This window comes from Eubacterium ramulus (assembly GCF_003122485.1).
GTDB classification, from domain to species: domain Bacteria; phylum Bacillota; class Clostridia; order Lachnospirales; family Lachnospiraceae; genus Eubacterium_I; species Eubacterium_I ramulus_A.
The window spans coordinates 1-46,523 of sequence record NZ_JRFU01000022.1; the positions used below are offsets into that span (position 1 = coordinate 1).

The window sequence follows — 46,523 nt, forward strand, 5'->3', positions numbered from 1 at the left end:
CGCTGACCAGAATCACGCACCAAGTCTCACGTGCGTTCGACTTGAACTACAATAGTTTCTGCTGTTTCAGATTCTTCAGAAGTATCAACCTCTTTCAATCTGGTTACATCCGCAAAGAACGCATTGAGTGCTTCTTCGGTATCAAAAGTAGCCAGATACATCTGATTTCCCATGGCATCTGACAATGCATCCGGCATACGTTCTACCATCTTGAGTTGCTCCGTGTATTTTTCGATAATAGCATCCGGTGTCATAGCAAAATCCTTGCCATCCCGCAATCCTGCAAAGGCACAGAAGTGGTGAGCACCGACTGTTTTTTGTGTAGAATCATAGGCAACCATGTCTGCCCAGATTTTATACACATCGGTTTCACGGGCAAAATTGATCATATCCGGGGTAAATCCGCCGGAAGGACGCATATTGACTTCCAGTGCCATCAGATCGCCCTTTTTGCCGAGCCCTTCATGGTCAGAGAGCAGGCGAAAAAATTCAAAATGCACGAACCGGCTGCGCACACCAAAACTTTTTACGGTTTCTCTGCCGAGATGGCGGGTGTCATCTGCCAGATCTTTCACAATGTAGAAAAGCGCGTTGTCGGCGTTGTTTACGATATCCATGATAGACATCGGTGTAACATTTCCTGCTTCAAAAATCGGATTGCCGTGAGAGTCGATGATCGCATCGTAGGAATTGATCTCAGCGTTGATAAATTCTTCCATGATATAAACGGTATCATCCCATTTGTTGGCGAAGAAATTGCCAAGTTCTTCATCAGAAGAAATTTTGAACGTATGGGAGGCTCCGACACCGTTATCTGGTTTCGTAACAACAGGATATCCAACTTCATGAATGAAATTCAGACAGCCCTCATAGTTGTCTACCATGTGATAACGGGCCACCGGAATACCGACACGCTGATAATATTCTTTCATACGGGATTTGTACTTGATACGCGGCATGTCCTCATTGTGAAAACCGCTTGGAATATTGAAATCCGTACGCAGACGGGCATCCTGCTCCAGCCAGTATTCATTGTTGGATTCTAACCAGTCAATCCGGCCGTAATGCCAGATAAAGTAGCCGACAGCACCATAGACTTCATCGTAGTTTTCGAGGCTGTCTACTTTATAATATTCCTGCAGGCTTTCCTGAAGCTCCGGACGCAGGTCGTCATAAGGGCAGTCGCCGATACCCAGAACATTCATGCCATTTTCTTTTAATTCATGGCAGAAGTGCCAGTAATTCTCCGGAAAATTCGGAGAAATAAAAATCACATTTTTCATAGTTCTTCTCTCCCTGTTGTATTCTAATCCATTTATTATCTTATAGTAAAAGTTACAATTGGCTATCTGCTAAAATATCATTAGCCAGTACAAATAAATCGGTATGTAAAAATATATATAGGAAAACATGCTAAATTTTTTCACTACAAATCATACCGGATCGTACAGCAAATGCGGTACAAAATAAGTTACCTGTTTATACCACCAGTCCCAGTCATGGGCACAGTCATATCCCCAGAAATCCACCCAAGCCGGAATCTGTTTCTGCTGTAGAATATCCCGCAGTTGATAGGTGCTGGAAGGTTCTTCCCATGGACCCTGACCGACACAGATGATGGCTTTGCGGTGACGGTACAATTCCATGTAAGGGTGATCCGCCGGTAAATTTGGCAGATAGTGAACCGGTGAGTTCATATAAACCAGATCATCCATATAAGAACCAAATCCGTAGGTGGCATCGTAAATTCCGCTTAATGCCAACAGACCATTAAAAAGATCCGGGCGACGGAAATACAGGTTGGCTGCATGGGTAGCACCAAGACTGCATCCAAAAGCAATGATTCCTTTGTCAGTATAATCGGACTGACATTCTCTCATTTTTGCATGGATAAAAGGAACCATCTCATCGGTGAGATAGCGGAACCAGTCTTCGTGGCGACAGATACGCCAGCGTGGATCGCCGTTTGTGTTGGACCAGGTCTCTGTATCAATGGTATCCACCGTGAAAATGGTGACTTCTCCGGAATCGATCCATGGTGCCCAGACATCCGTCATGTGGAAGTTTTCAAAGTCGAAAAAACGTCCGTCCTGACAGGGGATAAACAGGATCGGCTGTCCGCCATGACCGTACAGTTTGCATTCCATATTCCGACCGAGTGCGGGACTGTAATTTTTAAAATATTGTATGTTCATGTGGAAAAATACTCCTTCCAATAAGTATCGGACAATCATAAAAGTGATTAGGACACAGTGGGTAGAATTTGTGTTTCTTCTATATTATTTAAGCGTTTGTGTGAACAGATTGCATGTATGTACAGGTATCATGAAATTGTATTCATGTTATTATAACTGATGATCGTAAGAAATTTTATTACAGATCATACATCAGTGTATTCATAAAAAACGGAATCTGTTTTTCCCAGCTTGCCTCACAATGTTCGCCGTTCGGTACGATGCGGCAGTCCAGATAAATGTTTTTCTCCAGAAGAAGATTAGCCGCCTGACCAAAAGACTGGTCCATTTTTCGATGCTGTTTCATTTCACGGCTTCCATAGTCCATGTATAAAATGCTTCCAGAAAGCGGGCGGGAACGCCGGATCATCTGCATAAAGTCGTTTGGCGCAATCCACAGGGACGGGGAGAGTGCCGCTGCGCGGGAAAAAAACTGATTGTAGTGCAAAAGTGCGTAAATACTCATCAGTCCGCCCATGGTACTTCCTGCGATAAAGGTGTGCTCCCGATCCGGAAGCGTTCGGTAATGTGTATCAATGTATGGTTTGAAGGTGCGGGTCAGCCAGTCCATGGTGATCTTGCCCTTACCGGTTATTTTGCCTTCCTTTGGTAAAGTAAAGTCATAAGGGGAATATTCCTGCAACCGTCCGTGATCCGGGCTGTGGTTGCATTCGATGCCAACGATGATCAGCGGGGTATGGGTGTATTCTATATATTCTTTCAATCCCCAGGATTTCCCATAGGTGGCATGACTGTCAAAAAAGAGGTTATGACCGTCAAACATGTACAATACCGGAAAACACCGGTTGGTGTCATAAGTGTATGCCTCTGGCAGACAGATGTATGCACTTCGCACTTCGTCTCCGGTGAGTTCCGGAATAGTGATATCCCATTTTTCTATCATAAAAAACCTCCGTTATTAATTCAAAAATTGTGTGATCATTCAGAAACATATCGATGTGTTGGTTCTGAATTATTACAATTTATCATAGCACAGTGGCAAAGAATTGGCAAGAAAGTACAGACTGTCATTGCAATACAAAACTATAGATGTTATGATGAGAGTGTTTTGTGTCTGTCGAAAGACAGCATGTAAAAAAAGAAAATAAGAGGTATGAAAATGAAATCAAAAGAGAATGCAACGATCGGAAATATTTACCGGTTGAATGGGCGTGTGCCGTTGCTGAAGGCAATTCCCTTCGGCCTGCAGCATGTGCTTGCAATGTTTGTATCGAATCTGACACCAATCACCATGATCGGTCTGGCTTCCGGTTTAAGCGGTAAGGAACTGGCGGTTCTGTTACAGAATGCCATGTTTGTTGCAGGTATCGCAACATTGATCCAGCTGTATCCGGTATGGAAAGTCGGTGCAAAACTGCCGATCGTTATGGGTGTAAGTTTTACTTTTGTAACGATCTTAAGTTACGTGGGTGGCACGTATGGATATCCGACGATGATCGGTGCCGTTTTGGTCGGCGGTGTCTGTGAGGGTGTCCTTGGTCTGTTCGCAAAATACTGGAAGCGGTTTATCACACCGGTGGTTTCCGCATCCGTTGTTACAGCCATTGGTTATTCCCTGTTTACCGTAGGTGCCCGTTCTTTTGGCGGCGGCTATACCGATGATTTCGGTTCCGTACAGAATCTGGTGCTTGGTCTGGTGACACTGGCAGTCTGCCTGATCTTCAATGCCGTGGCAAAAGGATATTTAAAACAGTTGTCCGTGCTGGTCGGACTGATCGTAGGCTATATTATTGCATTATGCATGGGACAGGTCGATCTGTCCGGTATGCTGGATGGCGGTCTGATCTCTTTGCCGCACCTGCTTCCGTATCGCCCGGAATTTAATCTGAGTGCGATCATTTCCGTTGCCATTATTTTTATGGTATCCGCAGCAGAAACGATAGGTGATTCCACTGCTCTTGTGGCCGGCGGCCTTGGTCGTGAGATTACAGAGAAAGAGATTTCCGGAGCACTGGCATGTGACGGTTTCGCAAGCTCTATTTCCGGATTATTCGGATGCCCGCCGGTTACTTCTTTCAGCCAGAACGTAGGTCTGGTCAATATGACAAAAGTAGTCAACCGTTTTACGATTATGACAGGTGCCGTTTTTATGATCCTTGCAGGTCTGTTTCCGCCAATCGGTAATTTTTTTGCAAGTCTGCCGCAGTCCGTGTTGGGCGGATGTACCATTATGATGTTTGGTACGATCATGATCAGTGGTATCCAGATGCTGGCAAAGACAGGTTTTTCTCAGAGAAATGTAACGATCGCGGCATTATCCCTTGCCATTGGTATCGGATTTACATCCACCAGTGAAGTGGAGATCTGGAATATTTTCCCGCAGATCGTCAAAGACGTATTTTCCGCAAACTGCGTGGCAGTTGTATTTGTGGTAGCGATCATTCTGAGCCTGATCCTGCCGAAAAATATGGAGATCGAAAAAATCAGTGAGTAAAAAGCAAATATAAATAGTAGAAGCAGCATCTGTGGACTGTGTGCAAAAGTGAGGAAAAGTATGAATACGATTTTGTTTGATATGGATGGAACTTTATTTGATACGGAAAAACATTATCAGTGGGCGTGGCGCAAGGCAATCGCGGATGCCGGATATGAACTGGATGCGTCAGAGGTGCTGAAATTACGAAGCCTTGGTGCCCCGTATAATGTTGCCCAGTTTCAGGAGTGGTTTGGAGAAGAGGTCGATTATCGTGCGATCCGTCAGGAGAGAGTAGATCTGATGAAAGATATGCTGGCACATGAAATTCCGTTGAAGCCGCAGGTGCCACAGACACTGGAAAAATTGCGCCAGATGGGATATTCGATGGCAGTTGTTACAGCGACGGCACAGGAACAGGCAGTCAGCAATCTGAAACTGGCAGGGTTACTTCCGTTTTTTGACCATGTGATCAGTGCATCTATGGTAAAACGCGGAAAACCGGCGCCGGATGTGTATCTGTATGCCTGCGAGGTATTAGGGGTTCAGCCGGAAAACTGCTATGCGGTGGAGGATTCCCCAAATGGTGTGATGTCGGCACATGCAGCCGGATGCCGTACCATTATGATCCCGGATCTGTCACAGCCGGATGCGGAACTTTCCCGGTTACTGTACCGAAAGCTGGATACTTTTGGGGAACTTATAAATATATTGAAAAAGTGAAAAAATATTCGCAAAATAGACAAAATCGGGTAAACCATACCCTTGACAAAGAAAATAGATGTTGCTAGAATGTGCAGTAACGTAGAAAGGTGGTTTTCACATGAGAAAACAAGTGTTATCTCTGTTAGTTGAGAATACTTCCGGTGTTTTAAGCCATATTTCCGGACTGTTCAGCCGACGTGGATATAATATAGACAGTTTTTCCGCAGGCGTGACAGCAGATCCGAGATTTACCAGAATTACAGTAGTTTCCAGTGGAGATGAACAGATTCTGGAACAGATTGAGAAACAGCTGGCGAAACTGGAAGATGTAATTGACATTAAAAAACTTCAGGATGGAGAGTCCGTATGCCGTGAACTGATCCTTGTAAAGATAAAGATCAATGATACACAGCGTCAGGCAGTACTTTCTGTTGCTAATATTTTCCGGGCAAAGATCGTGGATGTCTCTAATGACTCCATGGTGATTGAATTGACCGGTGGCCAAAGTAAGCTTGATGCTTTTTTGGATTTGTTGAGAGGATATGACATTCTTGAGCTGGCTCGTACCGGAATTACCGGACTGAGCAGAGGTTCTTCGAATGTTACTATTATAGATTAAATAATCATTTGCAAATGGAGGATAAGACAATGGCAAACGCAAAGATTTATTACCAGGAAGATTGTAACCTTTCTCTTTTAGAAGGTAAAACAATCGCAGTGATTGGCTATGGTAGCCAGGGACATGCACATGCATTAAATGCAAAGGAGTCCGGATGTAATGTCATCATTGGTCTTTACAAAGGCAGCAAATCCTGGGCAAAAGCAGAAGCACAGGGCTTCGAAGTATATACAGCAGCAGAAGCTGCAAAAAAAGCTGATATCATCATGATTCTGATCAATGATGAGCTTCAGGCAGATATGTATAAAAAAGACATTGAGCCGAACCTTGAGGCAGGCAACATGTTAATGTTTGCTCATGGTTTCAACATCCACTTCGGATGCATCAAACCACCAGCAGATGTTGATGTTACAATGATCGCTCCGAAAGGACCGGGTCATACAGTAAGAAGCGAGTATCAGGCAGGCAAAGGTGTTCCGTGTCTGGTAGCTGTAGAGCAGGATGCTACAGGAAAAGCTATGGATCTTGCACTTGCATACTCACTGGCAATCGGTGGAGCAAGAGCCGGTGTTCTTGAGACAACCTTCCGTACAGAGACAGAGACAGACCTCTTCGGTGAGCAGGCAGTACTTTGTGGTGGTGTTTGTGCATTAATGCAGGCTGGTTTCGAGACTCTGGTTGAGGCTGGATATGATCCGAGAAATGCTTACTTCGAGTGTATCCATGAGATGAAACTGATCGTAGACTTAATTTACCAGTCAGGTTTCGCTGGAATGAGATATTCTATCTCTAACACAGCTGAGTATGGCGATTACATTACAGGACCGAAGATCGTTACAGAAGATACAAAGAAAGCAATGAAGAAAATCCTTTCCGATATTCAGGATGGTACATTTGCAAAAGAGTTCTTACTGGATATGTCTCCGGCAGGACGTCAGGTTCACTTCAAAGCTATGCGTAAATTAGCAGCAGAGCATCAGTCTGAGGCTGTTGGTGCTGAAATCCGTAAACTTTACAGCTGGAATGGCGAAGATAAGTTAATCAATAACTAATCAGAAATACAAGACGGGGGTTGCGCATGCGCAGCCCTCTTTTTTAACTAAATGAAGGAAGTCCTCCTGCTTTGATTGCGTAAAGCAATAAGCAGGGCAGGGCTTCTCTTTATCAGGAGGGAATGTATAACCTTCTGATAAGCGGCATAGCAGCTATTTGGTTATGAGCAAGTAGCGTAAGCGGATTGCGAATATCCGCTTGACTCTTGTATTCTGAAAATGTGTATGATAAAATATTGTTTAATGAGTTGATTTACTACAGTAAAGTGATAAAATATATTTTACTGTGAAACATAAGGAGGAACATACAATGGGAATGACTATGACACAGAAAATTCTTGCTGCCCATGCAGGACTTGATTCTGTAACAGCCGGTCAGTTAATTGAAGCAAAACTGGACGTTGTTATGGCTAATGATATTACTGGTCCGATGGCGCTGCCGATTTTTCGACAGATGGCAGACAAAGTATTTGATAAGGATAAAGTAGTACTCGTACCGGACCATTTTACACCGAATAAGGATATCAAATCCGCAATCAACTCCAGATCTATTCAGGATTTTGCAAAAGAGCAGGGACTGAAATGGTATCTGGTACAAGGAAAATGTGGTGTAGAGCATGCAATTTTACCGGAGTATGGAATCGTTGTAGCCGGTGAATGTATCATCGGTGCAGATTCTCATACCTGTACATATGGTGCACTTGGTGCATTTTCCACCGGTGTAGGAACTACTGATATCGCAACAGGTATGGCAACCGGAGAACTCTGGTTCAAGGTTCCGTCCGCGATTAAATTCGTACTGACTGGAAAACCGGGTCCGTATGTCAGTGGAAAAGATGTTATTATCCACATCATCGGCAAGATCGGTGTAGATGGCGCATTATACAAATCTATGGAGTTTGTCGGCGATGGTATCGCAAACCTGACCATGGATGACCGTTTCACTATGGCAAACATGGCGATTGAAGCAGGTGCTAAAAACGGTATCTTTATCGTAGATGACCAGACCAGAGCTTACATGGACGCTCATTCGGATAAACAGTATACCACTTATGAGCCGGATGAAGATGCACAGTATGATCAGGTCGTTGAGATTGATCTGTCTGAAGTCCGTCCAACCGTTGCATTTCCACATCTTCCGGGCAATGCAAAGACAATTGATGAAGTAGAGGCTATGGAGCCGATCAAGATCGATCAGGTAGTGATCGGATCATGTACAAACGGACGTATTTCCGATATGAGAAAGGCGGCAGCAATTTTAAAAGGACATACCGTTCATCCGGATGTACGTGTTATGGTTGTTCCTGCTACACAGGAAGTATACAAAGAATGTATCAAAGAAGGTCTTGTTGATATCTTTATCGATGCAGGCTGTGCATTTAATACACCAAGTTGCGGACCATGTATGGGCGGTCATATGGGTGTTATGGCTCCGGGTGAGAAATGTGTATCTACCACAAACCGTAACTTTGTCGGAAGAATGGGAGATGTAGAGTCTCTGATCTATCTGGCATCTCCGGAGGTGGCAGCAGCAAGTGCGATTGCAGGTTATATCGCAAATCCTGAGAAAGTAGGTGACAAATAATGAAAGCAGCAAAAGGACATGTATTTAAATATGGTGACAACGTAGATACTGACGTAATCATTCCGGCAAGATATCTGAATTCATTTGACGCTCAGGAGCTTGCAAGCCATGCAATGGTTGATATCGATCCGACTTTTACACAGCGTGTACAGCCGGGTGACATTATCGTGGCAAGAAAGAACTTTGGATGCGGTTCTTCCAGAGAACATGCACCGTTATGTTTAAAGACCGCAGGTGTGAGCTGCATTATTGCAGAGACATTTGCACGTATTTTTTATCGTAATTCCATCAATATCGGACTTCCGATCATTGAGTGCCCGGAAGCATCCCGTGAGATCGAGGAAGGCGATGAGGTAGAAATCGATTTCGACAGTGGTAAAATCTATGACCGTACAAAAGGAACCGAGTATCAGGGACAGGCTTTTCCACCATTTATGCAGAAAATCATTGACAGTGAAGGTCTGGTAAATTATATTAACAGCAAACGAAAATAATTGTGATCTGTCAGGTGTTTTCCAGAACAATAGCTTCTGCGTATGATCAGGAGAAAATTGTGGAAATACCGGATGAAAATTTTATGTGAGAGTAGAAAAAGCGAGACAGCAGACAGAAAGGAAGAAATTATGGCAATTTTATATGCAAATACCAGAGATGCATCAGAGAAAGTAACTGCCTCCCAGGCAATTTTAAACGGACTGGCAAAGCATGGAGGATTGTATGTGCCGACAGAAATCCCGAAACTGGATATTCCGGTAGAGGAACTGGCAAAAATGAGTTATCAGGAGACTGCATACGAAGTTATGAGCCGATTCCTGACAGATTTTACAGAGGAAGAACTGAAAAACTGTATCGATCGTGCTTATGATTCCAAATTTGACACACCGGAAATCGCACCGTTAGTAGAAGCAGACGGCGCTTATTATCTGGAACTGTTCCACGGTGCAACCATTGCATTCAAAGATATGGCATTATCCATTCTTCCGCACCTGCTGATTACAGCAGCCCGCAAAAATGAGGTAAAAGAGGATATTGTTATTCTGACCGCTACTTCCGGAGATACCGGCAAAGCAGCGCTGGCAGGTTTCGCAGATGTAGAAGGAACCAAGATCATTGTATTTTATCCGAAGAACGGTGTCAGCCCGATTCAGGAAAAACAGATGGTTACCCAGAAAGGTGATAATACATTCGTTGTAGGAATCCACGGAAACTTTGACCAGGCACAAACCGGTGTAAAACAGATGTTTTCTGATCCGGAGATGAAAGAAGAACTGCTTCAGGCAGGATACCGTTTCTCCTCCGCAAACTCCATCAATATCGGACGCTTGGTTCCGCAGATCGTTTACTATGTATATGCATATGCAAAAATGTATGCAAACGGCAGAATCGCTGAGGGTGAGCCGATTAATGTAGTAGTTCCGACTGGAAACTTTGGTAATATTTTAGCAGCATATTATGCAAAAAATATGGGACTTCCGATTGCAAAACTAATCTGCGCATCCAATGAGAACAAAGTATTATACGATTTCTTCCGCACCGGAGAATACGACAAAAACCGTGAATTTATCCTGACTTCTTCACCGTCGATGGATATTCTGATCTCCAGCAACTTAGAACGTCTGATCTACCGCATTGCCGGTGAGAGCGCAGATGAGAATGCAAAACTGATGGCAGCATTATCCAAAGATGGAAAATATGTCATCACAGACGAGATGAAGGCGCAGTTAGAGAACTTCTACGGCAATTACACAACGGAGAAAGAGACAGCAGAAGTAATATCTTCATTATATGAGAAGACAGGTTATGTCATTGATACACATACAGCAGTAGCAGCCGGCGTATACGGAAAATATAAAGCAGAGACAAAGGATGAGACAAAAACAGTCATCGCTTCAACTGCAAGCCCGTTCAAATTTACAAGAAGTGTTATGGATGCTATTGATGAGAAATATGATTCCATGACAGATTTTGAACTGGTAGACGAACTCTCAAGGATTGCGAACGTTAAAGTTCCGCAGGCCATCGAGGATATCCGCAGTGCGGAAGTACTTCATAAGACCGTATGCGAAGTTGCGGAAATGCCGAAGGTGGTAAAAGAGTTTCTTAAAATGGGAGAATAAGAGTAGGCATGGTTGTAGCAGCAGCGCTTAATAGAGACGGGGTTATGAGCATTGTAGATGTGATTTTGATTATTTGCGGTATTTACTGTCTGTTTACTGCAGGCAAGATGAAATGCGAACATCAGATTCCAAAATGGTTGTTTTCCGAACAGGAACTGTATCATATTCGGCAGCCAAAAGAGTTTTGTGAAGTAATGTCACCAAAGACCATTATTTTTGGTGTTTTGTGTATGCTTTTTGGTGTATGGGGACTGATTACAGAGTTTCTTATTACGAATAAATTGGCAGAAGCGATTGGAATTGGTATTTTTCTGGTTGGAATTGCATGGTACATGGCTCAGCTTAGCAAAGCAAAGAAAACATATGGATAAGAAATATATGTAGAAGTAAAAACAGACAGAAGGGTTCAGGGAATATGGAGTAATTTACATTTCCTGAATCTTTCTTTTTTTATTGAAAAAAATTTAATGATCATTTTTCCGAAACACAGTATATATTAATTCACATCTGTAAGCAAGATGGCATTGAAAGTAAGTTCTATTATAAGTGATACAATAATTAAAAAAACAGACTGCCTTATGATATTAATAAGTTATAGTAATTGTTGCCCGGAAACAGAAGGAAAATGCATATTTGTTGTGACAATTTCTGAAAATATCAGTAAGTATAGATTTTTTGTACAAAATGTATTATGATTGATATATTCGTAAAAATGAGGTAAAGATATGAAGAAAGAAGAATTGTACAGATTTGTCGATCATACTGCATTAAAAGCAGTAACGACCTGGAAAGAGATTCAGCAGTTATGTCAGGAAGCGCGTTTCTTCCGCATGGCTTCTGTATGTATTCCAAGCAGTTATGTAAAGCGTGCACATGAGTATTTTCCGGAATTAAACATTTGCACAGTTGTTGGTTTTCCGCTTGGCAATGCGAATACAGAGGCAAAGCTGATGGAGACACGTCAGGCATTGGCGGATGGCGCCAGCGAGATTGATATGGTGATCAACCTTGGCATGGTGAAAAACGGACAGTATCCGCAGGTAACCGAAGAAATTCGGCTGCTGAAACAGGAAGTTGGGGATAAGATTTTAAAAGTTATCATCGAAACCTGTTATCTGACCGAAGAAGAAAAAATCGAAATGTGTCATGCTGTTACTGCAGCTGGAGCGGATTTTATCAAGACATCTACTGGATTTGGAACCGGAGGAGCAACTTTGGAAGATGTTTGTCTGATGAAAGAGCATATCGGACCGAATGTAAAGATCAAAGCTGCCGGAGGTATTCGTTCCAAAGAAGATATGGAGCAGTATATTGAAGCAGGATGCAGCAGAATCGGTACAAGCAGTGCAATTTCCATGCTGCAGGACGGAGAATAACATGGATGTAACGGAACTGATCAAAAAAGCAGCAAAAGCGAAAGAAAAAGCATATGTGCCGTATTCCGGTTTTTATGTCGGTGCAGCGCTGCTGTGCAAAGATGGTACCGTATTTACCGGATGCAATATTGAAAATTCTGCTTACGGACCAACAAACTGTGCGGAGCGTACCGCGATTTTTAAAGCCGTTTCAGAAGGTTATCGTGAATTTCAGGCAATTGCGATTATCAGTGACAGCGAAGAAGTAACGTCACCTTGCGGTGTCTGTCGTCAGGTGATGGCAGAGTTTTGCGGACCGGAGTTTGAAGTGACTATGGTAAGCTGCAAGGGCGATTACAAGACAGTTACATTAGAAGAACTGCTGCCTTATGCTTTTTCAATGAAAAAGTAGAAGTAGATGATCGTTTGTCTATGTGTTCTTTTGAAAATAAAAAGTTTACGTTAAGTTCATGTAGTAGATAAACCGTGCCAGAACTTTCCTGAAAAAAATTTGAATTTTTTATTGTCAAGATGCACATAGTAAAGTATAATCATTTATAGCGAAAGCGATTCCTGGGGTGTGCGAGAACCCTGCTATTTTGAACCTACATTTTCTTTTATGGGAATCTTAAATCGCCGGCTGGATGCCAGGCCACCGAATATGCAGTGGAAGGCAGAAGACCGGTTGCGGAATCCCCCCTAGCGTTGCTAGGAGTCAAAATTGCAGGAACGGCACTCTGGGATCACAAAAGAGAAAGACCTACGTTACAAAAGATAAAAAACATAAAATACAAAAGAGAATCACCGGATATGATGTGAATGCGTCATATCCGGTTCTTTTTTTGCCCGGAAAACCATAAGGTGTTACATCAGATGTGAGATGATGTTTCACACAAACAGGACTATTTTCAAAATGATTCGATGAAAAATCATTGAAAGCATGCGGCAAATGGATGGCAGTGGGTAAAAAGAGAGGAAGCGTGGCAATGATGAGGCAGCAAAAAACGGTGGTAAGTTATGGACGGGCATATGTGATCAGACAGAAGAACAGGCGCAGACGCCGCAAATATAAATGGTTATGTATGGGAATTGGTTTGCTTTTTGTGCTGGTTTTTCTGTTAAAACCAAATGTGCAGGCAGTAGAGGATGCAGGTGGATGGTCAGATCGTGTCAGATCTTTAGAATTGGCTGGATACCTTCAGGCTGCCAATCTGACACCGGAGGAGACAAGGCGGCTGCTGCTTCCGGAATTGCAGGAATATGTGACAACAGAGGATGTTCAGCTGATTTTTGAAAAACTGGGATTCGGGGAGTATACGGAAGAAATTCTGGGACAGGCACAGCTTGTCGCAGGAGATGTCTTAAGCCGGGCGCAGTGGAATGTGGTGTATGAGCGTTTACTGGAAAAACTTCAGGTAAAGGATACGGTGTCTCAGGTTATGTTACAGTATCTTGGAAAAGTATTCGGAGAAGCACGGATTATGGCAGATAATGGAAATTATGATTGTGATCTGGAAAGCTGCCGGATGGAATATGGAAAAAAATATGTGGTATATGTGCAGGGCAATCTGATCCTTGGAATTTGTTCACAGGAAGAACAGAAACAGACGGAGGGAAAAGACAGTGAAAAGGCGGAAAACGGGGCGACAGAACAGGGGACGGAAGTCACAGATCAGATCACAGTTCCGGATACGATCCGGGTGTTACTGACACAGGATCAGAAGCAGAATGTCTTTCGGGAAGACGTCTGGATCAAATGTGATGCGGAATGGAAGCTTTGTGCCGGAGAAACGGAAGATGTGATTCCGGCAGGAGAAGCACGAAGCTGTAAAGTATGGATGGAGGAGCACCAGACCGATCAGGTGCTTGCCAAAATCTCTGGGGACGGCAAATTAAAATTATGCGATTCGGATGGAAACGAAAAAGGAAACTATGCAGGAAATCTGCATGTGTATCGTGGAGATTCCGGATTATGGCTGGTCAATGAATTGGGAATGGAGGAATATCTGTGCGGTGTAGTTCCCGGGGAAATGCCTTCTTCCTTTGCACCGGAGGCTTTGAAGGCGCAGGCAGTTTGTGCCAGAACTTATGCTGCCATACAGGCACTTGGAACCACGTATGAAACTTATCATGCAGATGTGGATGATACGACCGCATGCCAGGTGTATCTGCCTGCCAATGAAAATCAGGCGGCGACAGATGCAGTAAACGCAACAGCAGGTGAAGTTTTAAGCTATGAAGGACGGCTGGCATCGGTCTATTATTTTTCAACTTCCTGCGGTTATACTACCGGTCTGGAAGTGTGGCAGCAGGAACCGTTGGCTTATCTTGGAAAAGTAAGTCTGCTGCTTTCCGGGGAACAGCCGGTTTCTGTGGATGATTTTTTGAAAGACTGGTCCGTGCAGGCATATGACAGCGAAAGCAGATTTTTCCGGTGGAAAGGAGAACTTCAGGTGTCGGAGCGCAGGGATCAGCTGATGAAAAAAATCGAAGAAGCTTTAAGTCGTCAGGATGGGAAACTGACAGCTTTGTCCCGGAACGGACAGCATGTGGCGTCTGTATCCGACTTTGGCGATTGTACCGGAATTAAGATCTGCGACAGGTCAGATTCCGGTGCGGTAACGGATCTGGCAGTTATTTTTGATGCGGGAGAGGTGCATGTATACAATGAAAATCTCATCCGTAACCTGATTTGGCAGATCTGTGTGTCTCTGACGGATAAAAACGGGGAGAATGTCAATACTATTACCATGCTGCCAAGTGCGTTTTTTACGTTGCAGGAACAGGAAAATGGCAGATATGAGATCATGGGCGGAGGACTGGGACACGGGATCGGCATGAGTCAGTACGGTGCAGATGGCATGGCACGGGCAGGCAAAACGGCAGCCGAGATCTTGCAGTATTTTTTCCCTGGAACAGAGCTTTTTTTGGGAAAATAGTAGAGCAGAAAGAAAGGGAAAATGCAAAGGGAGCATGGCAAATAGAAGAAAAAACTTGCTGAAATGGATAAAATCTGGTAATCTATCGAATTGTAAACATATGAGAACGGTGCATTTTGTGCATCAAAGGGGAGAAACTATGGACTATAAGCATTTGATAAGGTTCTTTTTGGCGAAATTGAAAAAAGATAATATTGGAGCTTATGCGGCACAGGCAGCACTGTTTATCATTATGTCAGCGATTCCATTTCTGTTGGTGTTTCTGTCACTTCTGCGGTTTACTCCGGTGAGCGAGAGTACGGTACTGTCCGTGATCCAGATGGTGGTTCCGGGGCAGATTAAGATTACACCGATGCTGATCAATATAGTAGACGAAGTGTATACAAATTCAGCGAAGGTGCTGCCAATCGCGGTGATTTTTGCAATTTATTCAGCGGCAAAGTCTATCCAGAGTCTTCGTTACGGATTGAATATCGTTTATGATACCGATGAGACACGAAATTGGTTCGTACTGCGTTTTCGTGCAATGATCGAGACATTTGTATTGATCTTGGTCATTATTTTACTGATGGTATTTCTGGTGTTTGGTCAGAAGATTCAAAACATGCTGGTGCAGTACGCACCGATTTTGTCTATTGTAACAGACATTATTTTAAAACTGCGTCTGCTCATTTTGTTTTTTGTGCTGATCATATTTTTTATGTTTATTTATAAAGTGCTGCCAAACCGCACCGCTACTTATAGAAGTCAGTTGATCGGGGCAGTTGGATGTTCCGCCGCGTGGTATGTATTTTCCTTTGGACTGTCCATTTATGTGAATTATTTTAATGGATTTTCATTGTATGGCAGTCTGACCACGATTTTATTATTGATGTTCTGGCTTTACATCAGCATGTATATTTTTCTGGTGTGTGCGGAAGTCAACAATCTGTTTGAAATTCTGCTGGTGGAGATTCAGGAAGCGCGTCGTAGAAAAAAAGAACGGCAGCAGGATAAAAATACTTGATGTTTTAAATAAGCTATGCTAGAATAAATGCTAGTTTTGGTTCGGATGTATGATTATGTTTGAATCATTCCTGAATTACAGATCAGGAACAATATATTAAAAGCTGAGAAGATGTCAGTAGGCAGATGATCGGATTACAGAGAGAGTGTACATTGGCTGAGAATACACTTAAGGAAAGACATCTGGTGAACTTCCCATTGGAGCTGCTGTTTTGAACAACGGAATGTCAAGTAGGAACAGACGGGTCATGCACGTTACGCATTAGAGTGTCCGATGCATGTCGGGAAACCGGGTGGTAACGCGGAAATTTTTCGTCCCTTTTTACGAAGGGGCGTTTTTTTATGTTCTGATAACTCACACTGGATTTCCTGTGAAAAGCACTTTGTGCAGAGGCGCACTCATATAAAACGAAATTATTTATATTTAAAGAAGGAGATTAAAGATGAAAGACAAGTTAAAGCAGATCAGAGAAAAAGCACTTGCTTCTATCGAGAATTCTGAGGGATTAAATGGATTAAATGATGTCCGTGTCGCTTTCCTTGGAAAAAAAGGTGAACTTACTGCTGTATTAAAAGGAATGAAAGATGTCAGCCCGGAGGAGCGTCCGCTGGTTGGTCAGATGGTAAATGAGACCAGAGCTGCTATCGAGCAGAAACTGGAAGAGAGAAAGAAAAAAATGGAAGCTCTGGAACTGGAGCACAAACTGAAAAAAGAAGTCATCGACGTAACACTTCCGGCAAAGAAAAACCGCGTTGGACACGGTCATCCAAATACCATTGCCCTGGAAGAAGTAGAGCGTATCTTTGTTGGTATGGGATATGAAGTCGTAGAAGGACCGGAAGTAGAGTATGATTACTACAACTTTGAGGCTCTGAATATTCCGGCAAACCATCCGGCAAAAGATGAGCAGGATACTTTCTACATCAATGACAAGATCGTACTTCGTACCCAGACTTCTCCGGTACAGGTTCGTGTTATGGAAAAAGGTAAACTGCCGATCCGTATGATCGCACCGGGACGTGTATTCCGTGCCGATGAAGTAGATGCAACCCATTCTCCGTCCTTCCATCAGATCGAAGGTCTGGTAATCGACAAAGGTGTTACATTTGCAGATCTGAAAGGAACACTGCAGGAGTTTGCAAAAGAGCTGTTCGGACCGGAGACAAAAGTAAAATTCCGTCCGCATCACTTTCCGTTCACAGAGCCGAGTGCAGAGGTAGACGTAACCTGCTTCAAATGCGGTGGAAAAGGATGCCGTTTCTGTAAAGGCGAGGGATGGATCGAGATCCTTGGCTGTGGAATAGTTCATCCGCACGTACTTGAAATGAGCGGAATTGATCCGAAAGAATATTCCGGATTCGCTTTCGGTGTAGGTCTGGAGCGTATCGCACTGTTAAAATATGAGATCGACGACATGCGTCTGCTTTATGAAAACGATGATCGTTTCTTAAAACAGTTCTAAATCGTAGATTTTCGAATCTGCACGAGCAAAGCGAAATAACATTTTTGAATAATAGATTAGTAGGAGAAAGAAACATGACAACTTCATTATCTTGGATAAAAGCATATGTTCCGGAATTAGAAGTAGAGCCGCAGGAATACATGGATGCGATGACACTTTCCGGTTCAAAAGTAGAAGGATATAAAAAATTAGATGAGGATCTGGAAAAAATCGTCATCGGTCAGGTATTAAAAGTAGAGAAACACCCGGATGCAGACAAACTGGTGATCTGCCAGGTAGATATCGGCGGAGAGACCACACAGATCGTAACCGGTGCACCAAATGTATTTGAAGGTGCAAAAGTTCCGGTTGTATTAGACGGCGGACGTGTTGCCGGCGGACATGATGGAAAAGTCGTAGAAGGCGGCATCAAGATCAAAAAAGGTAAATTAAGAGGTGTGGAATCCAACGGTATGATGTGTTCCATCGAGGAGCTTGGATCCAATACCGATATGTATCCAGATGCAGCCGCTGACGGACTTTACATCTTACCGGAAGATGCTCCGGTAGGAGAGAGCGCGGTATCTTATCTGGGATTAGATGACGTAGTAGTAGAGTACGAAATTACATCCAACCGTGTAGACTGCTTCGCCATTCTTGGTATTGCACGTGAGGCAGCAGCTACTTTCGGAAAAGAGTTTGTTCCGCCGGTAGTGACAGAGACAGGAAATTCTGAGGATGTCAACGATTACATCAAAGTATCTGTCGAGGATGCAGATCTTTGCCCACGTTATACCGCACGTGTAGTAAAAAATATCAAAATCGCACCGTCACCGAAGTGGATGCAGCACAGACTGGCTGCTCACGGTATCCGTCCGATCAACAATATCGTAGATATCACAAACTACGTGATGGAAGAGTTTGGTCAGCCGATGCATGCATATGATCTGGATACGATTGCAGGTCATGAGATCCGTGTTCGCCGTGCAGCAAAAGGTGAGAAATTCGTGACATTAGATGGTCAGGAGCGTACTTTAGATGACAGCATTCTGATGATCTGTGACGGTGAGAAAGCCGTTGGACTTGCAGGTATCATGGGTGGCGAAAACTCCATGATCACAGATAATGTACAGACGATGTTATTTGAGGCAGCATGCTTCGATGGAACAAACATCCGTCTGTCCAGCAAAAAAGTAGGTCTTCGTACCGACGCCTCTTCCAAATTTGAAAAAGGTCTGGATCCGAACAATGCCATCGTGGCTATGAACCGTGCCTGCCAGCTCATCGAAGAACTTGGCGCAGGTGAAGTCGTTGGCGGTGTCGTTGATGTATACCAGAAAGAAATGACAGGCAGAAGAATCGCATTTGATCCGGATTGGATCAATGGTCTGCTCGGAACTGATATTTCTGCAGAGACAATGATCGGATATTTCAAAAAAATCGACCTTGGTTTTGATGAGGAGACACAGGAAGTCATCGTTCCATCCTGGAGACAGGATTTGCTCCGTGATGCAGATATCGCAGAGGAAGTAGCACGTTTCTACGGATATGACAATATCCCGACAACACTTCCATCCGGAGAATCCACAACAGGTAAACTGTCCTTTAAACTTCGTGTAGAGGAAGTGGCAAGAGAAGTTGCCCAGTTCTGCGGATTTTCACAGGGAATGACATACTCCTTTGAGAGTCCGAAGGTATTTGATAAATTATTACTTCCGGCAGACAGTCAGCTGCGTAATACCGTAACTATTTCCAATCCGCTTGGAGAGGACTTCAGTATTATGCGTACAGTTTCTTTAAATGGAATGCTGACCTCTCTTTCTACCAACTTCAATCGTAGAAACAAAGATGTTCGACTGTATGAATTAGGAAATATTTATCTGCCAAAACAGGAGCCTGTTACAGAACTTCCGGAAGAGCGCATGCAGTTTACACTGGGATTCTACGGTGATGGCGATTTCTATACCATGAAAGGTGTTATTGAGGAATTTCTGTATAAAGTAGGTATGAATCTGAAACCGGAGTATGATCCGGAGTCGGAATTGTCCTTCTTACATCCTGGACGTCAGGCAAATGTTATTTATGATGGTCAGGTAATCGGCTACCTCGGTGAGGTTCATCCGACTGTTGCAGCAAATTACTCCATTAAAGATCGCGTATACGTTGCTGTCATTGATATGCCGGAAATCGTTTCCCGTGCAACCTTTGACCGAAAATACGAAGGCATTGCAAAATACCCGGCAGTCAGCCGTGACCTCAGTATGGTTGTTCCGAAACATGTACTTGCAGGCGATATTGAGAAGGTATTTGACGAGAGAGGCGGCAAGATTCTTGAGTCTTATGAATTATTTGATATTTATGAGGGCGCACAGATTAAAGCAGGATTCAAATCTCTGGCTTATAAACTGACCTTCCGTGCAAAAGACCGTACGTTAGAGGAAGCAGATATCACTGCTGCCATGAAGAAGATCATGAACGGTCTGGAGCGTCTTGGTATCGAGTTGCGCCAGTAGAAAGTTGGTGTCTGTATTGAATGAAAACGAAATGAAGGTAACAGATTATTATTTTGATCTGCCACAGGAGCAGATTGCGCAGGACCCGCTGGAGGATCGTTCATCCTCCAGACTTCTGGTCCTGGATAAAGAGACTGGCGAGTATTCTCATCATGTATTCCGGGAAATCACAGAATTCCTGAAACCAGGTGACTGCCTTGTCTTAAACAATACAAAAGTAATTCCGGCCCGTCTGTTTGGTGAAAAAGAGGGGACTCAGGCAAAAATTGAAATTCTGTTGCTAAAACGCAAGGAAAACGATGTCTGGGAAACGCTGGTAAAACCGGGTAAAAAGGCAAAAGTCGGCACAAAAATTATTTTTGGTGGTGGACTTTTAGTCGGTGAAGTGATTGATATCGTGGAAGAGGGCAACCGTCTGATCAAATTTACTTATGAAGGAATTTTTGAAGAAATTCTGGATCAGTTAGGTCAGATGCCGCTACCGCCATATATCACACATCAGTTAAAGGACAAGAACCGTTATCAGACTGTTTATGCAAAATATGACGGTTCTGCAGCAGCTCCGACTGCAGGGTTACATTTTACACCGGAACTGCTTCAGCAGGTAAAGGATATGGGCGTTGATATTGCAGAGGTAACATTGCATGTCGGACTTGGTACGTTTCGTCCGGTAAAAGTGGACAATATCCTGGAACACCATATGCATTCAGAGTTCTATATGGTAACACAGGAAGCCGCTGACAAGATCAACAATGCGAAGAAAAACGGTCATCGTGTAATTTGTGTTGGAACTACAAGCTGCCGTACCATTGAGTCCGCAGCGGACGAAAACGGTATGCTGAGAGAAAGCAGCGGATGGACGGAGATATTCATCTATCCGGGTTATCAATTCAAAGTGCTGGATTGTCTGATCACAAACTTCCATCTGCCGGAGTCAACATTATTAATGCTGGTTTCTGCACTTGCGGGAAGAGAGCATGTGCTGGCGGCTTATGAGGAAGCAGTGAAGGAAGGATACAGATTTTTCTCCTTCGGGGATGCGATGTTTATTCAGTAGAAAGAATTTCTAAGAAAATATAGTGGGATAAATAGTACCTGTGACAGCGTGTGTGCTGTCGCGGGTGCTATTTTTGCGATTGCTGATTTTTTCGATATAGAAGAAAGAGCATGAATAATAGAATTACTGGAAAAATAAGCCCGCATCTCATGCCGCTCCTAATATTATTCCCGGCGTTCTGAGTGATACGGCCAACAATTCCAGGCCCGATACTGCCGCCTAAATCTCCTGCCATGGCAAGGAGAGAGAACATAGCTGTCCCCCCTTTTGGAAACGTTTTTGAGGAAATACTGATCGTTCCCGGCCACATAATTCCAACTGAAAATCCACATACTATACAACCGATAAGTCCGATAATCGAATTAGATGACAAGGCAGAAAGAAGATAGCAGATAACACATAATATGCCGGAACCACCCATAAACTTCATTAAATCCAGCTGTTTTCCATATTTCCCAAAAATTATGCGGCTGATGCCCATGGTGACTGCAAACATACATGGACCTGCTAAATCTCCCAGTGCTTTTGACAATCCCAGTGCAGATTCGGCATAAGCAGATGCCCATTGAGCCATTGCAAGTTCAGAAGCTCCAGAACATACCATCAGACATATCACAACCCAGAAAAAAGGTTTGGCAAATAGACTTTTAATTCCCATCCCAGTGCCATTATCAACCAGATGCTCAATCGGACAGGTCATGAAATTATAAGTGTTAACAGCAGGAATCAGTGCCCATATCACGGCAAGCCATTTCCAGCTGTTTATGCCGAATATCAGAAAAAACAAGCTGGAAATCAAAATTGTTCCAACAGCTCCCCAACAGTAAAAGGAATGGAGCAGGCTCATCGTTGCTTCTTTGTTTTCAAATGGACAGGCTTCAATAATAGGGCTGCAAAGCACTTCGATTAAGCCACTTCCGATAGCATAAACAACGACACTGCATATAATTCCAATGAAAGGATCAGGTAAAAGATCAGGTAAAAATGCCAGTCCAACCAGACCAAGTGAAGCAAATATTTCTGATGCAACAACGCAAATACGATATCCGATATAATCTACTAATTTGGCACAGAACAGATCAACCAGAAGCTGTGTGAAAAAGAAGAACGTGGATATCAAAGCAATATTACCGAGAGAAATATGATAGTCATTGTGAAATTTTAAAAAAAGAAGCGGTGCAAAGTTTGCCGCAATAGCCTGCGTGATAAAGCCCATATAACAGGCAATTTTTGTCTTATGATAGTCATTTTTCTTTACTACATTCACTTTCTATTTTCCACTCCGAATATTTTTAACAGTTTTATGTTCAATAGAAAGATGTTCATAAATACGTTTTCCACCATTCCCGCTTGGAGCCTGAGCTAGTAATCCGACTTTGATGATTGGTTTAGACGGCAAATGGAAATATCTCATCATGTAAAAGTTTATACCATCTGCTGAATAATGGAATGCAAAATTATTTCCTACTCTGCATACCTGAAGCCAGGCAGAATTGCTTTCAATGTTACAGCCGTTTGCATCATCTGAATCGCCTTTTGTAACAACACTTACAGCTGCATGGGTTCCAAAATCTGTCAGTTCAAAACAACATTTTGCCCAATGACTCTCATCTGCCATTACCATTACAGAAGCAGAATCATAGATTTCTTTAAAATCATGGGATACTTTTACTTTAAGAACAAAGTCTCCATTAATTTCAGTATAATAATATGGGGCATTACAAAGTGTTTCTGGCAAAATACCTTCTTCACATTCGTCAATGCTGCCACAAAAAAAGTCTGTTTTTGGTGGTGCGGTTATTTCAATTCTGTCTCCTTCAATGCTGATCTCACTTTCATTCATCCATTTAAAATTCATACGAATACCTCTTTTCAATTTTTTATTTGATTATATAGCAAACAATAAACATATGCATTGAATTAAATCACCAGAATACTGTATAATATCGTAAAAGGAAAGAATGTGATATGGAGATGGATTATAATAAAATACTTACAGACGAGGACTTTATGGAAATCAAGCAGCACGGAAGCAGTGATTATCCATTTCAGTATTATTATGATGATCTGGAATTATTTGATTTTCATTGTATAGAATGGCACTGGCACAGAGAATTTGAGTTTTTATATGTTGAGTCTGGACAAATTATATGTGGAATAGGTGAAAAACAGATTATATTGTCAAAAGGAGATGCAATTTTTATCAATTCTAAAATATTACATCGGTTTTATTCATCATCAGGTGGTGTTATTCCTAACTTTGTGTGTATGCCTGAATTTATTGCACCACAGAATAGTTTGGTCTATAAAAAATATATTTTACCAATCATTTCATCGAATATGTCTTTCCAGTGTTTTCAGATTGCTGAACCATGGCAGGCAAGAATTATAGAAATTATGATAAAAATAATGGAAACACAGGAGAATGAGAAAATAAGGGAGTTTTCCACTTTGGCATTGTTGCAGGATTTATGGCTGATTTTTTACGAAAATGTAAAGTTATCGGATAAAGAAAAAATGCAAACAGTTGACGAGACTGCACAGAAAAGAGTTCAGTTGATGATGCAATATATACATGAAAACTATAATCATGAGCTGTCACTGGATGAAATAGCTTCACATATCGGAATCAGCAAAAGTACTGCGCTTAATTTGTTTCAACGATTTTTACATATTACACCGGTCAGTTATTTGATAGGATATAGACTGCAGGCAGCTTCTTGGCTATTGAAAAATACGAATAAAAAAGTAAAATCTATTGCCTATGAAAGTGGATTCCATAATGTTGATTATTTTTGCAGATTGTTTAAAAAACGTTATCATTTAACACCATCTGAATATCGTTGCGCATGCTTAAAACAGTATAGCAGTAAGTGATCGCTGGATGAGTCAACTATATTCAAGAATGCCTCTGCAATCCTGCCGGAGGCTATAGCAGCTGGCAAGTAGCGAAAGCGGATTGCGAATGTCCGCTTTACATGACGATACTGAGATTTACAGGTCTCCAAGAGTCTCTCAAGGTCTCTTAAGAGACCCTTAGAGACTGTTAAGAATAAGAAGGAGTAACATATGCAATTATTAATTGAACAACGTGTATTTTCCTGGTCAGATACATATGATATCTACGATGAACAGGGAAATCAGAAGTATTTTGTAAAAAATGAACTTATCTCATTAGGACACCGCCTGCATGTATACGATGCGGCGCATAATGAAATTGGATTTATCAAACAGAAACTATTCTGCTTACTTCCGACTTTTGAAATCGAATGGAACGGACAGTTGATGGGACACATCGAGCAGAGATTTGCTTTATTCCGCCCAAAATATGATGTGGATTTCATGGGATGGCGTGCAGAAGGTGATTTCATGGGCTGGGATTACGATGTGTATGAAGCGTGCAGCGCAGTCGTTCACGTACATAAAAAGATTCTGAGCTGGGGCGACACCTATGCCATCGAGTTTGATGATCCGAAGCATGAAATTCCGGCATTGTTACTGGTATTGGCCATTGATGCGGCAAATTGTTCACAGAATAATTCTTAAATGTCCGTTTTACAAAGGCTGAAGGAATAGAACAAAAAGTAGAAAGAGAATTAGCAAGAATATGGGAAAAACATTAGTCATTGCCGAAAAACCTTCCGTTGGGCGGGATATCGGCAGAGTTTTAAAGTGTGGAAAGAAAATTGACGGAGCTTTGGAAGGCAGTCAGTATATTGTAACCTGGGGATTAGGCCACTTGGTTACATTGGCAGATCCGGAGCATTATGATAAAAAATACAAAGACTGGAAAATGGAAGACCTTCCGATGCTTCCGGAGAAGATGGATATCGAGGTCATCAAGCAGACTGGAAAGCAATATCAGGCAGTAAAAAGCCAGATTTACCGCAAGGATGTGTCAGATATTGTCATTGCCACCGATGCTGGCCGAGAGGGAGAGTTGGTTGCCCGCTGGATTTTGAAAAAAGCGGACAATCATAAGCCATGCAAACGTCTTTGGATTTCTTCTGTAACAGATAAGGCAATCCGTCAGGGATTTGAGCATCTGAAAAGCGCAAAAGAATACGATAATCTGTACCATGCGGCAGTCTGCCGTGCGGAGGCAGACTGGCTGGTGGGATTAAATGCCACCAGAGCATTGACCTGCAAATACAATGCGCAGTTGTCCTGTGGTCGTGTGCAGACACCGACCCTAGCCATGATTGCAAAGCGGGAAGAAGAAATTCGGAAATTTGTTCCAAAACCATACTATGGGCTGCAATTGCAGGCAGAGGGTGTGGTATTTACCTGGAAAGATGAAAAAAGTGGCAGTTATCGCAGTTTTCAGAAAGACCGGATAGCGAATATTCAGAAAAAATTGTCCGGAAAGAAATTGCAGATCATAAAAGCAGATACAAAGGTGAAAAAGCAGGGCGCACCACAATTATATGACCTGACACAGTTGCAACGGGAAGCGAATCAGAAATTTGGATTTTCTGCAAAAGAAACGTTGAATATTATGCAGCGGTTGTATGAAAATCATAAAGTTCTGACTTATCCGCGAACGGATTCCCGTTATTTGACGGCAGATGTCCTTGGAACTATTAAAGAGCGTCTGCAGGCCATCAATGCCGGTGTTTACCGGGAGTTTGCTGCTCCGTTGATCCGCCGTGAACTGCCGAAGAAACCTGCATTTGTTAATGATGCAAAAGTCAGCGACCATCATGCGATCATTCCAACGGAGCAGGCACCAAATTATATCCATATGAGTAATGAGGAACGAAAAATCTACGATATGGTAGTGCGCAGATTTCTGGCAGTTATGTATCCGGCGTATGAATACGAAGAATCAGTATTGGCCGCAGAAGTGGAAGGAGAACATTTTTACGCCAGAGGAACCCGTCCGTTGCATATGGGATGGAAAGCGGTTTATGAAAATCAGTCCGAGGATGAGGAAGAAGAGGAATTAAAACGCCAGAATCTTCCTGTAATGCAAAAAGGGCAGGAATTTTCTATCTCCAATATCCGCCTGACAGAAGGTAAGACAAAGCCACCTGCACGATTTACCGAAGGCACGCTGATCGCTGCCATGGAAAATCCAGTGCGTTATATGGAAAGTGGCAATAAAGAAATGGCAAAGACACTTGGCGCGACCGGCGGTTTAGGAACGGTTGCGACCAGAGCGGATATTATTGAAAAATTGTTCTCCAGCTTTTTGTTAGAGAAAAAAGGCGAAGACATTTATACTACAGCAAAAGCACGCCAGCTTCTGGAACTGGTTCCGGAAGATCTTCGTAAGCCGGAACTGACGGCAGAATGGGAGATGAAATTGTCAAAGATCGCAGAAGGCAAACTTTCTGACCGGAAATTCATGAATGAGATTCGGACGTATTCAACAGATTTGGTCAAAGAAATCAAGACAGCGGAAGGAACGTTCCGTCATGATAATATGACAAACAAACTTTGTCCGAATTGCGGGAAACGTCTGCTTGCTGTAAATGGCAAAAACAGTCGAATGCTTGTATGCCAGGATCGGGAATGTGGATACCGCCAGACGATTGCGAAGACTACGAACGCCCGCTGCCCGCAGTGTCATAAACGAATGGAACTGATTGGAAGCGGTGAGAATGCTTCTTTTGTATGCAAGTGTGGATATAAGGAACGTCTGAGTAAATTTCAGGAGCGCCGGAAAAAAGAGGGCGCAGGAGTTTCCAAGCGTGATGTACAGAATTATCTGAAGAAACAGCAGAAAGAGGCAAAGCAGGAGACTGGCAGCAATGCAATGCTGGATGCACTGAAAAACATTAAATTATAAGTCGACGAATAGAATTTCTGAACAAAATACAGGTGAAGAATATAAAAATCAGAAGTAACGGCAGAAATTGATTCAAGATAGAAATTTAAGCTGAATATCTGACTGAAATAAAGTAGTCAGAGAACAATAATTAAAAGGGCGAAAAGATACGGTAAAACGTGAATTTTCGCCTTTTTTGCACTTATTGATACACAATTTGCATTTTTATTCACTTTTTAAAATTATACATGAATTTGTTTCATCTATAAAATGAAAAAAAGTCATTTCATCTCTTTACATTCAAAAAGTACACCGATATAATGTTAAAAGTTGATGAAAATAAGAAATTTATTTCATAAGTAAATGTTATTTACTGCGCTGCTTGCGCAGTTGCATAAGAAGGAGAGAGATAGATCATGAAAAACGGAATTGAGATCAGATGGCATGGCCGTGGCGGTCAGGGTGCCAAGACAGCAGCACTGCTTCTGGCAGATGTAGCTTTTAAAACCGGAAAACATGTACAGGGTTTCCCGGAGTACGGTCCGGAGCGTATGGGCGCACCGATCACTGCTTATAACAGAATCAGCTCAGATGTGATCCGCGTGCATTCCAACATCTATGATCCGGATTTTGTTGCAGTCGTAGACGAGACATTATTACATACCGTTGATGTAACTGCCGGATTGAAAAAAGAGGGAGCCATCATCGTAAATACAGCAAAATCCAAAGAGGAGATCATGCCGCAGTTAAACGGATACGAAGGTCGCGTGGTTACCATTGATGCCAGAACCATTTCCGAGGAGGCACTTGGAAAATATTTCCCGAACTCCCCGATGCTGGCAGCAGTTGTTGCAACCACAGGTGTTATGCCGAAAGAAACATTTTTACATGAGATGCGTGCTTCTTACAAACATAAATTTGCAAAGAAACCGGAAGTTATCGATGGAAATATGAAAGCACTGGAGATGGCTTTTGCAGCCGTAGAGGAAGCATAGAGGAGACAGAAAATGAGAACAGATATTAATAAAATCAATGAACATACTCCACATACAGGGCTGACCGAGGGAATGCAGGTATTTGCTGCAGGAACATCCAAATATTTCAAAACCGGTGAGTGGAGAAACAATACACCAGTTTATTTAGAGGACAATTGCAAACAGTGTCTGCTGTGCGCACCAGTCTGTCCGGACAGTTCCATTCCGGTCAAAGACCAGAAGAGAGGCGCATTTGACTTAGATCACTGCAAAGGCTGCGGTATCTGTGCAAATGTATGTCCGTTTGGAGCAATCAAAATGAAGGAGGGTGTAGAATAATGGGAATCAAAGAACGTATGTCAGGTAACGAGGCCGTTGCCTACGCAATCAAACAGGTAAATCCGGATGTTATGCCGGCATTTCCAATCACGCCGTCCACAGAGATCCCGCAGATGGTTTCCACATACATTGCAAACGGCGAGATCGATACAGAATTTATCCCGGTAGAGAGTGAGCATTCTGCAATGAGTGCCAGCATCGGATCAGAAGCAGCAGGCGCAAGAACACTGACTGCAACTTCTTCCGCAGGTCTGGCTCTGATGTGGGAGGAACTGCTTCTGGCAGCTTCTAACCGTATGCCGATCGCTCTGACATTGGTAAACAGAACCCTGTCCGGTCCGATCAACATCAACTGTGATCATACCGATGGTATGGGTGCCCGTGATACCGGATGGATCCAGATTTACGCAGAGAACAATCAGGAAGTATATGATAACTTCATTCAGGCATACCGCATTGCTGAGCATAAAGATGTCCGTCTGCCGATCATGGTCTGCCAGGATGGTTTCATCACCAGCCACGCAGTAGAAAATATTGAATTATTAGAGGATGCTCCGGTCAAAGAGTTTGTTGGAGAATATCATCCGGAAGAGTATCTGTTAAACCCGGGCAAACCGGTTTCTGTCGGACCGTATGCAGTTTCCAACTACGTTATGGAAGGCAGAAAAAATCAGTTAATCGCTCTGGAAAATGCAAAACAGGTTATTTTAGACGTAGCAAAAGAGTTCGCAGGAATTTCTGGCAGAGAGTATGGTCTGTTTGAAGAATACAAGACAGAAGACGCCGATTATGTTATGGTAATTATTGGTTCTGCAGCAGGAACAGCCAAAGAAGCAGTTGACGAACTTCGTGAGGAAGGCAAAAAAGTCGGCGTGTTAAAACTGCGTGTCTTCCGTCCGTTCCCGGCAGAAGAGATTGTAGAAGCAATCAAAAACTGCAAAGCAGTGGCAATCATGGATCGTTGCGAGAGCTACAACGGAAACGGTGGACCGCTTGGTTCTGAAATCACAGCAGGTCTGTACCGCACAAGAACTTATATGAAAGCAATCAACTACACCTACGGACTTGGCGGCCGTGATTTCACGGTAGAAGATGCAAAAGATGTCTTTGCAGAACTGGCAGATGTCGTAGAAAATGGTAAACCGGTAACACAGTATCAGTATATCGGTCTGAGAAAGTAGGAGGCAGAGTGATGAGCGAATATAAATTTAAAGAAGTTATGAGCAAACCGGAACGTCTGGCTCCGGGACACAGAATGTGTGCAGGATGTGGCGCAACCATCGCAGTTCGTGCCGTACTTCGTGCACTTCATGAGGGAGATCAGGCCGTGATCGGTAATGCAACCGGATGTCTGGAAGTTTCTTCCTTCATGTATCCATATACCGCATGGGAAGACAGTTATATCCACAATGCATTTGAAAATGCAGGTGCTACCTTAAGTGGTGTTGAAACAGCATACAAAGCACTGAAAAAACGTGGTCGTCTTCCGGAAGATGCAAATTTCAAATTCATTACCTTTGGTGGTGACGGTGGTACTTACGATATTGGTTTCCAGTCTCTGTCCGGAGCAATGGAGCGTAATCACGATATGGTGTATGTCTGCTACGATAATGGAGCATACATGAATACCGGTATCCAGCGTTCTTCTGCAACTCCGATGTATGCAGATACTACAACTACACCGGTTGGAACACAGTCCAACGGTAAAATGCAGAACAGAAAAGATCTGGCATCTATTATTGCAGATCATGATGTTCCGTATGTTGGTCAGACAACGATGATCGGTAATTTCTCCGATCTTCACAAAAAAGCAGAGAAAGCCATCTACACAGAGGGTGCTGCTTTCTTAAATATCATGACTCCATGTCCGCGTGGATGGCGTTATGATACTGCAGATATCATGAAAATCTGTAAACTTGCAGTTGAGACATGTTACTGGCCGATGTTTGAGGTAGAGCATGGCAAATGGCGCTTAACATACGAGCCAAAGAAAAAACTGCCGATCGAGGACTTCTTACGCGAGCAGGGCAGATTCAAACATCTGTTCAAACCGGGCAATGAAGATCTGATCGCACAGTTCCAGGATGAGGTTGACCGTCGTTGGGAAGAACTGCAGTACAAATGTGCACGATAATCCGGGAGGAATAAATATATGACTTTGTTATCCTATCAGGTATTTCAGACAGTGGTGGGACAGGGAAGTTTTCAGAAGGCGGCAGAGATTTTAAATCTGACGCCTTCTGCTGTCAGTCATGCGATTGCATCGATGGAGCAGGAACTGGGATTTTCCCTGTTTACGAGAAATAAGGCAGGGGTAGCCCTGACCAACTATGGAGAACATCTGCTTCCATACGTGAATGCGGTGTTAAACAGTGACGAAAGCCTGCAGCAGGCAATTGCGGGACTGAACGGACTGAAAATGGGAAATGTAAAAGTGGGCTGTTTTTCCAGCGTATGCACAAACTGGATGACAGACATCATTCATTCCTTTCATCAGCGTTACCCGGACATTAATATCGAACTGTATCAGGGAACCTATGCGGACGTGTCTTACTGGATCAAAAACGGTATTGTAGACATCGGTTTTCTGTCCCTGTCCTCTGCGGGAGACTTGCCAATCGAGCCACTGTACCGAGATCCTCTGCTCTGCGTTGTTCCAAAAGGCTATCGCAAACGGGAAGATACTCCATACATGACACCAGATGAAATGAAAGACGAAGTCTTTGTCTCACAGATGGAGACCACCGATGCGGATATTGCAATTTTTATGAAACAGAACGGACTTGGAAACGTGCGGATGGACTACCACGTTGTAGATGACCTGTCCACCATCGCACTGGTGGCCGCAGGACTTGGCATCTGCATCATGCCAGAACTGGTCATGAACGACATTCCATACGCAGTAGACCGTTATCCGATGATGCCGGAAGCATACCGTGTCATTGGAATTTCGGCATTAAACCCGAATTTCCTTGCACCGGCAGTGAAAATGCTGTATCAGCATGTGATTGAGAAATATAAAACGGTTGAGAGTGACTAAACGGAAATTTAAAAGTTTGACAATCCTTGTGCTGTGGTTGAATTGCACAAAAAGAGTGCCAAAATATGAGAAAATTCGCCAGATTACATAAATTAACAAAAATTTAAGAAATTTTATTGACTTTTTATTACGATGAGGGTAATATTACAGTCATCAAAGGCAAAGGTGCTGAGGAGAATAAGCTTCCGGTGCCTTTTTCTATTTTCCGGGATATTTATTTTTGGATGACAGATAACTGAACTTGCGAACAACAGTTACCTGTTTTCCAAAATAAAATGACCGGACAATAGAAAAACTCTGATAGCGACACAATGGAGTGTCATCTGCAGGCTAGCGGCAGATGATGCTCCTTTTTTGTTTGACAGAAAAGGTTTCAAAACTTTTTCTGAGTGTCGTTTTAAAATATGGTTTGACAGAACCAAAAACCAGGAGGTAAGTTATGACGCAGGAGATTATGACTTTTATTAGTGACAACATATTTGGTGTCTGGTTTCTGATAGGTGCCGCATTGGTATTCTGGATGCAGGCAGGTTTCGCAATGGTGGAAGCAGGTTTCACCAGAGCAAAAAACACCGGTAACATTTTGATGAAGAATTTGATGGACTTTTGTATTGGTACTGTAATGTTCATCCTGATTGGTTTTTCCTTCTTACTTGGCGAAGATGTGTTAGGGTTTATCGGAAAACCGGGATTTGATCTTTTCTCATCCTACAGCAATTTCAGTTTTTCAAGTTTCGTATTTAACTTAGTATTCTGTGCTACTACAGCAACCATCGTTTCCGGTGCTATGGCAGAGAGAACAAAATTTTTATCCTATTGTATTTATTCCGGAGTTATCTCCGCATTGATCTACCCGATCGAAGCTCACTGGATCTGGGGCGGCGGCTGGTTAGCACAGCTTGGCTTCCATGATTTCGCAGGATCCTGTGCAATTCATATGGTTGGTGGTGTCAGCGCACTGATTGGTGCATGGCTCCTTGGACCACGTATCGGTAAATTTACAAAAGACGAGAATGGCAAAATCAGAAAAGTAAACGCGATTCCTGGACATAACCTTGCACTTGGCTGCCTTGGATGTTTTATTCTCTGGTTTGGCTGGTATGGTTTCAACGGTGCAGCAGCAACAAGTATTGAGCAGTTAGGTTCTATTTTCCTTACAACAACCATTTCACCGGCAGTTGCAACTGTTGTTTGTATGATATTTACATGGTTAAAATATGGCAAACCTGATGTTTCCATGTGTTTGAATGCTTCTTTAGCAGGTCTGGTAGCAATCACAGCACCTTGTGATGTTACAGATGCAGCAGGTGCCATTGTAATTGGTGCTGTTGCAGGTTTATTAGTAGTATTTGGTGTATGGCTTCTTGATTATAAGTTACATGTAGATGATCCGGTTGGTGCGGTCGCAGTTCACTTTATGAATGGTATCTGGGGTACTTTCGCAGTAGGTCTTTTTGCTACAAACACAGCTCCGGGTTATGCAATCGCAGATAAAAATGGAAATGAACTTGTCGGCCTCTTCTATGGCGGCGGTGTTAAATTATTAGGTCTGCAGTGCCTTGGTATCATTACCGTTCTGGCATGGGCAGCAGTTACCATTACAATCACATTCCTTGTAATCCGTGCAACCATTGGTCTTCGTGTTACAGAAGAAGAGGAAATCATCGGTCTGGATCAGACAGAACATGGTCTGGCAAGTGCTTATGCAGACTTTGCATTAACATCCAGCATCAACAACTTCTCCTCTGCAACTCCGGTCAAACTTCCGGAAAATGCAGTACCGATGGACGAGGCAGTTCCGGTACAGGTTCGTACTCCGGATCCGTCTATCGCAACTGGCAGTGATGTAAGCATTACAAAGATTACAATCTATGCAAAACAGAGCAGATTCGATGCCCTCAACGAGGCAATGGCAGCCATTGGTATCAATGGTATGACCGTTACAAACGTCCTTGGTTGTGGCGCTCAGCACGGCAGAACAAGCAAATATCGTGGTGTTACTATGGATATGAACTTACTGCCTAAGATTCAGGTTGATATCGTAGTAAGTAAAGTTTCTCCTAGAACTGTTATTGAAGCTGCTAAGAAAGCACTGTATACCGGTCATATCGGTGATGGTAAGATCTTCGTATACAACGTAGAAAATGCAATCAAGATCAGTACCGGTGCAGAAGGTTACGATGCACTTCAGGACTAACTGTAAAAGGCAATAGTAGTAATAATAAGCTGATACAATTTCAGTAATTTAGTAATTCTTCAAAATCCTTATATAAAACCTTAACGAAAAAGCAGATGCTTCGGATTTTTGTCTGGAACATCTGTTTTTTTATCGTAGATCTAAATTTTATCATGAATCAAAAGTTCAAGCAGACGATGTGCAGCCATGCTCATAGGATGAGTCTGATCATACACAATGCTGACCTGGCGGGTAGGAAGTGCCTCTCTCAATTTCAAAGAAACTACAGAATTGTTCTGTAATGCATCCGTAACCATTGGCTCAGGAAGAAAAGCAAGTCCAAGCTCATTTTTGACCAGGGGAAGAATCTGATCTGTCGTGGCCGTTTCAATATCCGGGACCAGACGCAGACCATGAGAGAAAAAAAGCTCATCATAAAAATGCCGGGTAGCAGTATTCACCCCCAGACAGATAAATGGATAGTTTTTCAATTCAGAAATCGATAAAATTTTTTGCTGAAGAGGACGGAAGGTAGTTCCTCCGACAAGGATATCCTGAAAAGGCTGCAAATTTACCTGAATCAGCGGTGAAGTAACGGTCAATGGAGTTGTCACAACTGCGAAATCAATTTCACCGCTTTTGAGAGATTGAATAGCCTGCGGTGTAGAATGATTTGCAATTTTTAGCCGTACTTTTGGATAATCTATATGAAACTGACGTAATCGATGCAGAAGATAGATATTCAAAGCGATTTCACTGGCACCGATTGAAATGCTGCCATATTCCAGACTTGCACTTTTCGTCAGTTCATCTTCCGCAGCCTGCAATTGTGTCATGGCAGCCGATACACGTACATAAAGCTGCTGGCCTTCCGGTGTCAACTGTACGCCTCGGTTGGTGCGCACAAATAATGTGCACTGGATTTCCTGCTCCAGAGCATTCATGGCCCGCGTAATATTTGGCTGACTGTTGTGGAGTGCATGTGCTGCTTTCGTAAAATTACAGTATCTGGCTACATAATAAAAAATTTTGTAATATTCAAAATTTACATTCATAATGAAATCTCCTGTAAAAATGATAGTTGATGACGGAAACAGATATATCAAAATATTATAATAAGCATGTCAATAATATCTTTTACTGATTGCTGATTTCCTATTATAATCGACTTGAATAGAAAAAACAACTGTCATAAAAAATGAATAGGAGATGATTGTATGTCACTTGTTTTACCAAGAGAAGAGGAAGTTGAGAAAATGTTTTCACGCATTCTGGCATCCAGGGATGCATGTGAACGTCTCAGTGAGACATTTTATAACCATCTGTGTGATGATAATCGTTTTATAGATTCTGATCCGGGACATTTTGCAGAAGTTATGTTAAAAGCATATGAAAATGGTGATGTCAGTGCGGTTCTGCTGGAATTGTGTAATCGCAGCATGTTTGATCTGCTGAAGGAAGCTTATCTGATTCCAAAGAGATTTCATGGAAAAACAGGGGAAAATCCGGTTCTGTTGACAGATATCAATGGAAAAGTATTGAATACAAAGCAATCCGTTGTTTCCAGACATGAATATAAGAAATTTCTGGAAATCTATCAGGCGCATGTGGCAGCTCCACGTTCGAAACTATATCTGGCAGACGGATATGATATGGTCAGGTACTATACGGAACATATGAATATCGAGGAAAAAAAGGAAAAAAGGGAACGGGGTATCCTGATTTTATATGCTATGCCAGATACGAAAAAATTACATCTTTCCGAGGCTCAGGCTTATGATGTGGTCTGGAATACTTTTCAAGAGATTCAGAAAGCAGCGTATTCTGCAATTGTTTATTATGGACAGGAAACCGGAAGTAAGGCTGGAAAATCTTTTGATGAACTTGGGGTACTGTTACCTATCCATCAGTTTGAAAACAGAATGCTTCAGCATTTAAGTATGATCGACGGACTTGTGCTGTCTTGCAGAGAACAGATGATACGGGTAGCTGGTGCGGACAGTCTGGATTTGTAATCAGATAACAGTGTTTTACTTCTATAAGTGGTGAGTAATAACAAATTTATCTCAGTGGGAGTGCATTGTATGTGGACATTCAATGATCAGAGTATTGTAAAAAAGAATCATATGGATATTTTATGGCACAAATATGCGGATAAATCCGAAGAAAAAACGATTGTCGACGCTGACCTTCCGGCTAAGGCATCTGTCGTTGGGAGAGTTGGACTTATGATGTTGTCATGTGGGACAGGTGCCTGGCGTGTGCGCAGTTCCATGAATGAGCTGTCGGCTTTGCTGGATATGACATGTACCGTGGATATCGGACTGATGTCAATCAATTATACCTGTTTTGATGGAAATGATGCATTCAGTCAGTCGTTATGCCTGACGAATACGGGGGTAAATACATCGAAACTGAACCGCTTGGAAAAGTTTGTGATGCATTTTAAAGAACGGGAAATTACAAAAAGCTGTGAAGAAATACATACGATACTTGATAAGATAGAAGAAATACATGGATTGTATTCACCTGTTACACTGGCAGTCGCAGCAGCATTGGCCTGTGCCTGTTTTACATTTCTGCTTGGCGGTGGCCCCATTGAGATGCTGTGTGCTTTTGCCGGTGCAGGAATTGGCAATTATATCCGGTGTAAGCTTTCGAAACATCATTATACGCTGTTTTTGTGCATTATTGTGTCAATATCAGCAGCATGTCTTTCTTATTCTGTTATGCTGAAATTACTGGAGATCTGCTTTGCTGTAAAAGTGGAGCACGAGGCAGGATATATCTGTGCCATGCTTTTTATCATACCGGGATTCCCTTTTATTACCAGTGGGATTGATCTGGCAAAACTGGATTTGCGATCCGGAATGGAACGGATGATGTATTCCGTTATTATTATATCGGTTGCGACTATGACAGCCTGGGTTCTGGCGATGGTACTGGGGTTAAAACCGCTGTCATTTACTACGATGAGCCTTGGACTCTGGCAGTGGATTGTGTTGCGTATCTGCGCAAGCTTTGGCGGTGTATTCGGATTTTCTGTTATGTTCAACAGTCCATGGAAACTTGCTGTTGCGGCTGGAATAATAGGAGCTGTATCTAATACGCTGCGACTGGAAATGCTGGATATCACTTCTGTCCCGGCGCCGGTGGCTGCATTTGCCGGGGCAGTTGCTGCAGGAGTTCTGGCGTCTGCGTTGAAAAGAATGGTTGGATATCCAAGAATTTCCATTACGGTTCCATCGATTGTAATCATGGTTCCGGGACTGTATCTGTATAAAGCAGTTTATAATCTGGGAAACATGGATCTGTCAGTAGCCTCTTCCTGGTTTGCATCAGCTCTTCTGATTATTTTTGCGTTACCGTTAGGGTTGATATTTGCCAGAATTCTTACAGATAAAACATTTCGTTATTGTACCTGATGATTTTGGTTGGGGAAACATTTCGTTATGGTACCTGATGATTTGGATTAGGAGGAAACATGAAAAAATTACGGATGCATTATTGTTCGAAAAAGCAAATGTCGGAATCGTTTCTGACAGCAGCTTTTCTTTCCGTGTCCGGTGGTTTGCAGGATATGTATACTTATATTTCAAGAGGACATGTATTTGCAAATGCACAAACCGGTAATATTGTGCTGCTCAGCCAGCATATTTTTGCGGGAAACTGGGCAGATGTTATGCGATATCTGATGCCGGTACTGTCTTTTATGTTTGGTGTTGCGGCGGCAACTGAAATTCGTCAGCATTTTCAGAATATAGGCCGAATTCACTGGAGGCAGATTGTCATACTGATAGAAATGAGCATGTTATTTCTGGTTGGATTTTTACCGGGGAAAATGGATCTGGTGGCAAATGCTTTCGTCTCATTTTCCTGTGCCATGCAGGTACAGACGTTTCGTAAAGTTGACAGTTATGCATTTGCAAGCACCATGTGTATTGGAAATATCCGCAGCGGAATGGAAGCACTCTGTGCCTATCGTCAGTCACATAATCGCCAGATTCTGTACAAAGCTTTTCATTATTTTGGAATCATTATTTTATTTGCATTTGGAGCAGGTATTGGCAGTATTCTGATTCCAGTTTTTAACCTGCAAACAATCTGGTTTTCCAGTTTTTTACTGATGGTTGGATTTTTCCTGATGTTTATTCAGGAAAAATAGCCAAAAACGTAGAATATAGTGACGAAATATGTGAAAAAATCATAAAGTGATGGAAATGTGCTGCAAAATATCGTATACTTGGAAAAGTATGAATCAGAATAAGATTTGGCTGAAAAAATACAGGCAGATCCTTTTCAATCTGGAGAATGAGGATCTGGGCAAAGCCAAAAACTGATCAGAAAAAACGTACATTCAAAGTCAAAAATGATTTTGAAAAATGAAAATACTTTTGGAGGAAGCGATGAGCGAGAAAAAAATTCAGGTTACTCTTGGAAATTATAAAGGAGTAGAGGTAAAAAAAGCAGAGATTATCATTACGGAGGAAGAAGTAAAAGCAGAACTGGAGCGTGCAAGACAGTATGCGGTAACGACTCAGGACAAAGACGGTGCAGCGGAACTTGGTGACGAGGCAGTGATCGATTTTGTCGGATATATTGACGGTGAAGCATTTGCAGGTGGAGACGGTACTGATTTTCCGTTAAAACTTGGTTCCAATACGTTTATTCCGGGATTCGAAGATCAGCTTGTTGGTGCAAAGAAAGATGATAACGTAGATGTCGTTGTTACATTCCCGGAAGATTATCATGCAGCAGAGTTTGCAGGAAAAGAAGCTACATTCAAAGTAACTGTAAAAGGTGTTCGCAGCAGTGTTGTTCCGGAATTATCTGACGAAGTGGTTCAGAAAATTTCCCAGTGCAAAACAGTAGCAGAATTTGAAGAGTTTGTTAAAAAATCCATTCATGATTTCAAACAGAATCAGGCAGATATGGAGAAAGAAAATGCAGTTCTGGCACAGATCGTAGACAGTTCTGAAATCGAAGTTCCGCAGGAATTTATTGATGAACGCAAAGAGCAGCTGAAAAGCAATCTGCTGGCACAGCTTCGCAATGCGGGAAATACATTTGAGCAGTATCTGCAGTACAACGGATTAACAGAAGAACTGTTTGAGGAGTACGCAGCAAAAGATGCACTTTCTATGTTAAAAGGTCAGGCAGTGTTACAGGAGATCGCAAAAGCAGAGGGATTTTCCTATACAGATGAAGATGTCGATCAGACAATCGCTGCAATGGCAATGTCTTATCAGATGCCGGCAGAGCAGCTGCGTGAGATGATGGGCGAGCGTGGAGTAGCTATGGTTGCTGAGGATATCCTTTCTAAACAGGCACTTGAGTTTATCGTAAAAGAGGCTGTTGAGGCATAAAAATACGGCTGAACTAAAACTATGTAAGTAGTAAATAAAGAGATATATCATGAAAATGGTGTATCTCTTTATTTCATATCTGCCGATTTTGTGATAAGATAGAAAGGATGAAAATCAGAGGGAAGAAATGCGAGGTTAGTATGAAAGATCTGATTATCGTTCGTGGCGGTGGGGATATTGCAACCGGAACGATTTATAAATTGAAAAAATGTGGTTTTTCGGTATTGATACTGGAAATCGCACATCCATCTGCAATCCGCAGAAATGTGGCATTCAGTGAGGCAGTATATGAAGAACATTCCAAAGTAGAGGATATGGAGTGTTTTCTGGCGAAGGATGAAGATGAAGCAGAGCATTTTCTGAAAGAAGATAAGCTGACGATGCTCATTGACCCGAAAGGAAATTGTCTGAAACGTTTTAAACCAGTGGTAGTGGTAGATGCGATTCTTGCAAAAAAGAATCTTGGAACCACACGTGATATGGCACCGATCACAATCGCACTTGGACCGGGCTTTACGGCAGGTCAGGATTGCGATGCTGTCGTTGAAACTATGCGTGGACATAAACTTGGCAGAGTAATCTATGAAGGAAAAGCCATTGCAAATACCAGTGTTCCAGGAATGATCGGCGGCTATGCGGCAGAGCGCGTGATTCATGCTCCGGCGGCAGGAATTCTGCACAATATTGCGAAAATTACGGATATTGTAGAAGAAGGACAACCGATCGCATGGATTGAAGAAACTGACGGAACAAGGACAGAAGTTCCGGCAAGTCTTTCCGGTTTGCTCCGAGGATTGATCCGGGAAGGATATCCGGTGACCAAAGGATTTAAGATGGCGGACATTGATCCACGATTGAACGAATACGAAAATTGTTTTACGATTTCTGACAAAGCAAGATGCATTGCAGGCGGTGTTGTGGAAGCGTATTTTGTCTTAAAACAGCAATTAGAAAAATAGGCGTAACATGAGCATACACAGTAATTTTGAAATAGGGCTACCGCAATCCCACTGGCTTTAGACGGTGGGGTAAGGCAGCCGAAAGTGGTGGCTTGTGCTATACTTGAGTTATGGGAAGATGGAAATCAAAAAACAGACACAAGTATTTGTTACAGTATCATATTATTTTCGTATGCAAATATAGAAAGAAATTGCTGATGTCAAAACAGATATCAGATGATATAAAGCAGTTTTCTTATGAGATATGTCAAAAGCATAAAAGCATTATTAGATATATGGAGACAGACAAAGACCATATTCATTATATGATAGAAACAGACCCAACAATGTCTATCAGTAAAATAGTAAATCTGATGAAAAGTTATACAACATATCATATTTGGAAAAGATATCCAAATTATTTACGAAAACATTTCTGGAGAGAACATACTTTTTGGACGGACGGGTATTTTGCATGCAGTGTAGGAAATGTTTCAGAAGAGATGCTGAGAAAATATATAGAAAACCAAGGGTAAAAAGGTGGTGACAGCCAATGATAAAAGCATACAAATATAGGATATATCCTAATAGCGAACAGAGAATGCAGATTGCAAAAACATTTGGCTGCTGCCGTTTTGTGTATAATCAGATACTGGCATACCGGAAAGAAGTATATGAGAAAGAGAAAAAATCAGTTAGTAAAACTGACTGTAACAATTACTGCAACAGACAATTAAAGAAAGACTATGAATGGCTGAAAGAAGTGGATAAATTTGCTCTGACAAATGCGATTTACAATATGGATGCCGCATACCGGAAATTTTTTAAGGAACATGCAGGTTATCCAAAGTTTAAGAGCAAACACGACAATCATAAGTCATATACAACAAATATTACAAATGGTAATATAACAGTAGATTTCGAGAGCAATAGAGTAAAACTGCCAAAATTAAAAGATGTAACAGCAAAACTGCATAGAAATTTTAGTGGGCAGATAAAATCGGCAACGATATCACAGGTTCCGAGTGGAAAATATTATGTATCAATTTTAGTGGAAATAGAACACATGGAACTGCCACATACAAATCAAAATACAGGAATAGATTTAGGTATTAAAGAGTTATGTATTACTTCTGATGGAAAGAAATATAAAAATCCAAAAATCATCAGAAAATACGAAAAGAAACTGATAAAACTGCAAAGACAGTTAGCACACAAAGAAAAAAGAAGCCAAAACTACTACAAAATAAAGAAAAAGATAGCATTATGCCACGAGAAAATAACAAATACCAGAAAAGATTATCTGCACAAGATATCACATGAGATTATCAGCGAAAACCAAGTGATAGTTTCAGAAAATCTGCAGATAAAAAACATGGTAAAAAATCATCATTTGGCAAAAGCCATAAGTGATGTATCATGGTATGAGCTGACAAGACAGTTAGAGTATAAGGCAAAATGGAATGGAAGGAAATACATCAAAATAGATACATTTTATGCCAGCAGTCAAATATGTTCTGTTTGTGGGTATCAGAATACGGAAACAAAAGATTTGTCAGTAAGGAAATGGGAATGTCCGGTTTGTGGAGTAAAGCATGACAGGGATATTAATGCTGCAAAAAATATACTGGCAGAAGGACTAAGACAAATAGCATAAGGAAAAATAATAAATAGGGCAGGGACTGTCCGAATTAACGCCTGTGGAGATAGTAGGGAGCAAAACATCCAGTGGATGTTTGTTCCGCTCCGACCGGAGTGGAACGTAGAAACGAGGTTTATGAAGCAGGAAGCCCATTGGCTTTAGACAATGGGTAGTTCACCAGAACATGCATATCTTATGCTGCCCAAGATCATATACCAAGTCGTATGCATGTTTAATATGAAATAAAAGGTGATACAACAATGTATGTAATCGCAATTGTAGGCGCTGGTGGTAAGACAAGCCGGATCAAAAATCTTACAAAAGAATATGTGCAGCAGGGCAAAAAAGTTTTGGTCACAACGACGACTCATATGGGTCTGGAACAGGGCATGGTTTTATCCGATAATCTGGAAGATATCCGACAACAGTTGGAAAAACAAAACGTTTGTATTTGTGGAAGTCCGGTGAAAGAAGGAAAAATAGCATCGTTACCGAAAGATATTTACGAGCAGGCTTGCCAGCTTGCAGATATTGTTTTGGTAGAGGCAGATGGATCAAAGCATATGCCGATCAAATTTCCGGCAGCGCATGAACCGGTGATCCCGGAAAACGTAAATGAGATTCAGGTGGTCATGGGACTGCATGCCATTGGACATCCCTTTTGCGAGGTGAGCCATCGACTGGAACTGGTAAAACAGTGTCTGGGCGTTTCAGATACGGATCTTGTGACAAAAGCACACCTTGAAAAATTGTATCTGGAAGGCTATCAGAAGCCATTACAGGAAAAATACCCAAATGCAAAAATCGGATTTTTCCCGGCAGACCACAGTCATTTCTTTGATTTGAAACCGTTGGAATTTTACTAAATGACATTTCTGACGTGAGAGGATTGCGAATATCCATTTGACGTCAAAAGTATCAACATTCTAATAGCGCTAATATCTCATAAAAATCTGTTCAACCAGATCGCTATGAGTATAAGATAAAAATTATAAGTAACATGGAGGATAGATGATATGACAATTCAGGAAAAACTTGCAATTTTGCGAGAAAAAATGAAAGAAAACAACATGGATATCTACATGATTCCAACTGCAGATTTTCACCAGTCAGAATATGTTGGTGAATATTTCAAAGCACGTTCTTATATGAGCGGCTTTACAGGATCTGCTGGAACATTGGTAGTGACCTTGACAGAGGCAGGTCTGTGGACCGACGGTCGTTATTTTATTCAGGCAGAGCAGCAGCTTGCAGGCAGCACCATCACACTGTACCGTATGTCTGAGGAAGGCGTACCTACAGTAAAAGAATTTGTAGAGGATAAACTTCCGCAGGGCGGCGTCATCGGTTTTGATGGAAGAGTCCTTTCCAGTGCGGACGGAGCAGCATATGCAAAAATCGCTGAGAAAAAACAGAGCAGCCTGTCCGTTGCAAAAGATCTGGTAAACGAGATCTGGACAGACAGACCACAGCTTCCGACAGAGAAAGTATGGATCTTAACAGATGAATACAGCGGAGAGACTACCGCTTCCAAATTAGGAAGAATCCGTGAAGTAATGAAAGAGAAAGGGGCACAGGCGCATCTGATCAGCTCTCTGTATGACATTGCATGGATCTTAAACCTGCGTGGAAACGACATTTCCCACGTTCCGGTATTTTTATCTTTCCTGTTGATCGAGGAAGATGCATGCAAATTGTTTATTCATGCGGAGACACTGACTGATGAAGTTCGTGCTTATCTGGCAGACAACGACATTACGGTTTGTGCTTATGATGAGATTTATGATGCAGCAGAAAAAATTGCAGCAGACAAAGTAATGCTGATGGACGAGCACACCATCAACTACCGCATCCGCATGGCACTTCCGGAAGGCTTAAAAGTTGTAGATAATCTGAACCCATCTGAGCGCATGAAAGCCATCAAAAATGAGACAGAGTTAAAAAATACAAGAATCGCACATTTAAAAGACGGTGTGGCTGTGACAAAATTCATGTACTGGTTAAAGACACATGTCGGAAAAGAATATATCACAGAGTATACCGCAGGAAAATATCTGGACAGCTTACGAGCTGAACAGGAACACTTCCTGGATCTGAGTTTTGACAACATCAGTGCTTACGGCGCAAATGCAGCCATGATGCACTATTCCGCAAAAGAAGAAACAGCAGCGGAATTAAAACCAGAAGGATTTTTACTGGTGGATTCCGGCGGACATTATTATGAGGGAACCACAGACATTACAAGAACCTTTGTCCTTGGACCTCTGACTGACAAACAGAAACTGCATTTTACAACTGTTTGCAGATCCAACCTGAATTTGGCAGATGCTAAATTCCTGTACGGATGCAGCGGATTAAACCTAGATATTTTAAGCCGTGGACCGTTATGGCAGATGGGTATTGATTACAAATGCGGAACCGGTCATGGTGTCGGACATATCCTGAACGTACATGAGGGACCAAACGGATTCCGCTGGAGAGTTGTTGCAGAGCGTAATGACAGCGGCAGACTGGAAGAGGGTATGATAACTACTGACGAGCCGGGTGTATATCTGGAAGGCGAGTACGGTATCCGTACCGAGAACGAGCTGATCTGTGTGAAAGCAGAGAAAAACGAGTATGGTCAGTTTATGAAGTTTGAAAATATTACTTATGCACCGATCGATCTGGACGGAATTATTCCGGAGGAAATGACCGGACGTGAGAAAAAACTGCTGAATGCATACCACAGAAGGGTATGGGAGAAAATATCTCCGTATCTGAATGACGATGAGCGCGAGTGGCTCAAAGAGTACACAAGGGAGATTTAGCATGAGTGAAAAAATCGTACTGATTGATGGACACAGTATTTTAAACCGTGCCTTTTTCGGGGTTCCACCATTGACGAACTCCGAAGGGCTGCATACCAATGCGGTGTATGGATTTTTAAATATTATGTTCAAGATTCTGGATGAGGAAAAACCGGATTATCTGACGGTGGCATTTGACCGTAGCGAGCCGACCTTCCGCCATCAGATGTTTGATGCCTACAAGGGAACGAGAAAACCGATGGCGCAGGAACTGCGGGAGCAGGTGCCTGTCATGAAAGAAGTTTTGCAGGCTATGGGAATCACGATTGTGGAAAAACCGGGTTATGAAGCGGATGATCTGCTTGGAACCATTGCCGGGATGGCAGAAGCACAGGGCATGGATGTCAGCATTATTTCCGGTGACCGTGATTTGCTTCAACTGGCGACAGATAAGGTAAAAATTCGGATTCCGAAAACAAAACGAACCGGTACGGAGATTGAAGATTATTATGCGGCAGATGTGGTGGAGCGTTATCAGGTGACTCCGAAAGAATTTATTGATGTCAAGGCACTGATGGGTGACAGCTCTGATAATATTCCGGGTGTTCCGGGTATCGGAGAGAAGACCGCCACCAATCTGATTGTTGCTTATAAAAGCATTGAAAACGCCTATGCGCATCTGGAAGAGATCACACCGAAACGTGCGAAAACTAATCTGGAAGAGCACTACGATATGGCGCAGATGAGCAAGACACTGGCTACCATCGAAGTGCATGCACCGATCGAATTTGACATGGAAGCGGCAAAACTGACGGATCTGTACACACCGGAAGCGTATGTATATATGAAGCGTCTGGAGTTCAAAAACATGCTGACCCGTTTTTCAGACGATATGTCACAGAACGATCTGGAAAAATATTTCCATGTGTATCATGAACTGGACGAGATCCAGAACTTTTTTGACGAATTTTCTGCGAAAGAGGCAGCAGTATCTTTCTTTGAAGATGCGGGAACAGTGTATGGTCTGGCAGTGGCAGAAAGCAATCAGAACGTTGCCTATCTGACCTGCGGTGGATTTGTGACAGAAGGCTATCTGGAAGAACAGACACAGAAACTTTGTGACGGACTGGATACTTTGGTGACACCGGATTTGAAAGGGCTGTTAAAACATGTCCGCGTGACAGAGACAAAAAACTGCATCGATACCACAATTGCGGCATATTTGCTGAATCCGTTAAAAAACGAATATACTTACGATGACCTTGCAAAGGATATTTTGGGACAGATGGTACCGTCTCAGGTCGATCTGCTTGGAAAATTGAAGATTAAAAAAGCGGCAGATGAGAAGCCGGAAGCATTGGAATTACTGGCTTGCTATCAGGCGTATACCTGTATCGCGGCAAAAGACCAGTTATTGGAACAGTTAGAAGAACACGGCATGAAAAAGCTGTACGATGAGATCGAGATGCCGCTGGTATTTGTGCTGGCAGATATGGAAAAGGAAGGTGTCCGCGCAGAAAAGGCAGAGCTGGAAAGCTACGGCGCACAGCTTACCGGAAGGATCGCGGAACTGGAGACTTCCATTTATGAAAAAGCAGGAGAGACTTTTAACATTAATTCTCCGAAACAGCTTGGTGTCATTCTGTTTGAAAAATTGCAGATGCCGAACGGTAAGAAAACGAAAACTGGATATTCCACCGCTGCGGATGTATTGGAGCGTTTGGCACCGGATTATCCGATCGTATCAGAGATTCTGGAGTACCGTCAGCTTACCAAATTGAAATCCACGTATGCGGATGGACTGGCATTGTGTATCGCTCCGGATGGAAGGATTCACAGTACTTTTAACCAGACTATTACAGCAACTGGACGTATCAGCAGTACGGAGCCGAACTTGCAGAATATTCCAATTCGTATGGAACTTGGCAGACTGATCCGAAAAGTATTTGTGCCGAAGGATGGTTATGTATTTATCGATGCGGATTATTCCCAGATTGAGTTACGTGTGTTGGCGCATATGTCCGGAGATCAGAACCTGATCGCGGCTTATCAGCATGCGGAGGATATTCACAGGATCACCGCTTCTCAGGTATTCCATACGCCGTTAGAAGAAGTAACAGATCTTCAGAGAAGAAATGCAAAAGCGGTAAACTTCGGTATTGTGTACGGTATCAGTTCTTTTGGACTGAGCCAGGATCTGAGTATCACACGAAAAGAAGCGGAAGGCTATATCGCAAGTTATTTTGAGACCTATCCGGGTATCAAGACATTCCTTGATCGTCTGGTGACCGATGCGAAGGAAAAAGGCTATGCGGAGACGATGTTTGGCAGACGCAGACCGGTTCCGGAGCTGTCCTCCAGCAACTTCATGCAGCGTTCCTTCGGTGAACGTATTGCCATGAACTCTCCGATTCAGGGAACCGCAGCGG

40 protein-coding genes, 1 other RNA gene and 1 other annotated feature are annotated in these 46,523 nt (G+C 42.5%); of the genes, 35 read left to right on the plus strand and 6 right to left on the minus strand.

Going from position 1 to position 46,523, the window contains the following annotated elements:
• Positions 1–26: 26 nt before the first annotated feature.
• The 3 genes from LG34_RS02255 to LG34_RS02265 form a co-directional block, all read right to left on the minus strand.
• Positions 27–1,283, minus strand: a complete 1,257-nt coding sequence (locus tag LG34_RS02255; RefSeq protein WP_207657012.1) for an ATP-grasp domain-containing protein — start codon at positions 1,281–1,283, stop codon at positions 27–29.
• A 150-nt stretch (positions 1,284–1,433) separates the two neighbouring features.
• Positions 1,434–2,195, minus strand: coding sequence for an esterase family protein (locus LG34_RS02260; RefSeq protein WP_109214692.1), 762 nt, complete (start codon positions 2,193–2,195; stop codon positions 1,434–1,436).
• A gap of 178 nt (positions 2,196–2,373) precedes the next feature.
• Entirely contained in the window at positions 2,374–3,138 is a 765-nt protein-coding gene (locus LG34_RS02265; RefSeq protein ID WP_109214693.1) for an alpha/beta hydrolase, read from the minus strand.
• A gap of 216 nt (positions 3,139–3,354) precedes the next feature.
• Here LG34_RS02265 and LG34_RS02270 point away from each other — a divergent pair, with 216 nt between their 5' ends.
• The 16 genes from LG34_RS02270 (at position 3,355) to queA (ending at position 21,057) form a co-directional block, all read left to right on the plus strand.
• Positions 3,355–4,689 carry a uracil-xanthine permease family protein gene (locus LG34_RS02270; RefSeq protein ID WP_109214694.1) on the plus strand — a complete coding sequence of 445 codons (1,335 nt, stop codon included), beginning with the start codon at positions 3,355–3,357 and terminating at the stop codon, positions 4,687–4,689.
• 60 nt (positions 4,690–4,749) lie between these two features.
• Positions 4,750–5,391 carry an HAD family hydrolase gene (locus tag LG34_RS02275; RefSeq protein ID WP_109214695.1) on the plus strand — a complete coding sequence of 214 codons (642 nt, stop codon included), beginning with the start codon at positions 4,750–4,752 and terminating at the stop codon, positions 5,389–5,391.
• 100 nt (positions 5,392–5,491) lie between these two features.
• The gene (ilvN, locus tag LG34_RS02280; RefSeq protein WP_021738992.1) at positions 5,492–5,992 is read left to right on the plus strand and encodes an acetolactate synthase small subunit; all 501 of its coding nucleotides are present in this window, start codon (positions 5,492–5,494) and stop codon (positions 5,990–5,992) included.
• Between the two features lie 14 nt (positions 5,993–6,006).
• Positions 6,007–7,044, plus strand: a complete 1,038-nt coding sequence (gene ilvC / locus LG34_RS02285; RefSeq protein ID WP_021738991.1) for a ketol-acid reductoisomerase — start codon at positions 6,007–6,009, stop codon at positions 7,042–7,044.
• Positions 7,045–7,354: 310 nt separating this feature from the next.
• Entirely contained in the window at positions 7,355–8,629 is a 1,275-nt protein-coding gene (gene leuC / locus LG34_RS02290) for a 3-isopropylmalate dehydratase large subunit (protein WP_109214696.1), read from the plus strand.
• On the plus strand, positions 8,629–9,123 hold the full coding sequence (locus tag LG34_RS02295) for a 3-isopropylmalate dehydratase small subunit (protein ID WP_109214697.1): 495 nt from the start codon (positions 8,629–8,631) through the stop codon (positions 9,121–9,123). Before leuC ends, LG34_RS02295 begins: the two co-directional genes overlap by 1 nt.
• A gap of 129 nt (positions 9,124–9,252) precedes the next feature.
• Complete coding sequence (thrC, locus tag LG34_RS02300) at positions 9,253–10,746, plus strand: threonine synthase (protein WP_109214721.1); 1,494 nt, start codon at positions 9,253–9,255, stop codon at positions 10,744–10,746.
• An 8-nt stretch (positions 10,747–10,754) separates the two neighbouring features.
• The gene (locus LG34_RS02305) at positions 10,755–11,117 is read left to right on the plus strand and encodes a hypothetical protein (protein ID WP_109214698.1); all 363 of its coding nucleotides are present in this window, start codon (positions 10,755–10,757) and stop codon (positions 11,115–11,117) included.
• Positions 11,118–11,471: 354 nt separating this feature from the next.
• Positions 11,472–12,122 carry a deoxyribose-phosphate aldolase gene (gene deoC / locus LG34_RS02310; protein WP_109214699.1) on the plus strand — a complete coding sequence of 217 codons (651 nt, stop codon included), beginning with the start codon at positions 11,472–11,474 and terminating at the stop codon, positions 12,120–12,122.
• A complete protein-coding gene (locus LG34_RS02315; RefSeq protein WP_242979780.1) occupies positions 12,058–12,513 on the plus strand; it encodes a cytidine deaminase in 456 nt (151 codons plus the stop codon). The genes deoC and LG34_RS02315 overlap by 65 nt, the downstream gene beginning before the upstream one ends.
• A 155-nt stretch (positions 12,514–12,668) precedes the next feature.
• Positions 12,669–12,849, plus strand: a non-coding RNA gene (gene ssrS, locus LG34_RS02320) — 6S RNA.
• Positions 12,850–13,087: 238 nt separating this feature from the next.
• Positions 13,088–15,040 (plus strand): SpoIID/LytB domain-containing protein, encoded by a 1,953-nt coding sequence (locus tag LG34_RS02325; RefSeq protein WP_207657013.1) that lies wholly within the window; start codon positions 13,088–13,090, stop codon positions 15,038–15,040.
• Positions 15,041–15,209: 169 nt separating this feature from the next.
• The gene (locus tag LG34_RS02330) at positions 15,210–16,046 is read left to right on the plus strand and encodes a YihY/virulence factor BrkB family protein (RefSeq protein WP_242979781.1); all 837 of its coding nucleotides are present in this window, start codon (positions 15,210–15,212) and stop codon (positions 16,044–16,046) included.
• Positions 16,047–16,142: 96 nt separating this feature from the next.
• Positions 16,143–16,368: a binding site (T-box leader), on the plus strand.
• 120 nt (positions 16,369–16,488) lie between these two features.
• Positions 16,489–17,508 (plus strand): phenylalanine--tRNA ligase subunit alpha, encoded by a 1,020-nt coding sequence (gene pheS / locus LG34_RS02335; protein ID WP_109214703.1) that lies wholly within the window; start codon positions 16,489–16,491, stop codon positions 17,506–17,508.
• Between the two features lie 74 nt (positions 17,509–17,582).
• On the plus strand, positions 17,583–20,000 hold the full coding sequence (gene pheT, locus LG34_RS02340) for a phenylalanine--tRNA ligase subunit beta (RefSeq protein WP_109214704.1): 2,418 nt from the start codon (positions 17,583–17,585) through the stop codon (positions 19,998–20,000).
• A 31-nt stretch (positions 20,001–20,031) separates the two neighbouring features.
• The gene (gene queA, locus LG34_RS02345; protein ID WP_109214705.1) at positions 20,032–21,057 is read left to right on the plus strand and encodes a tRNA preQ1(34) S-adenosylmethionine ribosyltransferase-isomerase QueA; all 1,026 of its coding nucleotides are present in this window, start codon (positions 20,032–20,034) and stop codon (positions 21,055–21,057) included.
• Positions 21,058–21,124: 67 nt separating this feature from the next.
• Here queA and LG34_RS02350 read toward each other — a convergent pair whose 3' ends face one another.
• Positions 21,125–22,273, minus strand: coding sequence for an MFS transporter (locus LG34_RS02350; RefSeq protein WP_109214722.1), 1,149 nt, complete (start codon positions 22,271–22,273; stop codon positions 21,125–21,127).
• A 54-nt stretch (positions 22,274–22,327) separates the two neighbouring features.
• Positions 22,328–22,915, minus strand: coding sequence for a DUF1349 domain-containing protein (locus LG34_RS02355; RefSeq protein WP_109214706.1), 588 nt, complete (start codon positions 22,913–22,915; stop codon positions 22,328–22,330).
• A gap of 110 nt (positions 22,916–23,025) precedes the next feature.
• Between LG34_RS02355 and LG34_RS02360 the strand changes: the two genes are divergently transcribed.
• The 9 genes from LG34_RS02360 to LG34_RS02400 all read left to right on the plus strand — a co-directional run bounded on the left by LG34_RS02360 (position 23,026) and on the right by LG34_RS02400 (position 33,380).
• Positions 23,026–23,934 carry an AraC family transcriptional regulator gene (locus tag LG34_RS02360; protein ID WP_242979782.1) on the plus strand — a complete coding sequence of 303 codons (909 nt, stop codon included), beginning with the start codon at positions 23,026–23,028 and terminating at the stop codon, positions 23,932–23,934.
• Positions 23,935–24,126: 192 nt separating this feature from the next.
• Positions 24,127–24,603, plus strand: a complete 477-nt coding sequence (locus tag LG34_RS02365; RefSeq protein ID WP_021737650.1) for an LURP-one-related/scramblase family protein — start codon at positions 24,127–24,129, stop codon at positions 24,601–24,603.
• A gap of 61 nt (positions 24,604–24,664) precedes the next feature.
• A complete protein-coding gene (locus LG34_RS02370) occupies positions 24,665–26,851 on the plus strand; it encodes a DNA topoisomerase III (protein WP_109214707.1) in 2,187 nt (728 codons plus the stop codon).
• A 395-nt stretch (positions 26,852–27,246) separates the two neighbouring features.
• Positions 27,247–27,825: a 2-oxoacid:acceptor oxidoreductase family protein gene (locus LG34_RS02375; protein WP_022035698.1), complete on the plus strand. Its 579-nt coding sequence runs from the start codon at positions 27,247–27,249 to the stop codon at positions 27,823–27,825.
• Between the two features lie 12 nt (positions 27,826–27,837).
• The gene (locus tag LG34_RS02380) at positions 27,838–28,143 is read left to right on the plus strand and encodes a 4Fe-4S dicluster domain-containing protein (protein ID WP_109214708.1); all 306 of its coding nucleotides are present in this window, start codon (positions 27,838–27,840) and stop codon (positions 28,141–28,143) included.
• On the plus strand, positions 28,143–29,324 hold the full coding sequence (locus LG34_RS02385) for a transketolase C-terminal domain-containing protein (protein WP_109214709.1): 1,182 nt from the start codon (positions 28,143–28,145) through the stop codon (positions 29,322–29,324). Before LG34_RS02380 ends, LG34_RS02385 begins: the two co-directional genes overlap by 1 nt.
• Positions 29,325–29,335: 11 nt before the next feature.
• Positions 29,336–30,277, plus strand: a complete 942-nt coding sequence (locus LG34_RS02390; RefSeq protein ID WP_109214710.1) for a thiamine pyrophosphate-dependent enzyme — start codon at positions 29,336–29,338, stop codon at positions 30,275–30,277.
• Positions 30,278–30,295: 18 nt separating this feature from the next.
• The gene (locus tag LG34_RS02395; RefSeq protein WP_109214711.1) at positions 30,296–31,183 is read left to right on the plus strand and encodes a LysR family transcriptional regulator; all 888 of its coding nucleotides are present in this window, start codon (positions 30,296–30,298) and stop codon (positions 31,181–31,183) included.
• Between the two features lie 439 nt (positions 31,184–31,622).
• Positions 31,623–33,380, plus strand: coding sequence for an ammonium transporter (locus LG34_RS02400; protein WP_109214712.1), 1,758 nt, complete (start codon positions 31,623–31,625; stop codon positions 33,378–33,380).
• Between the two features lie 140 nt (positions 33,381–33,520).
• On the opposite strand, the gene LG34_RS02405 is transcribed toward LG34_RS02400, so the two are convergent.
• A complete protein-coding gene (locus tag LG34_RS02405) occupies positions 33,521–34,414 on the minus strand; it encodes a LysR family transcriptional regulator (protein ID WP_021737659.1) in 894 nt (297 codons plus the stop codon).
• A 162-nt stretch (positions 34,415–34,576) separates the two neighbouring features.
• Between LG34_RS02405 and LG34_RS02410 the strand changes: the two genes are divergently transcribed.
• From LG34_RS02410 to polA, 10 genes are all read left to right on the plus strand, one after another.
• Positions 34,577–35,374, plus strand: coding sequence for a DUF4866 domain-containing protein (locus LG34_RS02410; protein ID WP_021737660.1), 798 nt, complete (start codon positions 34,577–34,579; stop codon positions 35,372–35,374).
• Between the two features lie 69 nt (positions 35,375–35,443).
• Positions 35,444–36,784, plus strand: a complete 1,341-nt coding sequence (locus LG34_RS02415) for a threonine/serine ThrE exporter family protein (RefSeq protein ID WP_109214713.1) — start codon at positions 35,444–35,446, stop codon at positions 36,782–36,784.
• A gap of 59 nt (positions 36,785–36,843) precedes the next feature.
• Positions 36,844–37,524 carry a YoaK family protein gene (locus LG34_RS02420; RefSeq protein WP_021737662.1) on the plus strand — a complete coding sequence of 227 codons (681 nt, stop codon included), beginning with the start codon at positions 36,844–36,846 and terminating at the stop codon, positions 37,522–37,524.
• A 241-nt stretch (positions 37,525–37,765) separates the two neighbouring features.
• Complete coding sequence (gene tig / locus LG34_RS02425; protein WP_181369263.1) at positions 37,766–38,725, plus strand: trigger factor; 960 nt, start codon at positions 37,766–37,768, stop codon at positions 38,723–38,725.
• A gap of 140 nt (positions 38,726–38,865) precedes the next feature.
• Positions 38,866–39,684, plus strand: coding sequence for a selenium-dependent molybdenum cofactor biosynthesis protein YqeB (yqeB, locus tag LG34_RS02430; protein WP_109214715.1), 819 nt, complete (start codon positions 38,866–38,868; stop codon positions 39,682–39,684).
• Positions 39,685–39,794: 110 nt separating this feature from the next.
• Complete coding sequence (gene tnpA / locus LG34_RS02435) at positions 39,795–40,199, plus strand: IS200/IS605 family transposase (protein WP_109214716.1); 405 nt, start codon at positions 39,795–39,797, stop codon at positions 40,197–40,199.
• Positions 40,200–40,216: 17 nt separating this feature from the next.
• Complete coding sequence (gene tnpB / locus LG34_RS02440) at positions 40,217–41,320, plus strand: IS200/IS605 family element RNA-guided endonuclease TnpB (RefSeq protein ID WP_109214717.1); 1,104 nt, start codon at positions 40,217–40,219, stop codon at positions 41,318–41,320.
• Between the two features lie 245 nt (positions 41,321–41,565).
• Complete coding sequence (yqeC, locus tag LG34_RS02445; RefSeq protein WP_109214718.1) at positions 41,566–42,171, plus strand: selenium cofactor biosynthesis protein YqeC; 606 nt, start codon at positions 41,566–41,568, stop codon at positions 42,169–42,171.
• 150 nt (positions 42,172–42,321) lie between these two features.
• Positions 42,322–44,115 carry an aminopeptidase P family protein gene (locus LG34_RS02450; RefSeq protein WP_109214719.1) on the plus strand — a complete coding sequence of 598 codons (1,794 nt, stop codon included), beginning with the start codon at positions 42,322–42,324 and terminating at the stop codon, positions 44,113–44,115.
• A gap of 1 nt (position 44,116) precedes the next feature.
• Positions 44,117–46,523, plus strand: a 2,407-nt coding sequence (gene polA / locus LG34_RS02455; protein WP_109214720.1) for a DNA polymerase I, incomplete at its 3' end; no start/stop codon positions are given.

Bases quoted from the DNA above. Each gene is read 5' to 3' on its own strand.
- LG34_RS02255 (WP_207657012.1), bottom strand. From the start codon at position 1,283: ATGAAAAATGTGATTTTTATTTCTCCGAATTTTCCGGAGAATTACTGG.
- LG34_RS02260 (WP_109214692.1), bottom strand. From the start codon at position 2,195: ATGAACATACAATATTTTAAAAATTACAGTCCCGCACTCGGTCGGAAT.
- LG34_RS02265 (WP_109214693.1), bottom strand. From the start codon at position 3,138: ATGATAGAAAAATGGGATATCACTATTCCGGAACTCACCGGAGACGAA.
- LG34_RS02270 (WP_109214694.1), top strand. From the start codon at position 3,355: ATGAAATCAAAAGAGAATGCAACGATCGGAAATATTTACCGGTTGAAT.
- LG34_RS02275 (WP_109214695.1), top strand. From the start codon at position 4,750: ATGAATACGATTTTGTTTGATATGGATGGAACTTTATTTGATACGGAA.
- ilvN (WP_021738992.1), top strand. From the start codon at position 5,492: ATGAGAAAACAAGTGTTATCTCTGTTAGTTGAGAATACTTCCGGTGTT.
- ilvC (WP_021738991.1), top strand. From the start codon at position 6,007: ATGGAGGATAAGACAATGGCAAACGCAAAGATTTATTACCAGGAAGAT.
- leuC (WP_109214696.1), top strand. From the start codon at position 7,355: ATGGGAATGACTATGACACAGAAAATTCTTGCTGCCCATGCAGGACTT.
- LG34_RS02295 (WP_109214697.1), top strand. From the start codon at position 8,629: ATGAAAGCAGCAAAAGGACATGTATTTAAATATGGTGACAACGTAGAT.
- thrC (WP_109214721.1), top strand. From the start codon at position 9,253: ATGGCAATTTTATATGCAAATACCAGAGATGCATCAGAGAAAGTAACT.
- LG34_RS02305 (WP_109214698.1), top strand. From the start codon at position 10,755: ATGGTTGTAGCAGCAGCGCTTAATAGAGACGGGGTTATGAGCATTGTA.
- deoC (WP_109214699.1), top strand. From the start codon at position 11,472: ATGAAGAAAGAAGAATTGTACAGATTTGTCGATCATACTGCATTAAAA.
- LG34_RS02325 (WP_207657013.1), top strand. From the start codon at position 13,088: ATGATGAGGCAGCAAAAAACGGTGGTAAGTTATGGACGGGCATATGTG.
- pheS (WP_109214703.1), top strand. From the start codon at position 16,489: ATGAAAGACAAGTTAAAGCAGATCAGAGAAAAAGCACTTGCTTCTATC.
- pheT (WP_109214704.1), top strand. From the start codon at position 17,583: ATGACAACTTCATTATCTTGGATAAAAGCATATGTTCCGGAATTAGAA.
- queA (WP_109214705.1), top strand. From the start codon at position 20,032: ATGAAGGTAACAGATTATTATTTTGATCTGCCACAGGAGCAGATTGCG.
- LG34_RS02350 (WP_109214722.1), bottom strand. From the start codon at position 22,273: ATGGGCTTTATCACGCAGGCTATTGCGGCAAACTTTGCACCGCTTCTT.
- LG34_RS02355 (WP_109214706.1), bottom strand. From the start codon at position 22,915: ATGAATTTTAAATGGATGAATGAAAGTGAGATCAGCATTGAAGGAGAC.
- LG34_RS02360 (WP_242979782.1), top strand. From the start codon at position 23,026: ATGGAGATGGATTATAATAAAATACTTACAGACGAGGACTTTATGGAA.
- LG34_RS02365 (WP_021737650.1), top strand. From the start codon at position 24,127: ATGCAATTATTAATTGAACAACGTGTATTTTCCTGGTCAGATACATAT.
- LG34_RS02370 (WP_109214707.1), top strand. From the start codon at position 24,665: ATGGGAAAAACATTAGTCATTGCCGAAAAACCTTCCGTTGGGCGGGAT.
- LG34_RS02375 (WP_022035698.1), top strand. From the start codon at position 27,247: ATGAAAAACGGAATTGAGATCAGATGGCATGGCCGTGGCGGTCAGGGT.
- LG34_RS02380 (WP_109214708.1), top strand. From the start codon at position 27,838: ATGAGAACAGATATTAATAAAATCAATGAACATACTCCACATACAGGG.
- LG34_RS02385 (WP_109214709.1), top strand. From the start codon at position 28,143: ATGGGAATCAAAGAACGTATGTCAGGTAACGAGGCCGTTGCCTACGCA.
- LG34_RS02390 (WP_109214710.1), top strand. From the start codon at position 29,336: ATGAGCGAATATAAATTTAAAGAAGTTATGAGCAAACCGGAACGTCTG.
- LG34_RS02395 (WP_109214711.1), top strand. From the start codon at position 30,296: ATGACTTTGTTATCCTATCAGGTATTTCAGACAGTGGTGGGACAGGGA.
- LG34_RS02400 (WP_109214712.1), top strand. From the start codon at position 31,623: ATGACGCAGGAGATTATGACTTTTATTAGTGACAACATATTTGGTGTC.
- LG34_RS02405 (WP_021737659.1), bottom strand. From the start codon at position 34,414: ATGAATGTAAATTTTGAATATTACAAAATTTTTTATTATGTAGCCAGA.
- LG34_RS02410 (WP_021737660.1), top strand. From the start codon at position 34,577: ATGTCACTTGTTTTACCAAGAGAAGAGGAAGTTGAGAAAATGTTTTCA.
- LG34_RS02415 (WP_109214713.1), top strand. From the start codon at position 35,444: ATGTGGACATTCAATGATCAGAGTATTGTAAAAAAGAATCATATGGAT.
- LG34_RS02420 (WP_021737662.1), top strand. From the start codon at position 36,844: ATGAAAAAATTACGGATGCATTATTGTTCGAAAAAGCAAATGTCGGAA.
- tig (WP_181369263.1), top strand. From the start codon at position 37,766: ATGAGCGAGAAAAAAATTCAGGTTACTCTTGGAAATTATAAAGGAGTA.
- yqeB (WP_109214715.1), top strand. From the start codon at position 38,866: ATGAAAGATCTGATTATCGTTCGTGGCGGTGGGGATATTGCAACCGGA.
- tnpA (WP_109214716.1), top strand. From the start codon at position 39,795: ATGGGAAGATGGAAATCAAAAAACAGACACAAGTATTTGTTACAGTAT.
- tnpB (WP_109214717.1), top strand. From the start codon at position 40,217: ATGATAAAAGCATACAAATATAGGATATATCCTAATAGCGAACAGAGA.
- yqeC (WP_109214718.1), top strand. From the start codon at position 41,566: ATGTATGTAATCGCAATTGTAGGCGCTGGTGGTAAGACAAGCCGGATC.
- LG34_RS02450 (WP_109214719.1), top strand. From the start codon at position 42,322: ATGACAATTCAGGAAAAACTTGCAATTTTGCGAGAAAAAATGAAAGAA.